The following is a 50,960-nucleotide window of genomic DNA, read 5'->3' as shown; positions in this document are numbered from 1 at the left end:
TGGCATTATTATTATTGGCCTGGGCGTAAGCGACGACCGGACTCAAAATATATGCACACGCGGCCGTGCCCGTAACGAGGGCAGCCACATACTTTCTGATACTCTTGCGGTTGCCTGCCGCCACTTAGCCGTCCTCCTGATGAAGCAGGATCGTTGCCCCGAATGCCAATGCGACGATCACGGGTATCCATGCCGCCACGTAGGGAGGAACCACTCCGCTGCTCCCGAATGCCTTTACAAGCACGGTGACAACATAAAGCACGAAGCCGGAGAGGATTCCACCCAGAATCACAGAGCGCGATTGATTGAATCTACTGAATTTTAGGGACACGGTTGCCGCAATCAGAGTCATTGCCACGAGAAGGAATGGCTGTGACAGCAGCGAATGAAACTGTGTCTCAAGTGCGTTGGTCGAGATGCCGAAGGAGCGTGCGACCTTTATTCGATTAGAAAGATCATAAAAAGCAATGGTTTCCGGTTGCGCCAAACGTTGCGAGACGAAATCCTGTTTCAGATTCGTACGGACCTGTATCGAATTTTTGTGATCCGGAATTTCGCCCGGCCGCCGTTCGACAACATTGTTAAGAAGCCAGTAACCATCTTCCAACTTTGCCGAGTCCGCATCCTGTCGCAGGACGATATTTCCCTGTGAATCGAAGTGGATAAACACGACGCCCGTCAGGGTCGTTCCGTTATTCAGAATGGCCTTTGCACCAATGATCGTGTCGTCTTTTCCGTTGGACTGGCGCAGCCACGGAATCGAAAGTGTATTGCGATAGGACGGGTCGCCGCGCAGATCGGCTTCGATCGCTTCGGCATGTCGCTGGCCCCATGCTGCTACTGGATTGAGGGCAAGCATGGTCAGAAGCCCGACGCAGAAAGCCCCCATCAGAAAGGGCGTCATGAACTGCCAGACGGAAATGCCGGCAGCGCGTGCGATAACCAGCTCGCGGCGGCGATTGAGGGCGATCAGTACCGTCATGCCCACGAAGAGCGCGATGAACGGCACCGTCTGCTGCAGGATGAATGGCAGTCTGACCGCCGTCATCAGCAAGCCGATGGAGACGGTATATCCGGGCAGGCCGGCAAGCCGCCCAGCGGTCTCGCTGAAATCGACGAGATAAACGATCGAGAGGACGCCGAGGAAGAACCAGAACGTCGTCACGATGTAACGCGTGAAGAAGTAGCGCCCGAGCGTGCCGAAAATCATGCACCGCCCCCGTTCGAGCTGCCTGGTGCGGTCGGCATGCGGTCCTGAACTCTTTGCCGCCAGTTGCTGAGGCGGTTGCGGATCGAGACGGGCATCGTCATCTTCCGGTTCCGCAGCAAGAGGATGATCGCGATAAGCGCCGCGATGATATTGATTGCGTAGAGAACGCCGATGAATTTGGCTGAATGGTCGATCTGGTTGGCAGCGTAGAAATCCGCCCAGCGCAACGCGAAGGATAGAGTCAGCGCCGATACCATCGGATGTAGCCGCGCCTCGCGATGTGATCGCGCATCACCGGCAATAACAAGCGATATCAGCGCAAAGATTGCCGGCAGCGCCCAGTCGTTGAGGCGGCGATGCAATTCCGCGCGGTAATCGCCAGGTCTTTGCTTGTAGTCCGGATCGTTCGTATCCGGATTGAACAGGAAGCCGAGGCTGCGGTCGCTGGCACGCGCATTTGCCTGGCCGCGGCTTTGCGTCATATCCGACAAGTCGAAGGAGTAGGAATCGAACTTGATGACCGAGACGCTGCCATCGGGCGTTTTGCGGTGCACCTCGCCATCCTTCATCAGCAGCGACGTACCGCTCGGATCGACGGCGCCTTCCTTGGCATAATAGATGAGGTCAAAGGCTGGGTCGCGGGAATCGACGACGAACAGCCCCTTCAGGATTCGTCCCGAAAGGCGCTGCGAGATCTGCACATAGAGCCCATCCTCGATGCGCCGGAAGTTCTTCTCTTCGATCACGGTGGACAGAAGATCAGCATAGGCTTCGGCCACCATCTGGCGGGCGGCGACACGCGCTCTCGGCTCGACGACATTGTCCACGAAAAAGGAGAAGACGCTAATCGCAATGGCGAGAATCATGATCGGGCGGATGATGATGCTGCGCTTCGCGCCGGCAGCTTCCATGACGGTCAGCTCGGAATCGCTGTTCATCGCCGTCAAGGTCTGCGTGATGCCGATGACCAATGCGAAAGGCAGAACGATCGGGATGATCGTCGGCAGAATGAGTGTCGCGAGCTTCGCAAACGAGCCCATCGACTGGCCGCTATCGGTCACGAGATTGATGCGTTGCAGGACCTGGGTGGTCCAAATAATGGCGAGCACTGGCAGCAGCGCTACCAGGAACATCATACCGACACGCCGTACGATATATGTCTCGAATAACTTCATGCCGGCCCTTAAACGCAACAGCTGCCGAACGAGCCGACAGAGATTCACCCTCCTCTACGCTGTTTACGTTTTTTTGGCGACAACCAACTCGAAAAAAATTCGTTAATTTTCCGAGATTCTTCTGTCGTGTGTCGTTTCGGATAAAGCGAGCAGCGCGGCGAATATGACAAGCGAGGAAAGCCAGCCGAGGACGGCATCGGAAAGATAGTGTCCGCCAAAGGCTATTCTAAGTGCCGGAATCAGCAGCGAAACTGCCGCGATCGGCAGGGCGGCCGCCGATCGGAACGGCTGCGGAATGATGAGGATCAGACAGAACAGCCAGCCTGCCGCTGCCGCTTCGCCCGAGATGAAGGAACAGTTGCTGACACATTTGCCGGCGAAGGATCCGGCATGCACGAAGTCGAGCGTGCCGCCGAAGAGATCGGTCTGTCGTGGGCGCGGGCGCCCGGAGAAGGCTTTCAGCCACAGATTGACGATCAGCACCGGCCCCAGGAGCAGGGAGCCGAGCGCAACCTTGAGATTGCGGGCTCTCAGCGCGTTGAAGGTTGCGCCGTGATCCTGCCAGCACCTGAGAAGCATCCAGAGCAGCACGAAGGCGACGACGTAGGGTAGCTGAAAGAATATTTCCCTCAGCAGGCGCATGTGCTGATCGCCGCTATAAGGGAAAATGCCGCAGATCTGATCGGGCTTGGTGCTTCCGAGGCATTGCTGCGGTTGGAAGAACATGGTCGCGACGCCGAGATCGATTTGTGGGAAAAGTGAAAACAGTCCCAGCAAAGCCCACCAGAGACAGAAGAGAGCGATGAAGGCATCACCTGCCGTGCGCGGCCGTAGAATCTCTGGAAAGCGATCTTCGCGATTGAGGCTGTTGAAATCTATGATCAAGGCGGCTTTCCGACAAGAATTGTGCCGCCGAGGCGGCTAAAACACCATCGCGTATAGTCTAGCCTCGCTAAATGACAGGGATTTGAAGCCGCCAACAGCCATATATAAGGAATGCTTTGCCAAACGCTTGTATTCCTTAGCCAGACCTTGAATGATGGTTGTGCAAAGTTCTCTCACTACGACGCATATTATCGGAGCAGAAATGTCTGTGAAATTCGAGATTTCCTTCGCCAAGTCAGCTCGTCTCAGCGGCGGTCTGGCTATTCTCCTGAAAGGAACGGACAGTGCGCTGCCGGCTGGTGCCGAAAGCGCCGATCCGGCGAATGTTTTCGCCAAGGCGGCGCCGGTATTCGGCTTCAAGAGCAAGGCGTTGAGCAGTCTGGATATCATCGCGCCCGAGGCCTCGCCCGTCGACCGGATCATCGTCATCGGTGCCGGCAAGGCCAAGGACCTGACCGCGCACGACTGGCTGAAGCTTGGCGGCACCGCCGCTGCAAAAATCCGCAACACGGAGAAGGTCGCGATTTTCCTCGATGCACCCAGCGTCGAAGTCGGACCAAAGGAAGCGGCCGATTTTGCCCTGGGCATGCTTCTGCGTGCCTACAGCTTCGATAGCTACAAGACGAAGAAGGGCGATGAGGACGAGAAGGGGGCCTCCCGCAAGGCGGTGAAGGTGACGATCGTTACCCAGGAAGCGGCTGCGGCCAAGAAGCTCTATGCGACCTCCGAAGCCGTAGCCGGCGGCGTGATTCTCGCGCGTGATCTCGTCAACGAGCCGCCGAATGTTCTCGGTCCCGTCGAGTTTGCGGCCAAGGCCAAGGAATTGGAGAAGCTTGGCGTCGAGATCGAAATCTTGACGGAGCGTGAGATGCGCCGGCTCGGCATGGCGGCCCTGCTGGGCGTCGCGCAAGGGTCGGCCCGGCCGCCGCGGCTGGTGGTCATGCAATGGAAGGGCGGCAAGGCGAAAGACAAGCCGGTTGCCTTCATCGGCAAGGGCGTCGTCTTCGACACCGGCGGTATCTCCATCAAGCCGGCTGCCGGCATGGAGGAGATGAAGGGGGACATGGGAGGGGCTGCGGCCGTTACCGGCCTCATGCATACGCTTGCTGCACGCGAAGCCAAGGTCAACGCCATCGGCGTCATCGGTCTTGTGGAAAACATGCCCGATGGCAATGCACAGCGCCCGGGCGATATCGTCACCTCCATGTCCGGCCAGACGATCGAGATCATCAACACGGATGCCGAGGGGCGGCTCGTTCTCTGCGATGCGCTCTGGTACACGAACGACCGTTTCAAGCCGCAGTTCATGATCAACCTGGCGACCTTGACCGGTGCGATCCTTGTCGCGCTCGGCAATCTGCAGGCCGGCCTATTTTGCAATGACGACAAGCTGGCGGGCGAGCTGACGGCGGCGGGACTTGTGACCGACGAGCGCCTTTGGCGCATGCCGCTCGGCAAGGACTATGACAAGATGATCGACAGCAAATTCGCCGATATGAAGAATACCGGCGGACGCCATGCGGGTTCGATCACCGCTGCCCAGTTTCTCAAGCGCTTCGTCGGCGACACGCCCTGGGCGCATCTCGATATTGCCGGCACGGCGATGGGCTCGGTTCAGGACGAGATCAATCAGTCCTGGGGTTCGGGCTTTGGCGTGCGCCTGCTCGATGAACTGGTCCGTTCCAATTACGAATCGTGACCAGCCGGATTTTGTAAGATAGAGCCTTTCCGCTTTTCTTCGAATCGCGAAAACGCTCTATCCTTTTTTCCGACGCAATTCCGAACGGAAAACCGCTTCGCACTTTTCCTGGAATTGCTTTAGAAGAGGCGTCATGACCGACGTTCTCTTCTATCATCTGACGGAATCGAAGCTTGAAGACGCCCTGCCGCCGCTGATCGACAAGAGTGTCGAACGCGGCTGGCAGGTCGCCGTGCAGATGCGCGAGCCGGCCCGACGCGATCTCCTTGATAGCCATCTCTGGACCTATCGCGAGGATAGCTTTCTTCCGCACGGCACCGATGAAGACGAAATGGCAAGCCGCCAGCCCGTGCTGCTGACGATTTCGCCTGATAATATAAATGATGCCACCGTACGTTTCTTCATCGACGGCGCTGAGGTGACGGATGTCGGAGCCTATCAGCGCGTCGTGCTGATGTTCGACGGCTACGATCAGGAACAGTTGGAAAGCGCGCGGGCCCAATGGAAACGCCTGAAAGGCGAGGGGCATAACCTCACCTATTGGCAGCAGACGCAGGACGGCCGGTGGGAGAAGAAGGCCTGACCTTTTTCCCCTCGTGAAGAGCTACGCGCCTTCCGACAGGATCTTCTGAATGAAATCCTTCTTCGCTGCCGTATAGGATGCGCGATCATTGGCATATTTTGCCGCAAGCTCGATCTTCAGCGCTTCGTAGGCATGCGCCAGATCCGGTTCTCTGCGCAACCGGTCGCGAAAGATGAGGAAGTTGCGCCAGGTCGGGCCATTATATTCGACCACATGCACGAGATGCGTGCGGGTATCCCCTTCTATGTCTCGGCCGAAAATATGGTCGTCCGGGACGATATTGCTGCCGGCATAGACGTAGCCGATGGAGGCCATGGGCTCGACACAGGCAAGCCCATCCTCGAAGCGCCGCACGCCGACGGCAATATCGATGATCGGCTTGGCTTTTATCGTTGGGATCGACGTGCTGCCGAAATGCTGGACATCGACGGCAAGGTCGCCGAGAGCCTTGCGAATGGCAGCTTCCTCCAGCAAATAGGCTTCGTGCCAGCTCTGGTTCGGGTCGGCGAGCTTGACGGACTTGTTGCCGACGCCGAGGCCAAAAGATTGTTCATGCTCCGATGCCATAGGCATCTCTCCAGTGAAGACGATGCGCCACGCTAGCACGCCGCGGGCGGCATTGTCTTTACCGGGAAAGCCTCATCAATCGTAAAATGCTTCAACGAATTTGCGCTTGCCGAGCATGAAGGCATCGGCGACGTGGCGCAGCGGCGAAACGTCGACATCCGAGATGCCGGCTTTGACGATCTCGGCAAAGCGGCGATAGAGCGAGGGATATTCTGCCTCGGGCGCCGAGAATTTCAGCTCGCCATTGACGGAAAGCTTGGAACCGCCTTCGGCAAGAAGCATCTGGCCGGCGTCCGTTTCGGCGACGATATCCCAGCTCTGCTTGCCGGTCTGGCGCCAGTCGAATTCGGCGTGGACGGGAAGGCCGGTTCCGCTCTTGAAGCGCAGATCGGCCGCGATCGGCGAATCACGGTTTTCCGGGAATTCGAGCGTCGCGCCGGTCAGGAAGAGTGGCGGCAGAATGTGGGTGACGATCGACAGCGCATTGATGCCGGGATCGAAGACGCCGAGCCCGCCAGCCTGCCAGATCCATTCCTGGTTCGGATGCCAGTGACGGACATCTTCCTTCCAGATCACATGAGCGCTGCGGATATTGGTGCTGGCGAGGAAGCTCTTTGCAGCCTCCACGGCCGGCGCATAGCGCGAATGCCAGCTAGCAAAGAGAGATACGCCCTTGACCTTAGCGAGGTTCTCGAGATCGGCCACTTCGCTGAGCGTCGCGCCCGGCGGCTTCTCCAGGAAAACATGCTTGCCGGCCGAAAGCGCCTTGTATGCGGCTTCATAGCGGTATTGCGGCGGCATGCAGAGAGAAACGGCGTCGATCTCCGGTACGGCATCGAGCATGGTTTCGATGGTCGTGAAGGCCGGGATCCCTTCGACAGTGCCATGACGGCTTGCCGTAGCGATCAGTTTGAAATCCGCATTGTTCGCGATGGACGGAAGATGCTGGTCGCGGACGATTTTGCCGACACCGACGATAGCGAGGTTGATGGGGGACATGGGTGTCTCTCGATTAGTATGATTATTGATGCGATCTTTATCAGAATGCCGCATGCGGGCAAGGGCGGCAAATCGCAAATGCAGCCGTCAGGTCCAATCTTGATGCTTGGAAAACGGGTGCCGGCTCTTGATTCACAGCCTGAAATCGGCACTCTTCCTCTGCGCAGCCAAAAGATCCGGGAAGAATCGCTGCGGGGGGGAATCATGAAAACATTGCTCGGCTTCAGCCGAATCGTCGACTATGTGACTGAGATCGTCGGAAAATCAGTCTCATGGCTTATTCTGGTCGCTGTCTTGGTCAGCGCCGGAAATGCCGTTGTTCGCAAGGTCTTCAACACATCGTCCAATGCCTGGCTGGAAGCGCAATGGTATCTGTTCGGCGCAGCCTTCATGCTTGCAGCCGCCTATACCCTCCGGCAGAACGAACATATCCGTATCGACATCGTCTACGGCTCCCTGTCGCGCCGGGTGCAGCACTGGATCGATCTCATCGGCCACTGCCTGTTCCTGATGCCTTTCGTGCTGCTGATGGTCTACGATCTCGTGCCCTATGTCCGCACCTCCTTCCTATCAGGGGAAGTTTCCTCGAGTGCCGGCGGCCTGATCATCTGGCCGGGCAAGGCCTTGTTGCTGGCGGGCTTCTTTCTGCTGGCGCTGCAGGGGATCTCCGAAATCATCAAGAAGATCGCCGTCATGCGCGGCGATATGGATGATCCGACCCCCTATGTGCCGACGCATGCGCCGCTCGATGTCGAAACCCCGGCCGGGGAGGCGCGCTGATGATCGAATTCATTGCCGTGAACATGGCGCCGATCATGTTCGCCTCGCTGATTATTTTCCTGCTTCTGGGCTATCCTGTCGCCTTCGCGCTTGCTGCGAACGGACTGCTGTTCTTCTGGATCGGTGTCGAGCTCGCACCCTATTCGGGCGGCACCATCAATCTCTCATGGCCGCTTCTCAACGCGTTGCCGGATCGATTCTGGGGGGTGATGTCGAACGACACGCTGCTGGCGATCCCGTTCTTCACCTTCATGGGCATCGTGCTGGAGCGATCCGGCATGGCCGAAGACCTGCTCGACACGATCGGCCAGCTGTTCGGGCCGATCCGCGGGGGGCTTGCCTATGCGGTGATTTTCGTCGGAGCGCTGCTGGCGGCCACCACCGGTGTCGTTGCCGCTTCGGTCATTGCCATGGGTCTGATCTCGCTACCGATCATGTTGCGCTATGGCTATGACCGGCGGGTCGCCTCCGGCGTCATCGCCGCTTCCGGCACGCTGGCGCAGATCATTCCGCCGTCGCTCGTCCTGATCGTGCTTGCCGACCAGCTCGGCCGTTCGGTCGGTGACATGTATGCCGGCGCCCTGATTCCCGGCCTGGTGCTGACCGGTCTCTACATGCTCTATGTATTGATCATGTCGATCGTGAAGCCGAACTCCATGCCGGCATTGCCGAAGGAGGCTCGCTCGCTTGGCTCCGGCGTCACGTCCCTGCTGATCGCATTGTTGATATGCGCAGGCGTGGCCTATGCCGCACACGTTTACCTGACGCCCGCCTATGGCGAAAACGCCGATATTCTCGGTGCAACGGTTGGCGTCGCCTTCATCTACGCGATCGCCGTGCTCGATAAGGGGATGAAGCTCAACGTGATGTCGCGGCTGGCCCAGCAGGTCATCATCGTCCTCATTCCACCGCTGGCGCTGATCTTCCTCGTGCTTGGCACGATCTTTCTCGGCATCGCGACGCCGACGGAAGGCGGCGCAATGGGGGCAGTGGGCGCGCTCATAATGGCCGCTGCGAAAGGCCGGCTGAACATGGAGGTCATCCGTTCGGCACTGACCTCGACCACCCGGCTTTCGGCCTTCGTGCTGTTCATCCTCATCGGCTCGCGCGTCTTTTCGCTGACCTTCTATGGCGTCAATGGCCATGTCTGGGTCGAGCATCTGCTGGTATCGCTGCCCGGCGGGGAGGTCGGCTTCCTGATTGCCGTCAACATCCTTGTCTTCGTGCTGGCCTTCTTTCTCGATTTCTTCGAGCTTGCCTTCATCATCGTACCGTTGTTGGCACCTGCTGCCGAAAAGCTCGGCATCGATCTCATCTGGTTTGGCGTGCTGCTCGGCGTCAACATGCAGACGAGCTTCATGCATCCGCCCTTCGGCTTCGCGCTGTTCTATCTCCGCTCGGTGGCCGCGCGCGTGCCCTATCTCGACAGGGTGACCGGCAAGCAGATCGCGCCTGTCACGACCGGGCAGATCTATTGGGGCTCCGTGCCTTTCGTAGGCATCCAGGTCCTGATGGTGGCGCTGACCATCATGTTCCCGCAGATGGTCATGCACTATAAAGGAGCCGGCACTGGTATCGATCCCAACACGATCAAGATTGAAGTCCCGGGCTTCGGTGCACCCGGCCAGGACAATGGCAATGGCCTGCCGGGACTGCAGCTTCCAGGGGGCAATCCGCTTGACAGCAAGCCAGCCGATAAGGGCGGCGGCGCGTCAAACCCGCCGGCCAACGATCTCAGCCAGCCGCCGTCTTTTAATTGAGACATACGGTCTGCATCGGCCTGCTTGTCGATCTGACGCAACGAAAAACCCCGGAGCATCGCTCCGGGGTTTTCTCTTTTGGACCTACCGGTTGCTCAAATCTTCCCTGAGCGCTGCAGCGTCATCATGTAGACGTCGTAGCTGTATTCGGCGACCTGAGTGTAGAGATAATGCTGGCCGCGGAAGCCCTTGATCGATTCCCAGATCTTTTTGAAGGTCGGGTTGTTGGCTTCCATTTCGGCATAGACCTCGTTGGCCTTGTCGAAGCAGGCATTCAAGATTTCGGTGCTGAAAGGCCTGAGCTTCGCCCCTTCGGCGACGACCCGCTTGATGGCGGCGGGGTTTAGGTAGTCGTATTTCTGCAGCATGTTGGCGTCGGTCGCCTGCGCGGCTGTGCGCAGCAGCGATTGATAAGCCTTCGGGAGGCCTTCATAGGCCGCCTTGTTGAACATGACATGCACGGTCGGGCCGCCTTCCCACCAGCCGGGATAATAGTAATAGGGTGCTACCTTGTAGAAGCCGAGCTTCTCGTCGTCATAGGGGCCGACCCATTCGGCCGCATCGATCGTGCCTTTCTCGAGCGCTGGGTAGATATCTCCGCCGGCGAGCTGCTGGGGCACGACGCCGAGGCGTTCGACCACCTTGCCGGCAAAGCCGCCGATACGCATCTTCAGACCCTTGAGATCGGCAACGGTGTTGATTTCCTTGCGGAACCAGCCGCCCATCTGCACGCCGGTATTGCCGGCCGGGAAGCCGATCAGCCCCTGCGTCGCCAGGAATTCATTGAAGAGATCGATGCCGCCGCCGTGATATTGCCAGGCATTCATGCCACGGGCATTGAGCGCGAAAGGAACGGCAGCTCCCAATGCCCAGACCGGATCTTTGCCCCAATAATAATAGGCGACCGAATGACAGGCCTCGACGGTTCCGGCCGAAGTTGCGTCTGCAGCCTGCAGGCCAGGCACGATTTCGCCGGCTGCAAACACCTGGATGTTGAAATTGCCGTCGGTAGCCTCGGAAACATACTTCGACAGCACTTCACCGCCACCATAGATCGTATCGAGCGACTTCGGAAACGATGACGTCAGGCGCCAGTTGATTTTCGGATTGCTCTGCGCAATGGCCGGTGCTGCAAGTGTTGCAGCCGCTGCCACCGACCCGGCGCCGGCGACGCCGGCTTTCCGCAGAAATGAACGACGATCCATCTATTACTCCCCCCGGATACGAGCGGGCGGACTCGCCCGCTCTTCGTGATCACGGCCGCAGCTAATCATGCCGCTCGGCGCGTTTCAAGCGTATCGGAAGCTGGTGCAACCATTGATTTTTGCTGCGAGCCGTAAGCGTGATCTAAAGGCTTTTGCCCTTCACGATCGTCTCCCGCAAAAAACTGTAGCCCAGAGCCGTGCGCGTCGCGAGCTCGATTGATGCGCCGTCGCCGCCATGGCCACCCGAGCCGAATTCGTGGAACAGCGGATGATGGCCGAGCGCTTCCAGCTGGGCGGCGAAGCGCCGGGCATGCGAAGGATGAACCCGGTCGTCATTGCTCGAGCTTTCGATGTAGATCGACGGATACGTGATCTCGGAGGTAGGCTTGACATTGTGCAGCGGCGAATAGCTCAGCAGGTAATCGCGATCAGCCGGATTGTCGGGATCGCCATATTCGTCGATCCAGGCTTTTCCGGCCGGGAAGACATGGAAGCGGGTCATATCCAGAACAGGCACCTGGCACCAGATCGCGCCGAAATCCTGCGGATAGCGTGTCGCCATGACGCCAGTCAGCAAACCTCCATTGCTGCCGCCATTGCCGGCTATGCGCGATGGCTTGGTATAGCCGCGGGCGACGAGGTCGCGGGCGACGGCGGCAAAGTCCGCGAATGCCCTGTGGCGGCCATGGCCTTTGGCGGCGCGGTGCCAGTTCGGCCCGAATTCGCCTCCGCCGCGAATATAGGCCGTCACAAAGGCGTTACCCTGTTCCAGCCAGCGGCCGATGACCCCGGAATAATAGGGGCCGAGCGGGACGTCGAAGCCGCCGTAGCCATATTGCAGCACCGGCAGTTCGCCCTTGGTCCAGGCCTTCGGCAGTACGATATGATAGGGCACCTTCGTCCCGTCCTCGGAGGTAGCTTCCAGCAGGAGGGACGTCATGCCTTCGCTGTCGAAATAGGTCGGCGAACTGGCAATGTGCTTGAGTTCAAGCGGGGCCTTGCGATCGCCAAGATCCAGCCGGTAGGAGGAGGGCGGCTGCAGAAAGCCCGCGCCATAGACCTGCAGCGTGTCGTCACCGAGATGCAGATCGGAATAGAGCGGGGCGACCGACACCGTCTGAACATCATCAGGCAGTGCGATTTCGCGGATTTCGGCATCGGCGCTCGTCAGGTCGAGAACGAAGAGATGCGGTTGCATATTGTTCGAGACGATGAAGACGCACCATTCGCGCATCAAAAGGAATTGCGAAACCGATTGTCGGTCATTGGGCGAAAACAGGATGCGTCTTGCATCGATACCGGTCTTGCCGGGCTCGCGAGGCAGGGGTTGCAGGGCCAGGCTGCCGGCCGGGATCCGTTCGTCTGTCTTGGCAAGCCAGATCAGATGGGAGTGGTTGAACCCGAACTCGGCATCCTTCGGCAGGTCGATCCGCCGCAGCGAACCGTCCCCATCCTCGATGAAATGGCTGGCGCTGCCGATTTCGTGACCTGCGCTAAAAATACGGATCGGCCTAGCCGCATCTCCCGTCGCCAGACCGGCGAGTTGCGGATCGAAGACCGAACAGGAGCCATAGATGTCGCTGTCATCGGCGGCATAGAGTGCCGGTGCATCGGACGGCACCTGACCACGCCTCAGGCGGCGGCCGACACGCGGCCAACCGGAACGCGTCGAGGATTCGCGGTCGATGGAGCCGAAATAGGCGATTTCGTCGCGGCTGAGCCAGGTCGCGTGACTGCGCACGGCCGGCGTGTCGAAGCCGCCTTCGACGATGCTCTTCGTCTCGCAATCGAATTCGAGCATCCGAATGGGATCGGAGCCGCCATCGGAAAGGCAAAGCAGCACGCGCGTCGGCTCCCAGGGGCAGGTGAGCGCACCGCGCCAGAGCCATTTTCTGCCCTCCTCGGCGCAGAAGGCGTCGAGATCGAAGATTGGTTCCCAGGGAGCGTCGGGTAGAGGGGTAAGATCGGCCGGCAGCCGATACCAGCAACCGAGCGGATGATCGGCGCTGCGATGAAAATCGAACAGCCAGCTGCCGCGCCGGGTCGTGGCGATCAGCCGATCCTCGCGTTCGATCATCTCCTTGATCGCGTTGCGATCCGCCTCGAATTCCGGCGTCATTAGCAGCCGCTCGGATTCGGTATCCTTCTCTGCAACGAACTGCAGAGTTTGTGGGTCGTCGTCGCGTTCAAGGTGAAGGTGCATGGGGCTCGCCATTCCATTGTTGGTGGTGGTCGCCCTCAGCAAACCAAAATACGGGCGCTGAAGCAACCATGCTTCCGCGCCCGTATCGGTCATAGATTTTTCGGTGTCGACCCGCCTTAGCGGACCATCTTTGTGTCGGCCTGTGCGACCATATTGCTCGCCGGGGCCGGTTCGCGCTTGTATTTCAGCGTGACGACCTTGTAGCCCTCATTCTCCAGTCGGCTGAGGAGAACGGGCAGCATCCTAACCGTGCGCTGGTGGATGTCGTGCATCAGAACGATGCCGCGGCCGCGCTGATGGAGCTGCTTCATGGTGCGATCGACCACTGAGGCTGGGGTCGAAGTGAAGTAATCCTTGCTGTCGATATCGACATCCATGACGATCATGTCGCGAGCGGCAATCGCCGTGCGCAGGCGTTTGGAGTCGGCAAGATAGGGGAAGCGGAAGAAGGGAACGTCCGTGCCGATCGCCTTGGTGACGGCATCCTTGCCGCGGGCGATCTCGGTCATCGCCGCGTCGAAGGTCATCTTGTCGAGATCCGGATGGCGGAAGGTGTGGCTGCCGATCGCATCGCCATGCGCAAGCACCTCGCGTGCCGTCGCCGGATGTGCCTGCGCCATTTCGCCGACCATCATGAAGGCGGCCTTGACGCCGAATTTGTCGAGCGTGGCGAGAATGCGCTCCGTCTTGCCGGGAGCCGGGCCGTCATCGAAGGTCAGGATGACCTCCTTGTCGGCGAGCCTGATATCTTTGAGCGACGAGACCTCCAGCGTCCGGCCGGCGAGATTGTGCGGGCCATTCATGCCCGCCAGGTCACTCCTTGTTTCGAGATCGGCGACGAGCCATTTCTTCGGCTCCATCTCGATGGGATCGTTGGCCTTCAGCGGCTTGTGACGCGGCTCTTCGGCGGCATAGCTGCTCTTGAGCGACGCTTCATTGCCTGGTTTCGTGGCACATCCTCCGAGAGCCAGGGACACGGCGAGGCCAGCCAGCAACACACGGTAGTTCATCAGAATCGCTCAACACTATGTCTATGAAAGTTGAGCGCATATTCTGCAGTTATGGTTAATGATCGGTTAGGAGCGGCCGCGAATTCCTTAACAAGCGGTCAGCTTCAGCTGGCCATGCCGCTCTCATATTCCGATGAAAGTTCCAGCCACTGCTCCTCGGCCGCCGCGAGCTTTTCTGCCGCATCGGCACGCTGTTTTGCCTTTTCCGCAGCCTTGGCCGGTGCCTTCTCATAGAGGGCGGGGTCCGCAAGTTCTGCGTCAAGAGCCTGAATCAGTTTCTCAAGCTTGCCGGTCAAGGATTCGATTTCATTGATCTTCTTCTTGAGCGGCGCCAGCGAGGCGCGCCGATCGGCATTAAGCTTGCGCTGATCCGCTTTGGAAACGGAATCGTCGCTGGTATTTGCCTTGGCCTTGTCGTCCTTGGCTTTCGGGCTGGCAACAACGAGGCTGCGGTATTCTTCAAGATCGCCGTCGAAGGTCGAGACGGTGCCGTCGCGCACCAGCCACAGCCGATCGACGGTGGCTTCGATCAGGTGACGGTCGTGCGAGATCAGGATGACGGCGCCGGAATAATCGTTCAGCGCCTGGATCAGCGCGTTGCGGCTGTCGATATCGAGATGGTTCGTCGGTTCGTCGAGGATCAGCAGGTTCGGTGCGTCGAAGGCGGCAAGGCCCATGAGAAGCCGTGCCTTCTCGCCGCCGGAGAGATCCTTGACCTGCGTGTCCATCTTCTCCGTCGCAAGCCCCATCTGCGCGACGCGGGCGCGCACCTTCGCTTCCGGCGTTTCGGGCATGCGGCGGCGGACATGCTCGACGGCCGTCTGGTTGGGGATGAGATCGTCGAGCTGGTGTTGGGCGAAGAAGCCGATCTTCAGGTTCGGTGCGAGCCTGACTTCGCCGCTTTCTGCGCCCAGCCGCCCGGAAATGAACTTCGCGAAGGTCGATTTGCCGTTGCCGTTGGAGCCGAGCAGCGCGATGCGGTCGTCGGCATCGATGCGCAGGTTCAGCCGTTTCAGGATCGGCTTGCCCGGCTCATAGCCGACGGCACCGCTGCTGATTGCGATGATCGGCGAGGCGGGCTGCTTTTCGGGTTCCGGAAAGCTGAAGCCCATCACATGGTCTTCGATGACGGCGGCGACGGTGCCCATGCGCTCCAGTGCCTTGATGCGCGATTGCGCCTGCCGCGCCTTCGAGGCCTTGGCCTTGAAGCGGTCGATGAAGCTCTGCAGGTGCTTGCGGGCTGCATCGTTCTTCGCCTTCGCCTTCATCTGCAACTCGTCGGCCTCAGCCTTCTGCCGCTCGAACTGATCGTAGGAGCCGCGATAGAAGGTGAGCTTCTTCTGGTCGAGATGCACGATGGAATTAACGGCCGTGTTCAGCAGATCGCGGTCGTGCGAAATGATGATGACCGTGTGCGGATAGCGGCGGATGTAGTCCTCCAGCCAGAGCGTGCCTTCAAGGTCGAGATAGTTCGTCGGTTCGTCGAGCAGCAACAGATCCGGCTCGGAAAACAAGACGGCCGCGAGCGCAACGCGCATGCGCCAGCCACCGGAGAAGGAGGAGGCGGGGCGCTTCTGCGCCTCATGGTCGAAGCCGAGGCCGGCAAGGATACTGGCGGCGCGCGCTTCAGCCGAATGCGCATCGATATCGGCAAGCCGCGTCTGGATATCGGCGATGCGGTGCGGATCGGTTGCGGTCTCGGCTTCCGCAAGCAATGCGGAGCGTTCCTTGTCGGCTGCCAGGACGATATCGATCAAAGGCTCCTCGGTGCCGGGTGCCTCCTGCGCCACCTGGCCGATGCGGGCATTGCGGGGGATCGAGACCGAGCCGCTCTCGGCAGCGAGATCGCCGGTGATGATCCTGAACAGCGTGGATTTGCCAGCACCGTTCTTGCCGACGAGGCCAGCCTTCGTGCCCGCCGGAAGCGTCACGCTGGCATAGTCGATGAGAAGGCGGCCGGCAATGCGGGCGGAAAGGTCTGAAATCGAAATCATGGCGCGGTTTTGGCCGAACTCGACGCTGAAGGCAAGAGCGGGACGGCGCTTAGGCGCCGGCCTTCTGCGAGGATTTCGAGAGATTGGCGCAGTTACGCAGCCGCTCGGTCAGCTCCGTTTCATAGAGCATGAGATTGCTGAGCGAGGCATTGAGGCTGTCGAGTGCAGCATTGGCATGCGGAGTCGTGTCGATCTCGCGGGCAAAATGCTGCTTTTTCATCAGCCCCTTGGCGAGCTGATCGGCGACTTCGCGCAGCATCTCGGCCGCGTCGCTCTCGGATTTGCGCGCCACCAGCCCGCAATGGCTGACAAGGCGATGCTTCAGGCCAATCTCGTCGAGCCCGCTTTGCGGGGGAAGGGGGCCAAGCGCCTCGATCTCTTCGGCAAGACAGCGGTCCTGGCCATAGAGCGCTTCATAGAAGAGCTGATAGTTGCGCGGCAGGTTTTTCACCTTCAGCCGCGTCATGAAGCGGCCGATAACCTCAAGCTCGGTTTCCGTTTCATCGTCATCGATGGAATATGCCGAAACGCTTGTCTGCGAGTTCTTCATGCCTGCCTTTGGACCGTGAGCTGATATATCTTATCAATCTGCAGGTCGGCAGGTTAAGGGAACATGAACAAGACGGCCGATCCTCGCCGCAGCGCAACAAAATGAGGCATGTGATCAACGTCTGGGCGAAGATGGGAAACGACGGTTCTCCCCTTGGCTACATCCAGTGCTGTCCTTCGCTGCGCAGAAAATGCAGGAGGTCCAGCACCAGTGACGGCTTGCCCATGGATGTGAGGATAGTGTGGCACTGGCCGCGGTGATGGGTGTGATGGTTGAACATATGGGATACCGCCGCATGGAGGGGAACGGTGATGGCGCCCGGGCGCAGGATCGAGGTATAGGTGATGTCGGAGGCAAGTGCATCGGCATCGAGCGTTTCCAACCAAGTAATGATATTTCGATCTTCCGCCTCCCGTAAGCTGTAAAGGCCTTCAAGGGTGTCATGTAGGACGGTATCGAGTGACGCAGGTACGCCGCCAGTGCCGTTGAAACGGTGCATCCACAGCCGGTCCGCTATCAGCAGATGATTGAGCGTTCCGTGGAGCGAGCCGAAGAAGGCGCCGCGGTCTTCGTGAAATTCGGCGTCGCTGAGGTCTGCTGCGGCATTGTAGACCTGGACATTGGCCCAGCGATTATAGTCGGCAAGCATCTTGAAATGTTTGAGCATATGCGTCTCCTCTTATAGTGGTGGTGATTTTATCGCGAAGTTTGGTGGCGGACAGCCGCTTCGCCACCCAGCAGATCGCGAATCAGCTGCTCGGACTGTGACAGCGGCGTGAAATTGGCCGATCCCCCTTGTTTTCGGGCCTTGGGGCAGGTAAAGACCGCCCACTTTTCTCTGATTACAAGGAATGGACCCATGGCGATTGAACGTACTTTCTCGATGATCAAGCCGGATGCGACGAAGCGCAACCTGACCGGCGCCATCACCAAGGTTTTTGAAGACAATGGCCTGCGCGTCATCGCCTCCAAGCGCGTCTGGATGAGCAAGCGCGAAGCTGAAGGCTTCTACGCCGTTCACAAGGAACGTCCGTTCTTCGGCGAACTCGTTGAAGGCATGACCTCCGGCCCGACCGTCGTTCAGGTTCTGGAAGGCGAAAACGCCATCCTGAAGAACCGCGAAATCATGGGCGCGACCAACCCGGCCAACGCTGCCGAAGGCACGATCCGCAAGACCTTCGCCCTTTCGATCGGCGAAAACTCCGTTCACGGCTCGGACGCTCCGGAAACGGCTGCCGTCGAAATCGCCTACTGGTTCTCCGAAACTGAAATCGTCGGCTGAATCGGCCTTTCAGCGAAAGCGCTGAACGATTTGAAATGACTTATGAAAGCCGGGATTTCGATCCCGGCTTTTTTCATGCAGGCAAATTAGACTCCCTCTCCCCGTGGGCGGCAGGGGGTATCGCATATGAACTGAAATCGCCGCCGTCCTCCTTCTCCCCTTGGGGAGAAGGTGCCGCAAGGCGGATGAGGGGGTGCCCGCCAAGACCACCAAAATTCATGAATTCAAATCGTAACCCCCTCATCCGACCCTTCGGGCCACCTTCTCCCAGAGGGGAGAAGGGATTTCCGGCGCTGATCACCCCATATGTGATTGTCCTACCGCGAGTGGGAAGAGGAGACTACGCCGCTGCTGCCTCTCAAGCCGGGCAGGCCATATCCTTCCCGTAATCGGCGCTGCCATCGCCCTTGAAGACATCCGGATTGGCGGTATAGACCGGGCCGACGACCAGCGGTTTCGTCGGCAGCACGGTCTGGTCGAGATCGGATTTGACTTCGGTCTTGATCGTCTGGATCGTCTTGTCGCTGGCATCCACCAGCTTGATCGAGACGGCATAGGGGCGGTCCTTGCGCACGCAGTGCAGGTCCGGGCTTTCCAGCGTGATCTTGTCCCAGAATGTATAGATCTTCTGGGTGACGACGAGTGGGTTGCCGCCCGCGGGATTTTCGAATTCCGCGATCGCCTTTGTTCCCTCCGGGATCGGGGCGATCTTCTTGAGCGTGATCATGTAGCTTGCGCTCGCCACGCGATAGTTGAAGACGAAAAGGCGGCCGGTGAGCTGGGTCGGGCCTTCGTCGTCTTTCCTCTGGCAACTGGCCAGCGCCAGGCCGGCGATGATCCCGGCGCTCATCATTGTCAGCATGATCCTTCGCAATCTCATGGCGCAGTCTCCTCCTTCTTGCGCCGGTAGTGCCGGCTAGCCTTGGCTCGGTTGCCGCAAACCGCCATGTCGCACCAGGCGCGGCTTTTGTTCTTGCTACGGTCGATGAAGAGCCAGCCGCAGTTGCGGCATATTTTCATTCGTTCGGGATCGGGCATGGCGATGAGGCGCAGCGTCGAATGCACCGTCGCGGCATCGAGCCCACCGGATGAGGCTCGTTTCAGAACTTGCGCCAATGCCGCAAGCAGATCCGCAAGCAGCGGATCGGCAGCCTCGCCAAGAATGCGTGCCCGGAAATAGCGGTCGATCAACTCGCGGAGGGCAATGAAATCGGCGCGGTTTTCCCGCTTTACCGGCAGGATATCGCCGAAGAGCGCCCGCTCCGCGCAGAAATTCGCAGCTGCCTTCGGGAAGCTATCCATCTGTCCCACTGCCTCGAAGCGGTCGATCCGACGCCCGTCGTCATGGCGCAGGATTACGCTGTTGGCGACATCGAGCGCGAGCGCGCCACCGGAGAAGCGATGTGGGGTCCAGGAAAAACTCATGGCGAAAATTATAACTGGTAAAATTCATTTTGCCAGTTACTATTTACTCGTTTTTCGGAGAGATGGAATGGCTTATCTTCTGCAGCAACTGGCGAATGCCGTTCCGCTCGCTGCACTGTATGCGACGCTGGCCTTCGGCTATTCCATTGCCTTCGGGGTCATGAAGCGGGCCGATATCACCTATGGCGCGCTGTTCGCCTTTGCCGGCCAGATGCTCGTGCTCTTTACCGATGTCGGCTACACCAAGATGTATCTGGTTCTGCCGGCCGCCTTTGCCTTCGGTGCCGTCGTCGCCGTCGGCTACACGATCGGCACCAGCTTCCTCGTCGGCCGTGCAATCATGCTGCCGCTGTCGCGCAAGTCACCGAATACGGTCATCGTCGCGGCACTCGGCATGATGATCATCCTGATGGAAACGGCGCGGCTTGCCTCGAATACGCGTGGCATCTGGCTGCCACCCTTCCTGAACGATGCTGTCGTCTTCTGGGATAGCGGCGATTTCCGCGTGACGCTGACGGAAATCCAGCTGCTCAATACGGCCCTGATGATCCTTGTCATCCTCGCGGGCGCCTATGTGCTGAGATGCACCGGCTGGGGGCGTATCTGGCGGGCGGTGACGGACGATTCCCTTGCTGCCGAGCTCTGCGGCGCCAGTGCCAACCGCGTCTTCCTGCTTGCCTATGTCGCGTCAGCCTTCGTCGCAACCATCTGCGGCCTGCTGGCTACTTCCTACTATGGAACGATGGATTTCGGGGCGGGGCTGATGTTCGGGCTTAAGGTGCTGATGATCGCGGCCGTCGGCGGCTATTCCGATCCGCTGAAGTCAGCGGGCGGGGCAGCGCTCCTTGGCTTGACGGAGACGATGTGGGGTGCCTACGGTCCGTTCCTGTGGCGCGACTTCGTCATCTTCTCGCTGCTCGTCCTGCTGCTGGTTATGAGCCGGCGCGAAAGAGTGGTGCCTTGAAGCTTACGTGTTGCCGGCCCACTTTGCCCGCGCGGCATCGTCGGCATCCTTGGCCGAAACCCAGCCGCCTTCGGTACCATCCTTGCCGTGCTCCTTCTTCCAGAAGGGAGCAGAGGTCTTCAGAAAATCCATGACGAAATTGGCGCCGTCGAAGGCGGCCTGCCGATGCGGTGCCGCGGCAATGACGAGCACGATGTTCTCGCCGGGCGCGATCTTGCCAAAGCGATGGATGGCGGTCAGGCCGAGAAGCTCGAAACGCTCGATGGCTAGTCTGGCGATGCGGGTGATCTCCGCTTCCGCCATGCCGGGATAATGTTCGAGTTCGAGGGCACCGAGCGCGCCCCCTTCGTCACGGCAGAGGCCCGAGAAGGTCACGACAGCGCCGATATCGCGCCGCCCGGCGGCTAGCCGATCGATCTCCGCCTGGAGATCGAAATCCTCGCGCTGGACTTTGACGAATGGTGAAATCATCGCAATTTCCTTGATCGGCTTCGCAAACATGCTGAGGTGCCTCCCGACCCTTCGCTAAGGCTCAGGGCGTTCGTCGCTGCAATCGATTCACTGGATCGATTACTCGGGCTTCGCCCGACCGCTCCTCACCCCCCGGTCATCGGCGGGAAGAGCCCGATCTCCCGCGCTCCGGCGATCGGCTCATCGTGCTCCGCATGTTCCATGTTGATAGCGACGCGGATCGCCTGGGGGAATTGAAGTGCCGCCTCGTATTCCTCGCCCAAGCCTTTCAAATGACTCAGGAGATCGCCGACGGTGACGACATCGGCGGGCAGGGAAATCTCTTCCTCGGCCTTACCGATCCGCTCACGCACCCAGGCGAAATAGACGAGTTTCGTCATCATTCCTCATCCACGACATGCTTTAGCCCGGCCCGGAAATAGTCATAGCCGGTATAGATGGTCAAAAGCGCTGCGACCCAGAGCAGGACGATGCCCATCTCTGTCGTGTAGGGTAGCACCTTGTCGCCTGCCGGCCCAGCCAGAAGGAAGGCGATGGCGACGAGCTGGGCGGTCGTCTTCCATTTTGCGATGCGCGTCACGGGAACGCTGACTTTCAGCGCCGCCAGATATTCGCGCAGACCCGAAACCAGGATTTCGCGGCAAAGGATGATGATGGCGGCCCAGAGCGACCAGCCGGCAATGGTGCCGTCGGCCGCAACCAGAAGCAGGATCGCGGAGACCAGCAGTTTGTCGGCGATCGGATCGAGCATCCGGCCGATATTCGAGGTCTGGTTCCAGATACGCGCGAGATAGCCGTCGAGGAAATCGGTGATCGAGGCGATGATGAAGATCCAGAGCGCGACCCAGCGCGCAAAATCGGAGCCCTCCAGCTTACCCTCGATGAAGAAGCAAAGAACGATCAGGGGTACGCAGATAATGCGGCCGTAGGTGAGCAGATTGGGGATGCTGTAAGCGCGCGAAGCCATGGAAATCGTTTCGTTTCTGTTGTCTCGACCGAACCGGATTGGGCACTGTTGATCCCATCCCGCTGAAGTCGTCTGATGGAGTGTGATCCCAAAAACCGCTCCGCACTTTTTGGTGGTCACACCTTAGATGATGGGTTGGTCAGTTTATCGTCAATATTGTTTCTGTTTTTTCACCGCTATTGCGTGGAATTTGCGACGAGCTTTCCCTATTTCGCGGCGTCCTCGTGGAAATGGTTATAGACCTGACGCGCCACCGCTTCGGAAATGCCCTCGACTGCCATCAGGTCGGAAAGTGCGGCGCGTGACACGGCCTTCGCGGTGCCGAAATGCTGGAGAAGCGCGCGCTTGCGCGAAGGGCCGATGCCACCGATCTCGTCGAGCGGGTTCTTCACCATCTCCTTCTTGCGCCGGGCGCGATGCGAGCCGATTGCGAAGCGGTGCGCCTCGTCGCGCATGCGCTGGATGAAATAGAGCACGGGATCGCGCGGCGGGAGCGAGAAGCTTTCGCGCGAAGGGGCGAAGAAACGCTCACGCCCGGCTTCGCGGTCGACGCCCTTGGCGACGCCGATGGCGATGACACTGTCGGTGATCCCGAGCTCATCGAGAATGGCGCGCACGGCCGTCATTTGCCCTTGGCCGCCGTCGATGAGGATGACATCGGGCCAGGCGGGGAAGGCGCGATCGGCGGCATCGACGCTGGCGTCGGTCTCGCCGCTGCGGTCGGGCTTGCCTTCCTCCTTCAGGAGACGAGAGAAACGGCGGGTCATGACTTCGCGCATCATGCCGAAGTCGTCGCCCGGCGTGATGTCGGTCGATTTGATGTTGAACTTGCGGTACTGGTTTTTGACGAAGCCTTCCGGCCCGGCCACGACCATGCCGCCGACCGCATTCGTGCCCATGATGTGAGAGTTGTCGTAAATCTCGATGCGTTGTGGCGTGTAGGGAAGCTTGAACGTTTCCTTGAAGCCTTCGAGCAGCCGCGATTGCGAGGCGGTTTCCGCGAGCTTGCGGCCATGCGCCTCACGCGCGTTGGCAATGACATGTTCGACCAGATCGCGCTTCTCGCCGCGTTGCGGCACGAGGATCGTAACCTTATGACCGGCCTTCTCACTGAGAGCAGCCGCCAGGAGCTCCATTTCCTCGATGGTCTCCGACAGCAGGATCTGCCGCGGCACCGGCTTGTCGTCATAGAATTGCGCGAGGAAAGCGTTCAGCACTTCAGCGCCCGAGAGCGATGGATCGGCCTTCGGGAAATAGGCACGGTTGCCCCAGTTCTGTCCGGTTCGGAAGAAGAAGACCTGAATGCAGGAAATGCCGCCCTCGTGGTGGATGGCGAAGACATCGGCTTCCTCGACGCCGGCCGGGTTGATGCCCTGATGGCTCTGCACATGCGAGAGCGCCGCCAGACGGTCGCGGAAAATGGCGGCGCGTTCGAAATCCAGATCTTCGGCGGCAGCATTCATCGCCTCGGCCATATGCGCCTTGACGTTCTGGCTCTTGCCGGAAAGGAAGTCCTTCGCCTCCTGTACCAGTTCCGCATAGCCTGCATCGCTGATCTCATGCGTGCAGGGGCCGGAACAGCGCTTGATCTGATAGAGCAGACAGGGCCGCGTGCGCGTCTCGAAGACGCTATCGGTGCAGGTGCGGATCAGGAAGGCGCGCTGCAGTGAATTGATGGTGCGCCCGACGGCGCCCGCCGAAGCGAAGGGGCCGAAATAGTCGCCCTTGCGGGCGCGGGCGCCGCGATGCTTGAAGATCGCCGGCGCGCGATGATCGCCCGTAATCAGAATATAGGGAAAGGATTTGTCGTCGCGCAGCAGGACGTTAAAGCGCGGGCGCAAGCGCTTGATCAGATTCGCTTCCAGCAGCAGCGCTTCCGTCTCCGTCCGCGTGGTCACGAATTCCATATTGGCGGTTTCGCGCACCATGCGGGCGATGCGGTTGGAGTGCACCTTGCCCAAGGCATAGTTGGAAACGCGCTTCTTCAGGTTCCTGGCCTTGCCGACGTAAAGCACGTCGCCGGCCTCGTTGAACATGCGGTAGACGCCGGGATTGTTGGGCAGCCGCTTGACGAATTCGGCGATCAGCTCGGCGCCGCGCAGTCCCGTCTCGTTCTTTCCGCCTTCGTTCCAGTCGACAGGCGCAATAGGGGAGGCTGCGGCATCGCCTTCCACCTCGATGTCATCTTCGATATCCTCTGATTCGTCATAGAGAACGCCGCCGTCAGGCAGCTTTCTTCCATTCATTCTGCACTCTCCGACACGTCTGGCGTTTCCCAGGCAAGGTGCTGGCCGCCATCGAGCGCTATCATTTGGCCCGTGATCGAGGGCGTGTCAAAAAGAAAGCGGATGGTCCGGCCGAATTCTTCGAGCCCGGGCGCCGCCTTTAATATGAGGCCGTCGATCTGCGCTTGAAAGTCCTCTTCGGTCTGCCGCACGCTGCGTACCGTCGGGCCTGGGCCGATCGCGTTGACGCGGATACGCGGCGCAAAGCTCTGCGCCATCGTCTGAGTCGCCGTCCAGAGGGCGGCTTTCGACAGTGTATAGGAATAGAAGCGCGGATTGAGTGCCCAGACCCGCTGATCGACCATGTTGACGATCAGGCCCGGATGCGGTTCGGGAAGCTGCCGGACGAAATCGGCAGCCAGAATCGACGGCGCCCGCACATGGATTGCGAAATGCGCCTCGAAGGCTTCTTCGTCAAAATGATCGGCGGAATCGCCGAGGAAGGCTGAGGCATTATTCACCAGAAGATCGAGCGGGCCGAGAGAATCCGCAACCCTTTCGACAAGGGTTGAAGTCTCGCCCAAATTCTGCAGATCCGCCTTGATCGCAATGGCTCTCCGGCCCATTTGCCGCAATTTCGCCGCAATTTCCTCGGCTTCGGCGAGGGACTGATTGGCATGCAACGCTACGGCGAAGCCATTAGCCGACAAATCCTCGGCAATTGCCAGGCCTATTCTTTTGGAAGCGCCGGTTATCAGCGCCGTACGTAGTTTTTCCTGGCTCAAGAGATCGCCTTTTGCTCGTCGTTACCCAATCGATGCTCATATAGGGCGTCGATACACCATATGAAAAGATGCATGAGCGAATGATGCGCTTTGGGGTTTCTTATGTAAAACTTGAGATATATTTAGTTTAAAATAAGTATACACAGTTTAACCGATGATTATGGTTAACAATTCGTCTGTTGCGATGAAGCAACATCGAAATTCAGCCACGTCTGTGCCACAATGATATCATATTTTGGCTCTTCCAATTCCTCATTTGCATTCCAATTTCAACCTCGATCCGGGAGGGATATGTTTTAATTGCTCGTGGCGCTTCGAAGTCAAGGACAGTAAGCGGGGCACACGGGACTGAAAGGAGAAAAGTATGCGTACTCTTATCACGACCCTCATGGTCTCCGCTTTCGCTCTCGGCGGTTACACCGCAGCTCAGGCTGCTGACGCTGTTGAGCAGATTCCGCAGCCGCCCGTCGCCCAGGAAGCAGCTCCGGCCGTCAACAACTGGTCCGGCTTCTACATCGGTGGCGCTGGCGACTGGAACGCCGGTCACTTCAACCGCAACGGCGACGCTTACGCCTGGGGCGGCCAGGCCTTCACCGGCTACAACTGGCAGCAGGGCCAGATCGTATATGGTATCGAAGCTGACCTCGGCTACTCCGGCGCCGACAGCACCCGCAACGGCCTGACCGCCAAGAACGGTGTCAACGGCTCGGTTCGCGGTCGCCTCGGTTACGACTTCAACCCGTTCATGCTGTACGGCACGGCCGGTCTGGCACTCGGCCAGAACAAGCTCTCCGACGACACCTCGTCTGACAGCAAGACGGCTGTTGGTTACACGGTCGGTGCAGGTGCTGAAACCTTCATCACCAACAACATCACGGCTCGTCTCGAGTACCGTTACACGGACTACGGCAAGAAGAACTTCGACCTCGACTCCGGTCGGTTCTCTCGCGGCTACGACGAACAGAGCGTCAAGGTCGGTATCGGCGTCAAGTTCTGATTATCCGAAGGCTTAAGCCTGAAGAAAAAGCCGGGGTTTTGCCCCGGCTTTTTTGCGTTATGCCTCTGAGTGTTTAGGCGGCATCCGTCGGGAAGTCCGTCGAGACGGCCAGTTCGCGCCAGTCGGCCAGTTCCTTGGCGACATACTCATTCTTGGCCTCGATCGCGCCAACTGTATCGGAGCCGAAGGGCATGCGCAGCGGTGGGTTCGCCGAATGGGCAAGCGTTATCATCGATTTTGCAAGGCGTTTGGGATCGCCGGGTTGGGCGTGATTGTGACCGGCGGCGAAATCGCGCATGGCGCCGGCCGGCGTGTCTTTATAGTCGGCAATCGAGCTCGGGCTGACGGCGAGCGAGCTTTCGTCAAGGAAGTCGGTGCGGAAGAAACCAGGCTCGACGACGGTGACGTTGATGCCGAGCGGTTTGAGTTCCGCCGCCATTGCCTCCGATAGGCCTTCGACCGCGAACTTTGTCGAGCAGTAGACGCCCCAGCCGGCATGGCTCTGATAGCCTCCGACCGAGGACATGTTGATGACATGGCCCGAGCGCTGCCGGCGCATATGCGGCAGGATGGCGCGCGTCACCTTCAGTAAGCCAAAGACGTTGGTGGCATAGAGCTTCTCGATCTCCTCGGCCGTTGCTTCTTCCACGGCGCCGAGCAGCCCGTAACCGGCATTATTAACAAGGATATCGATCTTTCCGAAGCGCTTGACGGCAGCCGCGGCGGCCTCATGAGCCTGCGCTTCGTTCGAGACGTCGAGGGCTACGGGCAGGAGGTTCGGATGGTTGCCGAACTTCTCTGCCAGACCGGCGGGATTGCGGGCCGTAGCGACAACGGCGTCGCCGGCGGCGAGGGCTTCTTGGGCGATGAGGGGGCCAAAGCCGCGGGATGCGCCCGTGATGAACCAAACACGCATGATTTTCTCCTTCGTGGGTTGGCAATTCCAGGGGTGGAATTCGCTTGCAGGAGAAAGGTAGCTTGATGGCATCGTTGAGATAATCTACTTTCTCTTCCATAAAGTGCTGAGAAATTCTCATCAATGCGGCGTATCCGTTCGACCGATCTGGCTATCTTCCTGGCGATTGCCCAACACCGCAGTTTTCGCAAGGCGGCGGTGGAGCTCGGCGTGACGCCTTCAGCGCTCAGCCATTCGTTGCGCGCGATCGAGGAGAGGTTGGATGTGCGGCTGGTTAATCGCACCACGCGCGGTGTCGGGTTGACGGAGGCCGGAGAGCGCCTGTTCGATCGCATCCGCCCCGCTTTCCTCGATATCGACGATGCTCTCGAAGATCTCGATAAATTCCGCGGCCAGCCCTACGGCAAGCTGCGCATCAACGCCCCGCGCCCCGCCGCCAGGATGGTGCTGCTGCCAATCGTGTCACGGTTCTTGAGGGCTTATCCGGCCATCGAAATGGAAATCGTCGTGGACGATGCGCTCGTGGACACGGTTTCCGCCGGTTTCGATGCCGGCATACGGTTCGGAGAAAGCATCGCGGCCGACATGATCGCTATTCCTATTGGCCCTCGTCAGCGCACGGCGATCGTCGGCTCGCCGGAATATTTTCAGCGTTTCCCTAAACCGGTCACACCTCATGATCTGAAGGACCACCCCTGTATCCGCTACCGTTTTGCGAGCGGCACCTATTATCGCTGGGAGTTCGAGCGAGGAGGCATCGAGCTGGAGATCGATGTGCAGGGGCCGCTGACGCTTTGCGATCTCGACATCATGCTGGATGCCGCTATCAATGGTTCCGGTCTAGCCTTCTTGTTCGAGGATCACGCGCTGCCGGCTTTGCGGGATGGCCGGCTGATCCGCGTGCTGGAGGACTGGTGCCCCTATTATCCCGGCTTCTTCCTCTATTATCCGAGCCGCCGGCAGCTGCCGACGGCTTTGCGCGCCTTTATCGATTTTGTAAAGGCCGAGACTGCTCGCCAGAGCTGAGCCGAACAGCGTTAGACCTGCGGCTTCATCGCTGGAAAATCGGGGAAATGCTTCTCGAATTTGCGCGCCCAGTCTATCAATCCCGCATGGTCCGCTTCCCACTGCCCTTCGAAGCGGAGCTGCAGATAGCCGACAAGGGAGGCAAGCGCGAAATGACCCGCATGCAGCTTCTTGCCGATCTTCGGCGGCTCGGCGTCGAGATGGGTGAGGGCGCGGCTGACCTTCGTCCACTGCCGGTCGATCCAGGGCTGATGCTGCTTCTCGGGCTCGCGAAGGCGGCGCTCGTAGACGATCGACAGCAGGCACTCGTTGGTGCCGTCGATCAGCGCCTCCAGAACTTCGATTTCGGTGCGCTTGCCCTTCTTCGATGGATAGAGCCCGCCCTCGTGACGATCGAAATAATGCATGATGGCGCGGCTGTCGAAAATCGCCTCGCCGTCGCCGGTCAGCAATGTCGGGATCTTGCCGAGCGGATTGTTGTCGATCAGCAGAGTCGGCCCGGCATTTGTGTCGACATGAATTTCTTCCAGCTTGATGCCGAGATGGCGTGCCGCCATGCGCACCTTGCTGGAAAAGGGGGAGGTGGACGAGCAAAGAAGTCTCATGAAATCACCTGCGGGATATGGATGTGAATAGTCTCAATGTTCGCCACGCAGCCAGAAGGCCCGCTGCGAGGCGAAGCGGTCCTGCGCCAGAATATCCTTCAGGGCCGGCAGCAGCGCATGCAACTCGTCCTTCAGCGTGAAAGGCGGATTGACGATGATGAGACCGGAGCCTGTGAGCCCGGTGAAACTGCGATCGCTTTTGACGATCAACTCCGCGCAGAGCATCTTCGGAATTTCGAGCGCCTGCAGTGCCTCGTGAAACGGCTTGATCGGCGCATCCTTCTTGATCGGATACCAAAGGCAATAGGTGCCGCCGGGAAAGCGGCGCCAGGCTTTGGCCAAGCCTTCGATCAGCCGCTCATATTCGCCTTCCTCTTCGAAAGGCGGGTCGACGAGCACGATGCCGCGCTTCTCCTTTGGCGGCAGATGAGCGCCGAGCGCCAGCCAGCCGTCCAGCTCGGTAACGCGGGCATGGTGATCGCCTTCGAAGAGGCGGTGTAGCCGCTGGAAATCATCCGGATGCAGTTCCATCGCCGAAAGCCGGTCTTGCGGGCGAAACAGCATGCGGGCAAGCTTCGGCGAGCCGGGATAGAGCCTGACGCCGCCCTCGGGGTTCAGCTCGCGGATGGTGGCAAGATAGGGCTCCAGCAGGTCCGCCACTTGCGGCACCAATTCCGCCTCCAGCACCTTGCCGATACCATCTCGCCATTCGCCGGTCTTCTGCGCTTCTTCGGAGGAGAGATCGTAAAGCCCGATGCCGGCATGGGTATCGAGAACGCGAAAGGCCTTGTCCTTGTTCTGCATGTAGCGGACGAGGCGGGCGAGGATTGCGTGTTTCAAGACATCGGCAAAATTGCCCGCGTGGTAGATGTGCCGATAGTTCATTGTCGGTGAAGTCCGCATGAATTGTTGAGATGGGCCGGATTGTCTCTAGTGGCCGGTCTCCGCTTGAAATATACAAACCTCATGAACATTGCGACCCCTATCCAAGCCAAATCGCGCATCGGGCACACAGCCTGTCCGCATGACTGTCCCTCCACCTGCGCGCTGGAGGTCGATCTGACTGAAGACGGCAGAATCGGCCGGGTTCGCGGCGCCAACGATCATTCCTATACCGCCGGCGTCATCTGCGCCAAGGTCGCCCGCTATGCCGAACGGCTTTATCACCCCGATCGTCTGATGAAACCGCTCCGCCGTGCCGGCGCCAAGGGTGAGGGGCGCTGGCAGGAGCTCTCCTGGGACGATGCGCTGGACGAAATCGCCGAAGCCTTCATCAAGGCTGAAGCGAAGGACGGCAGCGAGGCGATCTGGCCCTATTTCTATGCCGGTACGATGGGCTGGGTGCAGCGCGATTCCATCGAGCGGCTGCGCCATGCCAAGCGCTATTCCGGTTTCTTCTCATCGATCTGCACCAATCCGGCCTGGACCGGCTTCACCATGGCGACGGGCGTGTTGCGTGGCCCCGATCCGCGCGAGATGGGCCGTACTGATTGCGTCGTCATCTGGGGCACCAATGCGGTTGCCACCCAAGTCAACGTCATGACCCATGCGGTGAAATCCCGCAAGGAACGCGGCGCCAAGATCGTCGTCGTCGATATCTATGACAATCCGACGATGAAGCAGGCCGACATGGCTCTGATCGTCAAGCCGGGCACGGATGCGGCGCTTGCCTGCGCCGTCATGCACATCGCCTTCCGTGACGGCTATGCCGACCGCGATTACATGGCCAAATATGCCGACGATCCCGCCGGCCTGGAAGAACACCTGAAATCGAAAACCCCGGCATGGGCCGCGGCCATAACCGGCCTCTCGGTCGATGAGATCGAAGCCTTCGCCAAACTCGTGGGGACGACGAAGAAGACCTATTTCCGGCTCGGCTACGGCTTTACCCGTCAGCGCAATGGCGCGATCGCCATGCACGCGGCAGCGTCGATCGCGACGGTGCTCGGCTCTTGGCAATATGAGGGCGGCGGCGCCTTCCATTCGAACAGCGATATCTTCCGCATGGATGCGAGCGAGCTGACCGGCCGCGCCATGAAGGATATGGATATCCGCATGATCGACCAGTCGCAGATCGGCCGCGCCTTGACCGGTGATGCCGTGGCGCTGCGTCATCGCGGTCCCGTGACCGCCATGCTGATCCAGAACACCAATCCGGTGAATATCGCGCCAGAGCAGCGGCTGGTGAAACGCGGCTTCGCCCGTTCCGATCTCTTCGTCGCTGTGCACGAGCAGTTCATGACCGATACGGCTGACATGGCCGATATCGTCATCCCCGCCACCATGTTCGTCGAGCATGACGACATCTATCGCGCCGGTGGCCAGAACCACATCCTTCTCGGGCCGAAGCTTGTCGAGCCGCCGCCAACCGTGCGCAGCAATCTCTTTGTAATCGAGGAGCTCGCCAAACGCCTCGGCGTTGCGGATTGCCCCGGCTTCGGCTTCTCCGCTCGCGAGATGATCGACCGGGTTCTGTCCAGAAGCGGTCTGCCGGACTATGATTATTTCCTCGAACACAAATGGTTCGATCGCCAGCCGGATTTCGAGGAGGCCCATTTTATCAAGGGTTTTGCCCATCCCGACGGCAAGTTCCGCTTTCGCCCCGATTGGACCAACCAGCCGGCGCCGAACCGTCCGCCAGCATCGGTCGGATTGCTCGGGCCGCATGTCGAGCTGCCGGAGTTTCCGGATCAGGTCGATGTGATCGAGGTGGCCGATCCCGAGCATCCGTTCCGGCTCGCGACCTCGCCATCGCGCAACTTCCTGAATTCCAGTTTCGCGGAAACGAAGACGTCGCGCCAGAAGGAAGGGCGTCCCGAGGTGATGGTCAACCCGGCCGATGCCGAACGGCTTGATATTGTTCATGGCGAGCTGGTTCGCATCGGCAATACACGCGGCAATATCCGCCTGCATGCGCGCGTGACAGCGGAAGTGAAGCCGGGCGTGCTGATCGCCGAGGGCCTCTGGCCGAACAAGGCTCACGTCGATGGTGAGGGCATCAATGTGCTCACCGGCGCCGATCCGGTCGCGCCATATGGCGGCGCGGCTGTCCACGACAACAAGGTATGGCTCCGCAAGGATATGGCATGAGTGAATTCGAAAAGGCGAAAGCCGAAATCGTCAGCGAAAGGACGCTGGCGGATCAATGGACGCGGCTGAGCACATTTGAGGTCGACTACACGGATTCGCAGGGCGAAAAGCATCGCCTGAAGCGCGAGGTCTATCACCGCACGCCGGCGGCCTGCATCCTGCTTTATGATCCAAAGCGCGAAACGGTGATACTCGTCCGGCAATACCGTCTTCCGTCCCATCTTGTCGGTCTTCCCGACCGGATGATCGAGGTGCCCGCCGGCCTGCTCGATGGTGACGATCCGGAGGCCGCGATCCGCCGCGAAGCCATGGAAGAGACCGGCTTTCGCGTGCGCGACGTCCGCTTCCTCTTCAAATCGATGACGTCGCCCGGTTCCTCGACCGAGGTTATCCATTTCTTCGCCGCGGTGATCGATACGTCCGACCGTGTAGCCGATGGTGGCGGCCTTGCGGAGGAGCATGAGGATATCGAGGGGCTGGAAGTTCGCCTGTCCGATGCAATGGCGATGATCGAGAAGGGCGATATCTATGACGCCAAGACGATCATGCTACTGCAATGGGCGGCTTTGAATGTCGCCAGCTTGAGATAGACTAACGGGTGAGCGGGAGCTTTGTAAAAACTCTGCTCGCCATTCATCACAATGTCACGAATCGAGCTTACCGGGGCGTGCTGGCCGGAAACATTCGAATGTTTCCGAGCCTCCTTCGATCATGGACGCTGTTTCAGGAGAAAGCCGATGTGGCTCAGCAATTTCACGCTCGTTCTTCCCAATGAAGTCGTCGAGAGAGGCGCCGTGCGCATCGAAGACGGCGTGATTGCCGAAATCCGCTCGGAGCCGGTGGAGCAGCCGACGTTTGATGGCGGCGGCCGCTTGCTGATGCCAGGCTTCGTCGATCTGCATTGCGACATGGTGGAGCGCGAAATCGCGCCGCGGCCGAATGCGATGATGCCGATCGATTTCGGCATTCACGAGCTGGACAAGAAGCTGGCGGCCGCTGGCGTCACCACCGCTTTCGCGGCGCTCTCCTTTGCGACCGAAAGCGTCTACGGCCACGTCCGTTCGCTCGAAACCACTTCGGCAGTGATCCGTGGCATCGGCAGCCTGCGGGACGAGCTTCTGATCGACCATCGTGTCCACGCACGCTACGAAATCACCAATCTCGGCGCGGCTCCGACCCTGGAGCGGCTCCTGGAAGAGGGCTCCGTCGATATGGTTTCGCTCACCGACCATACACCGGGGCAGGGGCAGTACAACGACATCGAAAGCTACATCCGCAGCATGTCCGAGCGCCGGTCCATGTCGCGTGAGGCGGCCGAGGAGGTCGTGGCAAAGCGCATTGCGCAGCGCGAGGATCCTGAGATCGAGCGCAAGCTCCATGAAGTGGTCGACCTTGCGCTGAAGCACAAGCTGTCGCTCGCCTCGCATGATGACGACAGCCCCGAGAAGGTGGCGGCGATGCACGATCTCGGCGTGACGATCAGCGAATTTCCGGTGACCGGACCGGCGGCGGAGGAAGCCTGCCGCCGCGGTCTCTGGACACTAATGGGCGCACCAAACGCGCTGCGCGGCCAGTCCATGTCCGGCAATCTCAGCGCGCTGGATGCGGCGCGATCCGGTCTACTCGGCATCATCGCGGCCGATTATCACCCGGCCGCCTTCGTGCCGGCTATTTTCAAGATTGCTGATGTTGTCGCTGGCGGTCTGCCGGCGGCCGTTGCGACGGCAACCGCCAACGCCGCCCGTTCCGCCGGCCTGACGGATCGCGGCGAAATCGCTGTCGGCCAGCTTGCCGATCTGGTCGCCGTCGAGCCCGGCTCGGTTCACCGCATCCGCGCCACCTTCCGCGGCGGCCGCATCGTCTATAGCGACGGCACGCTGCATCCGCTGATGGCAATGGCGGCTTGAGGGAGGCATCTGGCATCCCCCTCATCCGCCCTTTGGGCACCTTCTCCCCGAGGGGAGAAGGGGTTTTTGCTAGACGCACCAGCTCGACAAAAGTATCTCGCTGAGAGGGTGACGTTTCCACCTTCCAATGGAGTTACACAGTCCCGGGCGAGATTAGCTTCGTTATTGAAAAGGCAGCATCCGAAGCACTTCCTCCTTCTCCCCTTGGGGAGAAGGTGCCCGAAGGGCGGATGAGGGGCTGTTCGAAGCCAGAGTTGCGTAATTACTCCGCGTCTCCAAGCAGCGACAAAATCTGCCGTCCATCGACAACGGGGGTTTTGCCAAAGCTCACGGCCTTGCCATCTTCCATCCTGACCTTGCCTTCCGCCAGCAGCCGCAGCGATTGCGGATAGAGCTGATGCTCGACCGTGAGCACGCGGGCGGCAAGGCTGTCGGCGGTATCGTCGGTTAAGACGGGCACGGCGGCCTGGCCGACGACTGGACCTTCGTCCATGCCTTCGGTGACGAAATGCACGGTGCAACCGGCAATGCGCATGCCGGCGTCGATGGCGCGCTTATGCGTATGCAGGCCCGGGAAAAGCGGCAGCAGAGAGGGATGGATGTTGATGATCCGGCCCTTGTAGGCCTGGATGAAGCGGCCGGAGAGCAGCCGCATATAGCCGGCAAGGCAGATGATATCGGGCGAGAGGGCTTCCAGCTGCGAAAGGATCGCCTCTTCATGGGCTTCCTTGCTGGGAAATTCCTTGCGGACGAAAGCGAAGGTCGCAATGCCTTCCGCCGCAGCCTTCGCGAGACCACCGGCATCCGCCTTGTCGGAGATGACACCGACGATCTCTGCCGGGTAGTCCGCTGCCTTCGTGGCCTTCAGAAGAGCCAGCATGTTGGAGCCGCCGCCCGAGATGAAGACGACGACGCGTTTGCGCGGCGTGGTCATAGAGCGAGCGTGCCCTTGTAGACGGTGCCGGGAGCGCCTTCTTCGCGAGCGACCATGCGGCCGAGCGTAACGACGGCTTCGCCTTCTGCCTCAAGCACGGCCTTCACGGCGTCGACGTTTTCTTGAGCGACGACCACGATCATGCCGATGCCGCAGTTGAAGGTGCGCAGCATTTCCTTTGCGTCGACGCCGCCCATCTTGGCAAGCCAGGAGAAGACCGGCGGAACCTTGACGGCGGCAAGATCGATTTCGGCAGCCAGATGCTTCGGCAGTACGCGCGGAATATTCTCCGGAAAGCCGCCGCCGGTGATGTGTGCGAGTGCCTTCAGGGCGTGGGTTTCGCGGATGGCGTTGAGCAGCGGCTTCACATAGATGCGCGTCGGTGTCAGCAGCGCTTCGCCCAACGCCTTGCCTTCGGCGAAGGGAGCCGGTGCATCCCAGCCAAGGCCGGAAAGCTCGACGATCTTGCGCACGAGCGAGAAGCCGTTGGAATGAACGCCTGACGAAGCGAGGCCGAGAATGATGTCGCCTTCGGCAATGTCGCCCGAGGGCAGCAGCTGGCCGCGCTCGGCCGCACCGACGGCAAAGCCCGCCAGATCGTAATCGCCGTGGGAATACATGCCTGGCATTTCCGCGGTCTCGCCGCCGATCAGCGCACAGCCTGCATCACGGCAGCCGGCCGCGATGCCGCCCACGATCGCCGCACCTTGATCCGGGTCGAGCTTGCCGGTGGCAAAGTAATCTAGGAAAAAGAGCGGCTCAGCGCCCTGGACGACCAGATCGTTCACGCACATGGCAACGAGATCGATGCCGACAGTGTCGTGATAGTTGGCATCGATCGCGATTTTCAGCTTGGTTCCGACGCCGTCATTGGCAGCCACCAGCACCGGATCGATAAAGCCGGCGGCCTTGAGATCGAACAGGCCGCCGAAGCCGCCGATTTCACCATCGGCACCCGGCCGGCGCGTCGAACGGACGGCAGGCTTGATCTTTTCGACCAGCAGGTTGCCGGCATCGATATCGACGCCCGCGTCGCTATAGGTCAGACCGTTTTTTCCAGACTGGCTCATGCTTCCGCCTCCGATGGCCGCCCGTCCATTATGACAGGGCTTTGATCGGCTCGCCATTGCATGATAGGGGCCTTTATGCAAGGCGCAAGCGCCGCAAACCCTTCGATTTTCCCCGCTTCCCATTGCTCAAGGCAGATTTCCGGCCGCAGGCTTGACCATAATTGCGGCATCATCCTATGTCCTAAGCACACGGCAAACGGGCGCGAAACAACGGGGAAGACGATGGAGCAAAAGGTCAGCGGGGCGAGCCTCAAGCGTCAAGTCACCTTCTGGGTGATCGTGCTCGTCGTCTTCATCGCCTTTATCTATATCTTCAGCACGATCCTGCTGCCGTTTATCGCTGGCATGGCGGTAGCCTATTTTCTCGATCCGGTCGCCGACCGGCTGGAGCGGATCGGCCTCAGCCGCCTGATGGCGACGGTGGTAATCCTGGTCTCCTTCATACTGATCTTCGCGCTGGCGCTGACGATCTTCATCCCGATCATCGTCAATCAGTTCAACGATTTCATTCAGCACATTCCGACCTATGTGCAGCAGATCCAGCAGCTGATCGCCAAGGCGCAGACGATGGTGCTGCCGGATTGGATCCGCAACCAGCTCGGCGCGATCAAGGACAATTTCTCCAGCATCATGTCCGAAGGTTTGAGCTTCGTCGGCGGCCTGTTCGCGCAGCTCTGGAGCTCTGGCAAGGCGCTGGTCAACATCATCTCGCTGATGGTCGTCACACCCGTCGTCGCCTTCTATATGCTGCTCGACTGGGATCGGATGGTCGCCAAGGTGGACGACTGGATCCCGCGCGATCATGTCGCCACCGTTCGCCAGATCGCTCGCGAGATCGACCAGGCAATCGCCGGCTTCATTCGAGGGCAGGGTTCGCTCTGCATTATTCTCGGCGTCTATTACGGCGTCGGTCTCTCGCTGGTTGGCCTGAATTTCGGTCTGCTGATCGGCCTCTTCGCCGGCATGATCAGCTTCATTCCCTATGTCGGCTCGATGGTCGGCCTCGTTCTGGCCGTCGGCGTCGCACTGGTTCAGTTCTGGCCGGATTATCTCTGGGTCGGCCTGACGCTCGTCGTCTTCTTCACCGGCCAGTTTCTGGAAGGCAATGTGCTGCAGCCGAAGCTTGTCGGCGAAAGCGTGGGCCTCCATCCGGTCTGGCTGATGTTCGCCCTTTTTGCCTTTGGTGCGCTTTTCGGCTTTGTCGGGCTGCTGATAGCGATCCCGGCCGCTGCCGCCTGCGGCGTTCTTGTCCGCTTCGCCCTTTCGCGCTACCTTCAGAGCGATCTCTATTATGGACGCTCGGAAGCGGGCAAGGCGCGCAGAGCCAAGGCCGGCAAGACCGAGAATAGCTAGACATGACCGACGCAAAGAACGCTGATCTAAGGCGCAAGGCCGCCGAGCAGCTGCCCTTGGCCTTTACGCATGATCCCGCAAACGGGCGCGACGATCTGCTCGTCGCCGATCCCTTGAGCGCGGCGGTGAAGATCGTCGATTCCTGGCCGCACTGGCCGTCGCCGGTGGTGATCCTGGCCGGTCCTGTCGGGTCGGGCAAATCGCATCTTGCCAGCATCTGGGCAGAGCGATGTGGGGCAGTCCACATTCACCCGGTGGCCGGCTCCGCTGCGGCAGTTGCAGCGGCGAACGGCCCCGTCATTTTCGAAGACGTGGATCGCCTCGGTTTTGACGATACCGAGCTTTTTCATGTCATCAACAGTGTGCGCGAAAACGGCACCAGTCTTCTGATGACGAGCCGGCTCTGGCCGATGTCGTGGCCGGTGACGCTGCCCGACCTGCGCTCGCGCCTGAAGGCGGCGACGGTGGTCGAGATCGGTGAGCCGGACGAGGAATTGCTGTCGCAGGTGATCGTCAAGCTATTCGCCGATCGCCAGCTTTATATCGATGACAAACTCGTCCTCTATATCGTCAATCGCATGGAGCGTTCCCTGAACGCAGCGCAGCTGATCGTCGACAGGCTGGACCGGCTGGCATTGGCGCGAGGAACAAGGATCACGCGCCTGTTGGCAGCCGAGGTCTTGAACGAACTGGGTGGCTCCGGTCAGCCGGATTGAGCTGACATCGACTGTCACAGTTCCGTCGTCAAACTGATATACGTGGCACAGGATTGGAAAGAGGGTAGGTGGAACATGGACTCGGCACTCACGGAACATCAGGACGCCAACCAGGAAAATCCAGAGACCGCACCTGCGGTCAGCGAATTGCTGACCAGCCCCGAGCGCTTCATCAACCGCGAGTTCTCCTGGCTGCAGTTCAACCGCCGCGTCCTTGAAGAGACGCTGAACACCGCCCATCCGCTGCTGGAACGCGTCCGCTTCCTTTCGATTTCCGCCGCGAACCTCGATGAGTTCTTCATGGTGCGCGTTGCCGGTCTTGAGGGCCAGGTCCGCCAGAAGATTCTCGTGCGCACCCCAGATGGCAAGACGCCGGCCGAACAGCTCGATGATATCCTGCGCGAGATCGACAATCTGCAGATGGAGCAGCAGGCTTCGCTCGCCGTCCTGCAGCAATATCTCGCCAAGGAAGATATTCTGATCGTACGCCCGGCCGCCCTTTCCGATGCCGACCGACAGTGGCTCCATACCGAATTCGAACAGGCGATCTTCCCGGTCCTGACGCCGCTCTCCATCGATCCGGCCCATCCGTTCCCGTTCATTCCGAACCTCGGCTTCTCGATCGCGCTGCAGCTGAAGAGCATGAATGGCCGCGAGCCGATGACGGCGCTGTTGCGCCTGCCGCCGGCGCTCGATCGTTTCGTGCGCCTGCCTGACGCCAGCAACGTCATCCGCTACATCACGCTCGAAGATGTGGTGAACATCTTCATCCACCGGCTTTATCCGGGTTACGAAGTGCAGGGCTCCGGTACCTTCCGCATTATTCGAGACAGCGATATCGAAGTCGAGGAAGAGGCCGAAGATCTGGTGCGCTTCTTCGAAACCGCGCTGAAGCGTCGCCGCCGCGGTTCCGTGATCCGCATCGAGACGGACTCCGAAATGCCGCTCGAGCTTCGCCAGTTCGTGGTGGAGTCGCTGAACGTTCCGGGAAACCGCATCGCGGTTCTGCCCGGCCTTCTCGCGCTCAACACGCTTTCCGAAATCTGCAAGGCGCCGCGCGACGATCTGCGTTTCGAGCCCTACAATGCCCGATTTCCTGAGCGCGTCCGCGAACATGCCGGCGATTGCTTCGCCGCGATCCGTGAAAAGGACATGGTCGTCCACCACCCCTATGAATCCTTCGACGTGGTGGTCCAGTTCCTTCTCCAGGCTGCTAGGGATCCTGATGTTCTGGCGATAAAACAGACGCTTTACCGCACGTCAAATGACAGCCCCATCGTCCGTGCGCTGATCGATGCAGCCGATCTCGGCAAATCAGTTACCGCGTTGGTGGAACTGAAGGCTCGATTTGACGAAGAAGCCAACATCCGCTGGGCGCGCGATCTGGAGCGCGCCGGCGTGCAGGTCGTCTTCGGCTTCATCGAGCTTAAGACGCATTCGAAGATGTCCATGGTCGTGCGCCGCGAAGATGGCAAGTTGCGGACCTATTGCCATCTCGGCACCGGCAACTATCATCCGGTTACCGCCAAGATTTACACCGATCTTTCCTACTTCACCTGTGATCCGACGATCGCCCATGACATGGCGAACATCTTCAACTTCATTACCGGTTACGGTGAGCCGGAACAGGGCATGAAGATCGCCGTTTCGCCCTATACGCTGCGTCCGCGCATCCTTCAGCATATCGAAGGCGAGATCGAACATGCTAGGAACGGCCGTCCGGCGGCGATCTGGATGAAGATGAATTCGCTCGTCGATCCCGAAATCATCGACGCTCTGTATCGCGCCAGCAACGCCGGCGTCGATATCGAGCTTGTCGTGCGCGGCATTTGCTGCCTGCGTCCGCAGATTCCCGGGCTTTCGGAAAGGATCCGCGTCAAATCCATCGTCGGCCGCTTCCTTGAGCACAGCCGCATCTTCTGCTTCGGCGACGGTCACGGCCTGCCGTCGGACAAGGCGCTGGTCTATATCGGCTCGGCCGACATGATGCCGAGAAACCTCGACCGCCGTGTCGAAACGCTCGTGCCGCTCACCAACAAGACCGTGCATGAACAGGTGCTTTCACAGATCATGCTGGGCAATATCATTGACAATCAGCAAAGCTACGAGATATTGCCGGACGGGACTTCACGGCGCATGGAAGTGCGTCAGGGAAAAGAGCCATTCAATGCACAGCAGTATTTCATGACCAATCCCAGCCTGTCCGGCCGTGGTGAAGCCTTGAAATCCAGCGCACCGAAACTCATCGCTGGGCTGCTGTCGGGCCGCAACAAATAAATTGGACCTGCATGGTTGAATCAGAAGCCCAGGGGCGTCTTCCGGGCATCGCCCCTGTCTCCGTTGTCGATATCGGGTCGAACTCGGTCCGCCTTGTCGTTTATGAAGGCCATTCGCGGTCGCCAACCATCCTCTTCAACGAAAAAGTGCTGTGCGGCCTCGGCAAGGGCATAGCGCTGACGGGGAAGATGGACGAGGAAAGCGTGGCGCGGGCGCTTGCCGCGCTGCATCGCTTCAAGGCGCTCTCCGATCAGGCGCGCGCATCCACCATCTACGTGCTGGCGACAGCCGCAGCGCGTGAGGCCAGCAATGGTCCGCAGTTCATCCATCAGGCAGAAGCCATCCTCCAGCGCAAGGTGCGCGTGCTGTCTGGCGAAGAAGAGGCACGCTTTTCCGCGCTTGGCATTATCAGCGGTTTTTACCATCCCGATGGCATTGCCGGAGATCTTGGTGGCGGCTCGCTGGAGCTGATCGACATCAAGGACCGGGAGATCGGCAAGGGCATCACGCTGCCGCTTGGCGGCCTGCGCCTCTCCGAATATGCTGGCGGCTCGATTGAGAAGGCGCGCAGCTTCGCGCGCAAGCATGTCAAGACCGCGAAGCTCCTGAGCAAGGGCGAGGGCCGGACATTCTACGCAGTTGGCGGCACATGGCGAAGCGTGGCCAAGCTGCACATGGAAATCCGCAAATATCCGCTGCACATGATGCAGGGCTATGAAGTGCCGCTCGATGAGATGATCCGCTTTCTGGATCAGATCGTCGAATCGAAGGATTCGAAGGACCCCGCTCTGCAGGCGGTTTCCAAGCATCGTCGTTCGCTGCTGCCTTTCGGCGCGGTCGCCATGCGCGAAGTACTGACCGCTATGAAGCCGTCCGTCATCTCCTTCTCCGCTCAGGGCGTTCGTGAAGGTTATCTCTATTCGCTGCTGACGGAGGCGGAGCGCAACAGCGATCCGTTGCTCACCGCAGCCGGCGAGCTTGCCATCCTGCGTGCGCGTTCGCCGGAACATGCCCGCGAGCTTGCCGATTGGACGGGGCGGATGATGCCCTTTTTCGGTATCACCGAGACCGAAGAAGAGAGCCGCTATCGCCAGGCAGCCTGCCTGCTTGCCGACATCAGCTGGCGCGCCCATCCCGATTATCGCGGCCTGCAGGCGCTGAACATCATCGCCCACACCTCCTTCGTCGGCATCACCCATGCCGGCCGCGCCTTCATCGCACTTGCCAACTACTATCGCTTCGAGGGTTTGAACGACGATGGAGCGACCGAGCCGCTGGCAACGATCGCGACGCCGCTCTACATCGAGCGGGCCAAGCTGCTCGGCGGCCTGTTGCGTGTCGTCTATCTCTTCTCGGCGTCAATGCCCGGTATTGTCCGCAACCTGTCGTTCCGCCGTTCGACAAATCCGGATCTAGACCTCGAATTCGTCGTCCCCGCCGAGTATCACGATTTTGCGGGCGAGCGACTGGATGGGCGCCTGCAGCAGCTCGGCAAGCTTACGAACCGCCGCTTGGCCTTCCGCTTCGAATAGGTTTTTTGAAGCCTCTCCCCGCAAACCAGGGAGAGGCCGTTTCGCCGCGACTTATTTCGCGTTCAGGAAATCGCCCACTTCAAGAAGGCTGAACTCGTTGTCGTCAGCCTTATCGACGGCACGGCCTGCCGAGAAGGGCAGATTATTGTCATTGCCGATGACGATATGTGTGGCATCGACGCGATCGACATTCTCGATCGTGACGAAGGGCATGTCGTAAAAGCCTTCGCCGCCGCCCTGGCGACGCTTGTGATCGGGATCTTCGATGCGCAGCAGATCGATATAGCCGATCTTGCGAACGGACTTGCCGACATTGGCGTCGCTGAACTCGATCTTATAGACGCGCTTCAGCTCGACCGGAGCCTCGAAGCAATCCGGCTTCGGCTGCTTGGGATCGGCGCAGGCCTTGTCCTTCGTGCCGGCGCCGTTGTCGCGTTCGATGACCAGGGCCGTCGTCTCGTCGAGCATGTTGAAATCGCCGATCGACACACCCTTGTCCGCGAAGGGATAGAGCCAGCTGCGGCCGGTCCAGCTCTTCGACGCAACATCGAATTCGATGACACGGATGGCCGTCTTGCCGTCGACGCTCTCCATCTGGCCGTCATCCTTGTAGATCGGGCCTTCCAGCAGACCGTAGAGCTTGGAGCCGTCCTTCGACATGGCGAGGCCCTCGAAGCCGCCGGAGCGCTTCAGGTTGAAGGCCGGCATCTTCTGCGTGGGGTTGCCGGGCAGCTGGATCAGCGGATTGTCAGGAGACAGGACCGGCTTGCCGTCGAGCGTCGTTGCGAAGACGTCGGTCAGCTGGCCGTTCGTGTCGAATTTCAGCAGGTAAGGGCCGAATTCATCGCCGATCCAGAAGCCATCGGCAACAGGTTGGATCGATTCGATGTCGAAGTCGGCGCCTGTCAGGTAACGCTTGTCGGCGCCTTCCATAACGATCGGGAAGGGGGCCTTCTTGTTCGGGTCGGACAGGAACAGATTCTTGACGACCTCGACCTTGCCCCCGTCCCAGTCGAATTTCAGCTGATGCAGGAAAAGCATCGCGTCGGAAGAGTTCTGCTTGGAGCCGAAGCCATTGTCGGAGAGCGTCCAGAAGGTGCCGTCGGGCATGGTCTTGATGCCGGAGAAGCCCTGAATCGGCTGGCCGGCGAAGGGCAGCTTCAGGTCGGTGACGCGGGCGCCATCCTTGCCCGGCACGGTGCCGAGAGCGTCGGTGCGCTTGCGATCCGGCGTGGTGAATTTGCCTGACGTTTTCAAGAAATCTGCCGCATCGGCTGGGGCGGCAGTGATGGTGTTGGCCGGCAGGATCGCCTGGCCGACGAGCTTTGCCTTGAATTGCTGCTCGTCTGCTTGCGCCGAGGCGGCAAGCAGAATGAAAAGTGCCGTGGAAGCGGAAAGGATTCGGGTCATTATGTCACCTTGTTGGCGAGAAGTGGTGAAAACAATCCCGCTTAACAGGGGAGCCATGTCGGTGAATTAACGCTCAGGTGAAGATTTGGTGACTGTGGACAACCCATAGGCTGTGAAGCCCTGGCGTGCATCAATATCGGACTGCAGCTAGCGATGTGTATTGCTCACGATATATTGCGAATGGTCTTCAGCGCCTGCTGGTCCTGCGCGTGAAGGGCGATGACGCCAAGGTGCTGATCGCGGCCGCGAACGGCATGTTCACCGAGCTCTTCCTTGATGACCCCTTCGGGAAGCTCCATCCTTCTGGCAAGGTCGCTTGAAATCAGCACCTGACGCTCCAGCGTTTTGCAGAGAGACTCCAGCCTTGCGGTCGTGTTCACCGTGTCGCCGAAATAGGCGATCTTGTGGTGGTCGACGCCGATTTCCGCCGTCACGATGCTGCCGCCGTGGAGAGCGGCCCGCAAACGCGGTACCCTGCCATAGGATTTCAGCCATGTTTCGGCGTTTTTTTCGATATCGTCGAGGATATTGAATACGCAGCGCACGCAATTGGCATTCTTGACGCCCCGTTGGAGCGGCCAGGTGATGATGGCGGCATCGCCGATATAGTCGTCGATCGCGCCCTTATGCCGCCGTACCGGCTCGGCCATGGAACCGAATACCGCACCGAGGAATTCCTGCGTTTTCAGGTCGCCATGTTCCTCGGCAAAAGCAGTCGAGCCGACGAGATCGATGAACAGAAAGACGCGCTCCTCCTGCACCGGATTGCGGTAGCGGCCGGTCAACAGGCTGGAGAAGACGTCGCGCCCAAGCAATTCCCGCACGCGGCCGATGAAAATGACAATGGCGGTGACGACGACAGCATAAAGATAGACGTCTATCTTCAGCAGCGTAAGATCTTCCCAGGAGCCATCGACCAGCCCCAGAAGCTTCATGATACTGCCCGCCATGGCGTAGCCGGCGCTCATCAGCAGGAAATCGACGACCAGGGCCGAAAGGATGAAAGCCGGCGTCGGCAGCCGATGCATCCAGTCGTTCAGCCGCGGCAGGATCATGCGGCGTTCGAAGACCAGCAGCGGCATGCCGCAGAACAGCGCAAAGACTGCACCGATGTACATCGGCGCCTGTGGGAAGAATAGCTTGCCGTAGATGACGCCCGTCGAAGCGACGAATAGCGATGTCAGGATCCAGTTGCGCATCGAATGGAAGATGCCCATTCACTTTTCCGCCGAGAAGCGACGCCTGTCATCGACGCGGGATTGCGCCGGCAAACTGGAACGTCATCGAATAGAACGATTACACAAGACGTTCATTTCACGAGATTTGCGGCGCAATCGTGATGACAGCCGGCATCTCGATACACGAAACATACGCAATCGTAAGACGGCGGAAAAGGAGAATGTCGCTGCTAGAGGGCGATGGTCTCGATCCGCTTGCCGACGAAGCGCAGGGCCACCTGACCCTGGATCAGCTGCAGGGCAGTCTCGCCGAAAAGATCTCGACGCCAGCCGGTCAGAGCCGCAACATCGGCCTTCTCGCCCTCGGCGGCGATCTTGTCGAGATCGTCGCTGTTGGCGATGACCTTCGGCGCAACGCCATGCTTTTCCGCAATCAGCTTCAAAAGGACCTTCAACAGTTCGGAAGCCGCTGCCGTGCCCTCGGGAGCCTGCTGGTGGCGCGGCGGATGTGGCATTTCTGCCTTCGGCAGCGCCAGCGCCGCGTTGATCGCTTCAAGCACCGCCGTGCCGGCGGCAGAGCGCTCCCAACCCTTCGGGATGGTGCGCAGCCGCGCCAGCGCCTCGGTGTCCTTCGGCTGCTGCTGCGCAATCTCATAGATCGCGTCATCCTTCAGCACGCGGGCGCGTGGGACGTTGCGGGCGCGGGCCTCGCGTTCGCGCCAGGCGGCCACGAATTTAAGGACGGCCAGTTCTTGCGGCTTGCGCAGCCGCATCTTCAGCCGCTGCCATGCGTCGTCCGGATGGAGGTCGTAGGTCTCGCGCGCCTCCAGGATCGCCATCTCCTCCTGCAGCCAGGAGGCGCGCCCTTCGCGCTGCAATTGCTCCTTGAGCGAGAGATAGACGTCGCGCAGATGCGTCACGTCGGCGAGTGCATAGTCGAGCTGCTTTTCCGAGAGCGGGCGCCGGCTCCAGTCGGTAAAGCGCGAGGATTTGTCGATATGGACATTCTTGATGCGGCTGACGAGCTGATCGTAGGAAACCGAATCGCCGAAGCCGCAGACCATCGCCGCAACTTGGGTATCGAAGATCGGATGCGGAATGAGATTGCCGCGATGGAAGATGATTTCGATATCCTGGCGCGCAGCATGAAACACCTTCAAAACCGATGGGTTGGCCATCAGTTCGAAGAAGGGTGCCAGATCCAGCCCCTTGGCCAGCGGGTCCACCAGCACTTCGGTGGTGGGGCTTGCCATCTGTATCAAACACAGCTCCGGCCAGAAGGTCGTTTCTCGCAGGAATTCCGTATCGATGGTGATGAATTCCGACTTGGCCAGCTCTTGGCAGGCCGCCTCCAATTGGGCGGTAGTTTCGATCATATCAACACATTCAATGGTAAAATACTTTCTTAACTTCCTTCTCCTTTCAGCCGGATATGTCAATACTTTCGCGGACAAAGCCCTTGCCGCATTTCGCTTTTCGCTGAAATTGCCGAAAACAGTGATGGCTTTGACCAAGGCCACTGGAAATTGAAGAGGCTCGCGACCGGCTAGGCCACCCGCACGTAACTCGTCATGCCCGTCTTCTGGTGTTCGATGATATGGCAATGCAGTAGCCAGTCGCCGGGATTGTCGGCGACGAAGGCAAGCTGCACCTTTTCATCCGGCTGGATCAGATAGGTATCGGAGACGAAGGGCTGCACCTGCCGCGTCGAAGAGGAGATGACGGTAAAGCTCATTCCGTGCAAGTGGATCGGATGGCTGTGCGGCGTGACGTTTTCCATGTCTATGATATAGCTCTTGCCGAGCTTGAGTTCGGCAAGCGGCGCGGTCGGATCGGGCGTATCGCCCGGCCACGGCACCTTGTTGATTGCCCAGAAGCTGTAGCCGAGCGAGCCGCAAATGCTGTTGTCGGCGGTGTTCTCCGCCGTCGAGCTCAGGATCAGCGGAATATGGGTGGCGGAACCGAGGTCTGCCTTCTGCACGGGATTGTCTTCGAGCGGCGCCAGATCGCGCATGTCTCGCTTCAATGATGCGCCCACGGCGCGTAGCGTCGCCAGCACCTTCGGATTGGTCCCTTTGATGTCCTCGAGCTTGACGACCGCGCCTTCGCTGTCGGGCATGCGCACCGCAAGCTCCAGCCGCTGTCCCGGTCCGAGCTGCAAAAGATCGAGCGGAAAGCGCTGCGGCACGGGATTGCCGTCGATCGCGATCACAGTCGCCTCGGCGCCGTCCATGCGGAAGGAATAGATGCGCGTGACGTCGGTGATGGCAATGCGCAGCCGCACCAGCCCGCCGGAAGGCGCGTCATATCGCGGCTCCGGCTGCCAATTGGCGGTCCGCACCGTGCCATAGGTGCCGGATTTGGCCGCATCGCGCGGCCGGAACTGGGCGATGAACTGTCCGTCGCTGCCGAGCCGCCAATCGCGCAGATTGAGCACTACTTCCGAATCGAAGGCGGGATCCTTGGGGTTCTCGACCACGATGACGCCGGTCATGCCGTGGCCCATCTGCTCCAGCGTATTGCAATGTGGATGATACCAGAAGGTGCCGGCGTCCGGCGGCGTGAAGGCGTAATCGAAATGATCACCGGTATAGATGTAGGGCTGGGTGAGGAAGGGCACGCCGTCCATATTGTTGGGCAGACGAATGCCGTGCCAGTGAATGGTCGTCGGCTCGTCTATGCCGTTGATCAGTCGCGCGGCGAAGGATTCCCCCTTCTTCATGCGCACGACCGGCGGAATGCCGGCGTCCCCATAGGTGAGCACGTTCTTGGTTTTGCCGCCGTCGGTAAGGTTTGCCTCGATCTTGGCCGTCTTCAGCGTGAGTGGCTCGGCGGCCGCCGCCTTGCCCGCAAACTTCCCGGCGATCCCGATACCGACGCCATAAGCGCCCGCAACGGCTGAAGCTTTCAAAAGATTGCGGCGGGTAAGGATCGGCATATCGGGCTCCGGGGGCGAAGATATATGGATGTCTGTTTAAAGTTGACCGTGATGTTCAGCAATAGCATCGAGGTAGCCAAACTGCCGCAGCAGCTACTTGCGGCTGTCGATATGTTTATCGTCATGCTGGATCTCGATAGAGCCGTATTCTTTCCTGGACGCAATCGCCAAAACAGGAGGGCGCATGCGCCGCCGACGTACCGGCTCGATTGCGCCAATTCGCGAAAACAATGCGCAGTGATGCCACCAAGGCTGAAAACATGCTTTGGCAGGCCTTGCGTCGAAGCCAGCTTGAGGGATTCAGATTTAAGCGACAGGTTCCGATCAATGGTTACATTCTCGATTTCGTATGTTTCGAGGCGCGGCTCATTGTCGAGGTCGACGGTGCCCAACACGCCGAAAGCATCGGGGATCTAGCGAGAGACGCACATTTCTCGAAGCAGGGCTTTCGTACAATGCGAGTCTGGAACCATGAGGTCACAACAAATCTTGAGGGAGTCTGCCTGACGATTCTGGCAGAGCTGAAAAATAGCGGAGTGCAGGTCTATCTCGCTCCTGGCGGGCGAGAAAGCAATTTCAATGGTTTAGGAATTGCGAACTGGGAGCTGCGACGCTTTCCAAAGCGCAGCGCAATTTCTAAGTCATTGAAATTGCAAGAGCGGTGGTCCTCTTCTCGCTCGTATAATTCAAAGATTGGGTGCATCCCTACCTACCCCCTCTCTTGCAAAAACTAAGACTTAGAAGAGGGACGAGCCCTCATCTAAGCCTAAGTTTTTGCTTTCTCGCCCGCCGGGGGCGAGATAAGCCATGCGTTCGAGCCTTGACAAATCGGGCGCACCATGCGCTTTTCCGCCCGATTTTCTCGTCGGCGGGCGAGGGGTTTGCATGTCCTTGCGCCACCGCCCGCCAAGCCCAGGATATATACTATGCATCGCTATCGCAGCCACACATGCGCCGCCCTGCGCAAGTCCGACGTCGGTTCGACCGTCCGCATTGCCGGCTGGGTTCATCGCGTCCGAGATCATGGCGGCGTGCTGTTCATCGACCTGCGCGATCACTACGGCATCACCCAGGTCGTTGCCGACCCTGATTCTCCGGCATTCAAGCTCGCCGAAACCGTTCGTGGCGAGTGGGTCATCCGCATCGACGGCCTGGTCAAAGCCCGTACGGAAGACACTGTCAACAAGAACATGCCGACCGGCGAGATCGAGCTTTATGCTCAGGAGATCGAAGTGCTCTCCGCCGCCAAGGAGCTGCCGCTGCCTGTTTTCGGCGAGCCGGACTATCCGGAAGACGTACGCCTGAAGTATCGCTTCCTCGATCTTCGCCGCGAAACGCTGCACAAGAACATCGTCAAGCGCACGCAGATCATCTCCTCCATGCGCCGCCACATGGGCGAAGTGGGCTTTACCGAATATACGACCCCGATCCTCACGGCCTCGTCGCCGGAAGGCGCACGCGACTTCCTGGTGCCGAGCCGTATCCACCCCGGCACCTTCTACGCGCTGCCGCAGGCGCCGCAGCAGTACAAGCAGCTTTTGATGGTTGCCGGCTTCGACCGCTACTTCCAGATCGCGCCGTGCTTCCGCGACGAAGACCCGCGTGCCGACCGTCTGCCTGGCGAATTCTATCAGCTCGATCTCGAAATGAGCTTCGTAACGCAGGAAGACGTCTGGAACACGATGGGTCCGCTGATGACCCAGGTCTTCGAAGAGTTTGCAGACGGCAAGCCGGTCACCAAGGAATGGCCGCGCATCCCCTATGACGTCGCCATCCGCAAGTATGGCTCCGACAAGCCGGACCTGCGCAACCCGATCGTCATGGAAGCCGTTACCGAGCATTTTGCCGGCTCCGGCTTCAAGGTCTTCGCCAATATGATCGCTTCCAACCCGAAGGTCGAAGTCTGGGCCATCCCGGCCAAGACCGGCGGTTCGCGCGCATTCTGCGACCGCATGAACGCCTGGGCACAGAGCCAGGGCCAGCCGGGCCTCGGCTATATCTTCTGGCGCAAGGAAGGCGAAAAGCTCGAAGGTGCCGGCCCGCTTGCCAAGAACATCGGCGAAGAACGCACGGATGCGATCCGCACCCAGCTCGGCCTCGATGACGGCGACGCCTGCTTCTTCGTCGCCGGCGATCCATCCAAGTTCTACAAGTTTGCCGGTGAAGCCCGTAACCGTGCCGCCGACGAACTGAACCTGATCGATCGCGATCGCTTCGAGCTGTGCTGGATCGTCGACTTCCCGTTCTTCGAATGGAGCGAGGAAGAAAAGAAGATCGACTTCGCTCACAACCCGTTCTCGATGCCGCAGGGCGGTCTCGAGGCGCTGCAGAACCAGGATCCCCTGACGATCAAGGCGTTCCAGTACGACGCCGTCTGCAACGGCTTCGAAATCGCGTCGGGCTCGATCCGTAACCAGTCGCCGGAAACCATGGTCGCCGCCTTCGAAAAGGTCGGCCTTAGCCAGACGGACGTCGAAGAGCGCTTCGGCGGCCTTTATCGTGCCTTCCAGTACGGTGCGCCTCCGCACGGTGGTGCTGCCTTCGGCATCGACCGTATCGTCATGCTGCTGGTCGGTGCCAAGAACCTGCGCGAGATCTCGCTCTTCCCGATGAACCAGCAGGCACAGGATCTGCTGATGGGCGCTCCTTCGGCCGCAACGCCGACGCAGCTGCGCGAACTGGCGATCCGCCCGGTGCCGCCGGTCAAGAAGGACTAAGTCCTTCGAGAGCTTGTCAAAATGCAAAACCCGGCGACCGAAATCGCCGGGTTTTTTGCGCTTGATTAGACGACCAACCTAATCGTTTGATGTGATTTTCAGGTCGATCATCTTCGGGATCGACTCTTTTGCGTTCCTCGCTGCTTCGAGGACGGCTGACATCGGAATGGGTTGGGCAGGGGTGGCGCTAAACATCAGGCTTCTTGGATTGTTGAAGTATTCAATAATCGCTCTTGAAAGCATCCGCTGGAGGTCGGGAATATCAAGCGCAGCTGTTAACTCCAGCATTTCTTTAGCGAAGCGGTTCGCAGATTGCGCGCGCGTCACATGGTCCCATTTACTCACGTAGTCGAATGCGCGGTTGGTGATTGACGCATCGTCAAAGCGAATCTGCGCGCTATTCAACGTCAACTGCTGAACGAACGCGAGAAGCAGCAAATATTTAGCATTCTTGGTATTTTCATCGTCCGCGGCGCCGGTCAAGGAGGAGTAAAGTGCATCCGTGGTGCTGTAGAGCCCCGGGGTGATGCCCGAGAAACTGAGCTGTACATTCAGTTTCCCCATATTCTCCAGATCAATCGTGTAGTCCGTCAGATCATACTTGCCGGTCGAAAGCTCCCAGCTGCTTTTCATGGAAAATGTCGCGCGCAGATTTTGCAGCCCAAAATATCGAATTGCTTCAGGGCTTACCGGCATTTGAGCTAGGGAGAGATCGGCAACAATTCCATCAATTGTGAAACTGGAATCGACGCCTTTTCCGTCTGGACGTTTCGTTGCGACGGAATCGGCAGCGGATATGGAGAAAAACTTTTCACCGACTTTGAGGGCAGACACCGGGCCAGCATGTGCGTGATAAGTGAATACTGAGTCGATATCACTCAACGTCGCATTTGCGGGAATTTCGAGATCTTCCACCCTTAGCCCCGTTGCATTCGCACTGAAGTCCTTTTGTTCTATTGTAATATCGGGAATGAGCACCTTCTTGATTGCATAACCGCCCGTCCGTTCGGTCACGTCGGTCATGACGACATCTCCGAGGCTAATGGCGGTTCTTCCTCGCGGCATATATCTCACGTTTTTCAGAACGACGGTTGAACCGTTAACATCGACGCTTCCGGCTTCGACTGAGTCGCCTATTTGCGCGACCATGGCGTTGTTTAGCTTCTTGAGGACGTCGGCACCGTCGAGCGCGAAAGCAGAACTCGCTGAGAATAGAAGCCCGACACTGATCGCCGCCCGCCACCTTGCCCGATAGAAAATCATGATGGAGTGTCCCGGATTAAAAGTGTACATCTGAAACAATAAATTGCTTATCATTGCAAGCAATAGGATACATTTTATTGAAATGCAAACATTGGTTGCATTTGTGGCGGCGACATATGTTCGCGTTGCTCAATTTCATGAAATACAAAAACCCGGCGACCGCAATGAACTGACCCCCGAAAGTTGGACAACCAACTTTCGGGGTTTTTCATGTCGAAATACAGCACGTCGTTCAAGCAGAGTGTTGTGGAGTTTTACAGCGGCGGCCAGCGCAGCCTGCAGGAGGTGAGTG

At 59.5% G+C, this 50,960-nt stretch carries 45 protein-coding genes; 17 read left to right on the top strand and 28 right to left on the bottom strand.

The features are described from left to right. Nucleotides 1-124: 124 nt before the first annotated feature. From lptG to JJQ51_RS32455, 3 genes are all read right to left on the bottom strand, one after another. Nucleotides 125-1,210 carry an LPS export ABC transporter permease LptG gene (gene lptG / locus JJQ51_RS32465; RefSeq protein ID WP_113329080.1) on the bottom strand — a complete coding sequence of 362 codons (1,086 nt, stop codon included), beginning with the start codon at nucleotides 1,208-1,210 and terminating at the stop codon, nucleotides 125-127. Beyond that, a complete protein-coding gene (gene lptF, locus JJQ51_RS32460; RefSeq protein ID WP_113329079.1) occupies nucleotides 1,207-2,385 on the bottom strand; it encodes an LPS export ABC transporter permease LptF in 1,179 nt (392 codons plus the stop codon). The genes lptG and lptF overlap by 4 nt, the downstream gene beginning before the upstream one ends. 102 nt (nucleotides 2,386-2,487) lie before the next feature. Next, on the bottom strand, nucleotides 2,488-3,270 hold the full coding sequence (locus tag JJQ51_RS32455; RefSeq protein WP_113351703.1) for a phosphatase PAP2 family protein: 783 nt from the start codon (nucleotides 3,268-3,270) through the stop codon (nucleotides 2,488-2,490). A 202-nt stretch (nucleotides 3,271-3,472) separates the two neighbouring features. On the opposite strand from JJQ51_RS32455, the gene JJQ51_RS32450 reads away from it, so the two are divergent. Both JJQ51_RS32450 and JJQ51_RS32445 read left to right on the top strand, forming a co-directional pair. Then, nucleotides 3,473-4,969, top strand: coding sequence for a leucyl aminopeptidase (locus tag JJQ51_RS32450; protein ID WP_113351704.1), 1,497 nt, complete (start codon nucleotides 3,473-3,475; stop codon nucleotides 4,967-4,969). Nucleotides 4,970-5,102: 133 nt separating this feature from the next. Further along, on the top strand, nucleotides 5,103-5,552 hold the full coding sequence (locus JJQ51_RS32445) for a DNA polymerase III subunit chi (protein ID WP_095434413.1): 450 nt from the start codon (nucleotides 5,103-5,105) through the stop codon (nucleotides 5,550-5,552). 21 nt (nucleotides 5,553-5,573) lie between these two features. Here JJQ51_RS32445 and JJQ51_RS32440 read toward each other — a convergent pair whose 3' ends face one another. Beyond that, nucleotides 5,574-6,119, bottom strand: a complete 546-nt coding sequence (locus tag JJQ51_RS32440; RefSeq protein ID WP_113351705.1) for a GrpB family protein — start codon at nucleotides 6,117-6,119, stop codon at nucleotides 5,574-5,576. Between the two features lie 75 nt (nucleotides 6,120-6,194). Further along, nucleotides 6,195-7,118 carry a Gfo/Idh/MocA family protein gene (locus JJQ51_RS32435; RefSeq protein ID WP_113351706.1) on the bottom strand — a complete coding sequence of 308 codons (924 nt, stop codon included), beginning with the start codon at nucleotides 7,116-7,118 and terminating at the stop codon, nucleotides 6,195-6,197. 204 nt (nucleotides 7,119-7,322) lie between these two features. On the opposite strand from JJQ51_RS32435, the gene JJQ51_RS32430 reads away from it, so the two are divergent. Beyond that, complete coding sequence (locus tag JJQ51_RS32430; protein WP_113352018.1) at nucleotides 7,323-7,898, top strand: TRAP transporter small permease subunit; 576 nt, start codon at nucleotides 7,323-7,325, stop codon at nucleotides 7,896-7,898. After that, complete coding sequence (locus JJQ51_RS32425) at nucleotides 7,898-9,658, top strand: TRAP transporter large permease (protein ID WP_113351707.1); 1,761 nt, start codon at nucleotides 7,898-7,900, stop codon at nucleotides 9,656-9,658. The genes JJQ51_RS32430 and JJQ51_RS32425 overlap by 1 nt, the downstream gene beginning before the upstream one ends. 95 nt (nucleotides 9,659-9,753) lie before the next feature. Here the strand turns inward: JJQ51_RS32425 and JJQ51_RS32420 are convergent, their stop codons facing one another. From JJQ51_RS32420 to JJQ51_RS32395, 6 genes are all read right to left on the bottom strand, one after another. Continuing rightward, nucleotides 9,754-10,863 (bottom strand): TRAP transporter substrate-binding protein, encoded by a 1,110-nt coding sequence (locus JJQ51_RS32420; protein WP_069616205.1) that lies wholly within the window; start codon nucleotides 10,861-10,863, stop codon nucleotides 9,754-9,756. 142 nt (nucleotides 10,864-11,005) lie between these two features. Further along, complete coding sequence (locus JJQ51_RS32415; RefSeq protein WP_269245843.1) at nucleotides 11,006-13,066, bottom strand: prolyl oligopeptidase family serine peptidase; 2,061 nt, start codon at nucleotides 13,064-13,066, stop codon at nucleotides 11,006-11,008. Nucleotides 13,067-13,182: 116 nt separating this feature from the next. After that, on the bottom strand, nucleotides 13,183-14,076 hold the full coding sequence (locus JJQ51_RS32410) for a polysaccharide deacetylase family protein (protein WP_113329071.1): 894 nt from the start codon (nucleotides 14,074-14,076) through the stop codon (nucleotides 13,183-13,185). A 104-nt stretch (nucleotides 14,077-14,180) separates the two neighbouring features. Beyond that, on the bottom strand, nucleotides 14,181-16,070 hold the full coding sequence (locus JJQ51_RS32405; RefSeq protein ID WP_269245842.1) for an ABC-F family ATP-binding cassette domain-containing protein: 1,890 nt from the start codon (nucleotides 16,068-16,070) through the stop codon (nucleotides 14,181-14,183). A gap of 49 nt (nucleotides 16,071-16,119) precedes the next feature. Beyond that, complete coding sequence (locus JJQ51_RS32400) at nucleotides 16,120-16,620, bottom strand: hypothetical protein (RefSeq protein ID WP_113351709.1); 501 nt, start codon at nucleotides 16,618-16,620, stop codon at nucleotides 16,120-16,122. A gap of 157 nt (nucleotides 16,621-16,777) precedes the next feature. Continuing rightward, a complete protein-coding gene (locus JJQ51_RS32395; RefSeq protein ID WP_113351710.1) occupies nucleotides 16,778-17,287 on the bottom strand; it encodes a DinB family protein in 510 nt (169 codons plus the stop codon). Nucleotides 17,288-17,479: 192 nt separating this feature from the next. On the opposite strand from JJQ51_RS32395, the gene ndk reads away from it, so the two are divergent. Further along, the gene (gene ndk, locus JJQ51_RS32390) at nucleotides 17,480-17,902 is read left to right on the top strand and encodes a nucleoside-diphosphate kinase (RefSeq protein ID WP_069616210.1); all 423 of its coding nucleotides are present in this window, start codon (nucleotides 17,480-17,482) and stop codon (nucleotides 17,900-17,902) included. A 358-nt stretch (nucleotides 17,903-18,260) separates the two neighbouring features. On the opposite strand, the gene JJQ51_RS32385 is transcribed toward ndk, so the two are convergent. Together JJQ51_RS32385 and JJQ51_RS32380 are read right to left on the bottom strand one after the other, a co-directional pair. Beyond that, nucleotides 18,261-18,782 carry a hypothetical protein gene (locus tag JJQ51_RS32385; protein WP_113329067.1) on the bottom strand — a complete coding sequence of 174 codons (522 nt, stop codon included), beginning with the start codon at nucleotides 18,780-18,782 and terminating at the stop codon, nucleotides 18,261-18,263. After that, nucleotides 18,779-19,327: a CGNR zinc finger domain-containing protein gene (locus JJQ51_RS32380; RefSeq protein WP_113329066.1), complete on the bottom strand. Its 549-nt coding sequence runs from the start codon at nucleotides 19,325-19,327 to the stop codon at nucleotides 18,779-18,781. Before JJQ51_RS32380 ends, JJQ51_RS32385 begins: the two co-directional genes overlap by 4 nt. Before the next feature lie 67 nt (nucleotides 19,328-19,394). On the opposite strand from JJQ51_RS32380, the gene JJQ51_RS32375 reads away from it, so the two are divergent. Next, complete coding sequence (locus JJQ51_RS32375) at nucleotides 19,395-20,291, top strand: branched-chain amino acid ABC transporter permease (RefSeq protein ID WP_152096029.1); 897 nt, start codon at nucleotides 19,395-19,397, stop codon at nucleotides 20,289-20,291. A gap of 3 nt (nucleotides 20,292-20,294) precedes the next feature. On the opposite strand, the gene JJQ51_RS32370 is transcribed toward JJQ51_RS32375, so the two are convergent. From JJQ51_RS32370 to JJQ51_RS32350, 5 genes are all read right to left on the bottom strand, one after another. Further along, nucleotides 20,295-20,762, bottom strand: coding sequence for a molybdenum cofactor biosynthesis protein MoaE (locus JJQ51_RS32370; RefSeq protein ID WP_113329138.1), 468 nt, complete (start codon nucleotides 20,760-20,762; stop codon nucleotides 20,295-20,297). A gap of 125 nt (nucleotides 20,763-20,887) precedes the next feature. Continuing rightward, nucleotides 20,888-21,142, bottom strand: coding sequence for a molybdopterin converting factor subunit 1 (gene moaD, locus JJQ51_RS32365; protein ID WP_069616328.1), 255 nt, complete (start codon nucleotides 21,140-21,142; stop codon nucleotides 20,888-20,890). Next, a complete protein-coding gene (gene pgsA, locus JJQ51_RS32360; RefSeq protein WP_069616214.1) occupies nucleotides 21,142-21,729 on the bottom strand; it encodes a CDP-diacylglycerol--glycerol-3-phosphate 3-phosphatidyltransferase in 588 nt (195 codons plus the stop codon). The genes moaD and pgsA overlap by 1 nt, the downstream gene beginning before the upstream one ends. 206 nt (nucleotides 21,730-21,935) lie before the next feature. Then, nucleotides 21,936-23,975 carry an excinuclease ABC subunit UvrC gene (gene uvrC / locus JJQ51_RS32355; RefSeq protein ID WP_152093467.1) on the bottom strand — a complete coding sequence of 680 codons (2,040 nt, stop codon included), beginning with the start codon at nucleotides 23,973-23,975 and terminating at the stop codon, nucleotides 21,936-21,938. Further along, nucleotides 23,972-24,739, bottom strand: coding sequence for an SDR family oxidoreductase (locus tag JJQ51_RS32350; RefSeq protein ID WP_113354690.1), 768 nt, complete (start codon nucleotides 24,737-24,739; stop codon nucleotides 23,972-23,974). The genes uvrC and JJQ51_RS32350 overlap by 4 nt, the downstream gene beginning before the upstream one ends. A gap of 364 nt (nucleotides 24,740-25,103) precedes the next feature. Between JJQ51_RS32350 and JJQ51_RS32345 the strand changes: the two genes are divergently transcribed. Further along, on the top strand, nucleotides 25,104-25,736 hold the full coding sequence (locus tag JJQ51_RS32345; protein ID WP_113329062.1) for an outer membrane protein: 633 nt from the start codon (nucleotides 25,104-25,106) through the stop codon (nucleotides 25,734-25,736). A 73-nt stretch (nucleotides 25,737-25,809) separates the two neighbouring features. On the opposite strand, the gene JJQ51_RS32340 is transcribed toward JJQ51_RS32345, so the two are convergent. After that, nucleotides 25,810-26,652, bottom strand: a complete 843-nt coding sequence (locus JJQ51_RS32340; protein WP_269245841.1) for an oxidoreductase — start codon at nucleotides 26,650-26,652, stop codon at nucleotides 25,810-25,812. Nucleotides 26,653-26,775: 123 nt separating this feature from the next. On the opposite strand from JJQ51_RS32340, the gene JJQ51_RS32335 reads away from it, so the two are divergent. Next, entirely contained in the window at nucleotides 26,776-27,678 is a 903-nt protein-coding gene (locus JJQ51_RS32335) for a LysR family transcriptional regulator (protein ID WP_113329060.1), read from the top strand. An 11-nt stretch (nucleotides 27,679-27,689) separates the two neighbouring features. Here JJQ51_RS32335 and JJQ51_RS32330 read toward each other — a convergent pair whose 3' ends face one another. Further along, nucleotides 27,690-28,283: a glutathione S-transferase gene (locus JJQ51_RS32330; protein ID WP_145631654.1), complete on the bottom strand. Its 594-nt coding sequence runs from the start codon at nucleotides 28,281-28,283 to the stop codon at nucleotides 27,690-27,692. 33 nt (nucleotides 28,284-28,316) lie between these two features. Further along, nucleotides 28,317-29,168: a 23S rRNA (adenine(2030)-N(6))-methyltransferase RlmJ gene (locus tag JJQ51_RS32325; RefSeq protein WP_145631652.1), complete on the bottom strand. Its 852-nt coding sequence runs from the start codon at nucleotides 29,166-29,168 to the stop codon at nucleotides 28,317-28,319. Between the two features lie 81 nt (nucleotides 29,169-29,249). Here JJQ51_RS32325 and JJQ51_RS32320 point away from each other — a divergent pair, with 81 nt between their 5' ends. From JJQ51_RS32320 to JJQ51_RS32310, 3 genes are all read left to right on the top strand, one after another. Beyond that, on the top strand, nucleotides 29,250-31,373 hold the full coding sequence (locus tag JJQ51_RS32320; RefSeq protein ID WP_233789900.1) for a molybdopterin-containing oxidoreductase family protein: 2,124 nt from the start codon (nucleotides 29,250-29,252) through the stop codon (nucleotides 31,371-31,373). Further along, nucleotides 31,370-31,963 (top strand): NUDIX domain-containing protein, encoded by a 594-nt coding sequence (locus tag JJQ51_RS32315; RefSeq protein WP_145631647.1) that lies wholly within the window; start codon nucleotides 31,370-31,372, stop codon nucleotides 31,961-31,963. The genes JJQ51_RS32320 and JJQ51_RS32315 overlap by 4 nt, the downstream gene beginning before the upstream one ends. A 147-nt stretch (nucleotides 31,964-32,110) precedes the next feature. Continuing rightward, complete coding sequence (locus JJQ51_RS32310; protein WP_145631645.1) at nucleotides 32,111-33,280, top strand: alpha-D-ribose 1-methylphosphonate 5-triphosphate diphosphatase; 1,170 nt, start codon at nucleotides 32,111-32,113, stop codon at nucleotides 33,278-33,280. Nucleotides 33,281-33,542: 262 nt separating this feature from the next. On the opposite strand, the gene purN is transcribed toward JJQ51_RS32310, so the two are convergent. Both purN and purM read right to left on the bottom strand, forming a co-directional pair. Further along, a complete protein-coding gene (purN, locus tag JJQ51_RS32305; RefSeq protein ID WP_152096031.1) occupies nucleotides 33,543-34,214 on the bottom strand; it encodes a phosphoribosylglycinamide formyltransferase in 672 nt (223 codons plus the stop codon). Beyond that, nucleotides 34,211-35,284, bottom strand: coding sequence for a phosphoribosylformylglycinamidine cyclo-ligase (gene purM / locus JJQ51_RS32300; protein ID WP_152096032.1), 1,074 nt, complete (start codon nucleotides 35,282-35,284; stop codon nucleotides 34,211-34,213). Before purM ends, purN begins: the two co-directional genes overlap by 4 nt. A gap of 222 nt (nucleotides 35,285-35,506) precedes the next feature. Between purM and JJQ51_RS32295 the strand changes: the two genes are divergently transcribed. From JJQ51_RS32295 to ppx, 4 genes are all read left to right on the top strand, one after another. Further along, nucleotides 35,507-36,637: an AI-2E family transporter gene (locus JJQ51_RS32295; RefSeq protein WP_269245840.1), complete on the top strand. Its 1,131-nt coding sequence runs from the start codon at nucleotides 35,507-35,509 to the stop codon at nucleotides 36,635-36,637. A 2-nt stretch (nucleotides 36,638-36,639) separates the two neighbouring features. Next, nucleotides 36,640-37,353 (top strand): DnaA regulatory inactivator HdaA, encoded by a 714-nt coding sequence (hdaA, locus tag JJQ51_RS32290; RefSeq protein WP_113329051.1) that lies wholly within the window; start codon nucleotides 36,640-36,642, stop codon nucleotides 37,351-37,353. 75 nt (nucleotides 37,354-37,428) lie between these two features. Further along, nucleotides 37,429-39,630, top strand: coding sequence for an RNA degradosome polyphosphate kinase (locus JJQ51_RS32285; RefSeq protein WP_145320502.1), 2,202 nt, complete (start codon nucleotides 37,429-37,431; stop codon nucleotides 39,628-39,630). An 11-nt stretch (nucleotides 39,631-39,641) separates the two neighbouring features. After that, nucleotides 39,642-41,162, top strand: a complete 1,521-nt coding sequence (gene ppx, locus JJQ51_RS32280; protein WP_113329049.1) for an exopolyphosphatase — start codon at nucleotides 39,642-39,644, stop codon at nucleotides 41,160-41,162. Nucleotides 41,163-41,213: 51 nt separating this feature from the next. On the opposite strand, the gene JJQ51_RS32275 is transcribed toward ppx, so the two are convergent. From JJQ51_RS32275 to JJQ51_RS32260, 4 genes are all read right to left on the bottom strand, one after another. Continuing rightward, entirely contained in the window at nucleotides 41,214-42,572 is a 1,359-nt protein-coding gene (locus tag JJQ51_RS32275) for an esterase-like activity of phytase family protein (RefSeq protein ID WP_152093466.1), read from the bottom strand. A gap of 164 nt (nucleotides 42,573-42,736) precedes the next feature. Continuing rightward, nucleotides 42,737-43,789 (bottom strand): adenylate/guanylate cyclase domain-containing protein, encoded by a 1,053-nt coding sequence (locus JJQ51_RS32270; protein ID WP_145631638.1) that lies wholly within the window; start codon nucleotides 43,787-43,789, stop codon nucleotides 42,737-42,739. 191 nt (nucleotides 43,790-43,980) lie between these two features. Then, entirely contained in the window at nucleotides 43,981-45,126 is a 1,146-nt protein-coding gene (gene rnd / locus JJQ51_RS32265) for a ribonuclease D (protein WP_113354701.1), read from the bottom strand. 170 nt (nucleotides 45,127-45,296) lie between these two features. Next, on the bottom strand, nucleotides 45,297-46,688 hold the full coding sequence (locus JJQ51_RS32260) for a multicopper oxidase family protein (protein WP_113354702.1): 1,392 nt from the start codon (nucleotides 46,686-46,688) through the stop codon (nucleotides 45,297-45,299). Nucleotides 46,689-46,897: 209 nt separating this feature from the next. Between JJQ51_RS32260 and JJQ51_RS32865 the strand changes: the two genes are divergently transcribed. Then, nucleotides 46,898-47,422, top strand: coding sequence for an endonuclease domain-containing protein (locus JJQ51_RS32865; RefSeq protein WP_308936582.1), 525 nt, complete (start codon nucleotides 46,898-46,900; stop codon nucleotides 47,420-47,422). Between the two features lie 192 nt (nucleotides 47,423-47,614). Next, nucleotides 47,615-49,405, top strand: coding sequence for an aspartate--tRNA ligase (gene aspS, locus JJQ51_RS32250; protein WP_113329044.1), 1,791 nt, complete (start codon nucleotides 47,615-47,617; stop codon nucleotides 49,403-49,405). 78 nt (nucleotides 49,406-49,483) lie between these two features. Here the strand turns inward: aspS and JJQ51_RS32245 are convergent, their stop codons facing one another. Then, the gene (locus JJQ51_RS32245) at nucleotides 49,484-50,668 is read right to left on the bottom strand and encodes a hypothetical protein (RefSeq protein WP_152096033.1); all 1,185 of its coding nucleotides are present in this window, start codon (nucleotides 50,666-50,668) and stop codon (nucleotides 49,484-49,486) included. Nucleotides 50,669-50,960 lie beyond the last annotated feature (292 nt).

Source organism: Rhizobium sp. AG207R (assembly GCF_027109195.1).
In the GTDB taxonomy this organism is placed as follows: Bacteria; Pseudomonadota; Alphaproteobacteria; order Rhizobiales; family Rhizobiaceae; genus Rhizobium; species Rhizobium dioscoreae.
Note: the sequence above shows the minus strand (reverse complement) of the source record. Positions and strands in the feature narration are given on the sequence as shown.

Bases quoted from the DNA above. Each gene is read 5' to 3' on its own strand.
- lptG (WP_113329080.1), bottom strand. From the start codon at position 1,210: ATGATTTTCGGCACGCTCGGGCGCTACTTCTTCACGCGTTACATCGTG.
- lptF (WP_113329079.1), bottom strand. From the start codon at position 2,385: ATGAAGTTATTCGAGACATATATCGTACGGCGTGTCGGTATGATGTTC.
- JJQ51_RS32450 (WP_113351704.1), top strand. From the start codon at position 3,473: ATGTCTGTGAAATTCGAGATTTCCTTCGCCAAGTCAGCTCGTCTCAGC.
- JJQ51_RS32445 (WP_095434413.1), top strand. From the start codon at position 5,103: ATGACCGACGTTCTCTTCTATCATCTGACGGAATCGAAGCTTGAAGAC.
- JJQ51_RS32440 (WP_113351705.1), bottom strand. From the start codon at position 6,119: ATGGCATCGGAGCATGAACAATCTTTTGGCCTCGGCGTCGGCAACAAG.
- JJQ51_RS32435 (WP_113351706.1), bottom strand. From the start codon at position 7,118: ATGTCCCCCATCAACCTCGCTATCGTCGGTGTCGGCAAAATCGTCCGC.
- JJQ51_RS32430 (WP_113352018.1), top strand. From the start codon at position 7,323: ATGAAAACATTGCTCGGCTTCAGCCGAATCGTCGACTATGTGACTGAG.
- JJQ51_RS32425 (WP_113351707.1), top strand. From the start codon at position 7,898: ATGATCGAATTCATTGCCGTGAACATGGCGCCGATCATGTTCGCCTCG.
- JJQ51_RS32420 (WP_069616205.1), bottom strand. From the start codon at position 10,863: ATGGATCGTCGTTCATTTCTGCGGAAAGCCGGCGTCGCCGGCGCCGGG.
- JJQ51_RS32415 (WP_269245843.1), bottom strand. From the start codon at position 13,066: ATGCACCTTCACCTTGAACGCGACGACGACCCACAAACTCTGCAGTTC.
- JJQ51_RS32410 (WP_113329071.1), bottom strand. From the start codon at position 14,076: ATGAACTACCGTGTGTTGCTGGCTGGCCTCGCCGTGTCCCTGGCTCTC.
- JJQ51_RS32405 (WP_269245842.1), bottom strand. From the start codon at position 16,070: ATGATTTCGATTTCAGACCTTTCCGCCCGCATTGCCGGCCGCCTTCTC.
- JJQ51_RS32400 (WP_113351709.1), bottom strand. From the start codon at position 16,620: ATGAAGAACTCGCAGACAAGCGTTTCGGCATATTCCATCGATGACGAT.
- JJQ51_RS32395 (WP_113351710.1), bottom strand. From the start codon at position 17,287: ATGCTCAAACATTTCAAGATGCTTGCCGACTATAATCGCTGGGCCAAT.
- ndk (WP_069616210.1), top strand. From the start codon at position 17,480: ATGGCGATTGAACGTACTTTCTCGATGATCAAGCCGGATGCGACGAAG.
- JJQ51_RS32385 (WP_113329067.1), bottom strand. From the start codon at position 18,782: ATGAGATTGCGAAGGATCATGCTGACAATGATGAGCGCCGGGATCATC.
- JJQ51_RS32380 (WP_113329066.1), bottom strand. From the start codon at position 19,327: ATGAGTTTTTCCTGGACCCCACATCGCTTCTCCGGTGGCGCGCTCGCG.
- JJQ51_RS32375 (WP_152096029.1), top strand. From the start codon at position 19,395: ATGGCTTATCTTCTGCAGCAACTGGCGAATGCCGTTCCGCTCGCTGCA.
- JJQ51_RS32370 (WP_113329138.1), bottom strand. From the start codon at position 20,762: ATGATTTCACCATTCGTCAAAGTCCAGCGCGAGGATTTCGATCTCCAG.
- moaD (WP_069616328.1), bottom strand. From the start codon at position 21,142: ATGACGAAACTCGTCTATTTCGCCTGGGTGCGTGAGCGGATCGGTAAG.
- pgsA (WP_069616214.1), bottom strand. From the start codon at position 21,729: ATGGCTTCGCGCGCTTACAGCATCCCCAATCTGCTCACCTACGGCCGC.
- uvrC (WP_152093467.1), bottom strand. From the start codon at position 23,975: ATGAATGGAAGAAAGCTGCCTGACGGCGGCGTTCTCTATGACGAATCA.
- JJQ51_RS32345 (WP_113329062.1), top strand. From the start codon at position 25,104: ATGCGTACTCTTATCACGACCCTCATGGTCTCCGCTTTCGCTCTCGGC.
- JJQ51_RS32340 (WP_269245841.1), bottom strand. From the start codon at position 26,652: ATGCGTGTTTGGTTCATCACGGGCGCATCCCGCGGCTTTGGCCCCCTC.
- JJQ51_RS32335 (WP_113329060.1), top strand. From the start codon at position 26,776: ATGCGGCGTATCCGTTCGACCGATCTGGCTATCTTCCTGGCGATTGCC.
- JJQ51_RS32330 (WP_145631654.1), bottom strand. From the start codon at position 28,283: ATGAGACTTCTTTGCTCGTCCACCTCCCCCTTTTCCAGCAAGGTGCGC.
- JJQ51_RS32325 (WP_145631652.1), bottom strand. From the start codon at position 29,168: ATGAACTATCGGCACATCTACCACGCGGGCAATTTTGCCGATGTCTTG.
- JJQ51_RS32320 (WP_233789900.1), top strand. From the start codon at position 29,250: ATGAACATTGCGACCCCTATCCAAGCCAAATCGCGCATCGGGCACACA.
- JJQ51_RS32315 (WP_145631647.1), top strand. From the start codon at position 31,370: ATGAGTGAATTCGAAAAGGCGAAAGCCGAAATCGTCAGCGAAAGGACG.
- JJQ51_RS32310 (WP_145631645.1), top strand. From the start codon at position 32,111: ATGTGGCTCAGCAATTTCACGCTCGTTCTTCCCAATGAAGTCGTCGAG.
- purN (WP_152096031.1), bottom strand. From the start codon at position 34,214: ATGACCACGCCGCGCAAACGCGTCGTCGTCTTCATCTCGGGCGGCGGC.
- purM (WP_152096032.1), bottom strand. From the start codon at position 35,284: ATGAGCCAGTCTGGAAAAAACGGTCTGACCTATAGCGACGCGGGCGTC.
- JJQ51_RS32295 (WP_269245840.1), top strand. From the start codon at position 35,507: ATGGAGCAAAAGGTCAGCGGGGCGAGCCTCAAGCGTCAAGTCACCTTC.
- hdaA (WP_113329051.1), top strand. From the start codon at position 36,640: ATGACCGACGCAAAGAACGCTGATCTAAGGCGCAAGGCCGCCGAGCAG.
- JJQ51_RS32285 (WP_145320502.1), top strand. From the start codon at position 37,429: ATGGACTCGGCACTCACGGAACATCAGGACGCCAACCAGGAAAATCCA.
- ppx (WP_113329049.1), top strand. From the start codon at position 39,642: ATGGTTGAATCAGAAGCCCAGGGGCGTCTTCCGGGCATCGCCCCTGTC.
- JJQ51_RS32275 (WP_152093466.1), bottom strand. From the start codon at position 42,572: ATGACCCGAATCCTTTCCGCTTCCACGGCACTTTTCATTCTGCTTGCC.
- JJQ51_RS32270 (WP_145631638.1), bottom strand. From the start codon at position 43,789: ATGGGCATCTTCCATTCGATGCGCAACTGGATCCTGACATCGCTATTC.
- rnd (WP_113354701.1), bottom strand. From the start codon at position 45,126: ATGATCGAAACTACCGCCCAATTGGAGGCGGCCTGCCAAGAGCTGGCC.
- JJQ51_RS32260 (WP_113354702.1), bottom strand. From the start codon at position 46,688: ATGCCGATCCTTACCCGCCGCAATCTTTTGAAAGCTTCAGCCGTTGCG.
- aspS (WP_113329044.1), top strand. From the start codon at position 47,615: ATGCATCGCTATCGCAGCCACACATGCGCCGCCCTGCGCAAGTCCGAC.
- JJQ51_RS32245 (WP_152096033.1), bottom strand. From the start codon at position 50,668: ATGATTTTCTATCGGGCAAGGTGGCGGGCGGCGATCAGTGTCGGGCTT.